The organism is Mesorhizobium sp. B2-4-7 (genome assembly GCF_006442685.1).
Classification (GTDB): domain Bacteria; phylum Pseudomonadota; class Alphaproteobacteria; order Rhizobiales; family Rhizobiaceae; genus Mesorhizobium.
Map to the genome: position 1 here is coordinate 57,672 of NZ_VFVH01000014.1, position 57,671 is coordinate 115,342.

48 protein-coding genes (2 of these 48 cut by a window edge) are annotated in these 57,671 nt (G+C 60.5%); 27 read left to right on the forward strand and 21 right to left on the reverse strand.

Annotated elements, in window-relative coordinates:
- Both FJ946_RS28185 and proX read left to right on the forward strand, forming a co-directional pair.
- Window positions 1-79, forward strand: the 3' end of a protein-coding gene (locus FJ946_RS28185) for a proline/glycine betaine ABC transporter permease (RefSeq protein ID WP_140567230.1). Its footprint begins 860 nt before the window's first position; the window shows 79 of its 939 coding nt (coding positions 861-939); its start codon lies off the left edge, out of view; the stop codon is at window positions 77-79.
- Between the two features lie 56 nt (window positions 80-135).
- Entirely contained in the window at window positions 136-1,188 is a 1,053-nt protein-coding gene (gene proX / locus FJ946_RS28190) for a glycine betaine/L-proline ABC transporter substrate-binding protein ProX (protein ID WP_224519139.1), read from the forward strand.
- Window positions 1,189-1,473: 285 nt separating this feature from the next.
- Here proX and FJ946_RS28195 read toward each other — a convergent pair whose 3' ends face one another.
- Together FJ946_RS28195 and FJ946_RS28200 are read right to left on the reverse strand one after the other, a co-directional pair.
- On the reverse strand, window positions 1,474-3,183 hold the full coding sequence (locus tag FJ946_RS28195; protein WP_140567233.1) for an alkaline phosphatase D family protein: 1,710 nt from the start codon (window positions 3,181-3,183) through the stop codon (window positions 1,474-1,476).
- Entirely contained in the window at window positions 3,180-7,391 is a 4,212-nt protein-coding gene (locus FJ946_RS28200; RefSeq protein WP_140567236.1) for a GMC oxidoreductase, read from the reverse strand. The genes FJ946_RS28195 and FJ946_RS28200 overlap by 4 nt, the downstream gene beginning before the upstream one ends.
- A 416-nt stretch (window positions 7,392-7,807) precedes the next feature.
- Between FJ946_RS28200 and FJ946_RS28205 the strand changes: the two genes are divergently transcribed.
- Window positions 7,808-11,560 (forward strand): adenylate/guanylate cyclase domain-containing protein, encoded by a 3,753-nt coding sequence (locus tag FJ946_RS28205; protein WP_181167732.1) that lies wholly within the window; start codon window positions 7,808-7,810, stop codon window positions 11,558-11,560.
- Between the two features lie 46 nt (window positions 11,561-11,606).
- Window positions 11,607-12,293 carry a Crp/Fnr family transcriptional regulator gene (locus FJ946_RS28210; protein ID WP_140567241.1) on the forward strand — a complete coding sequence of 229 codons (687 nt, stop codon included), beginning with the start codon at window positions 11,607-11,609 and terminating at the stop codon, window positions 12,291-12,293.
- A 265-nt stretch (window positions 12,294-12,558) separates the two neighbouring features.
- Here FJ946_RS28210 and FJ946_RS28215 read toward each other — a convergent pair whose 3' ends face one another.
- A complete protein-coding gene (locus FJ946_RS28215; protein WP_140567243.1) occupies window positions 12,559-12,831 on the reverse strand; it encodes a hypothetical protein in 273 nt (90 codons plus the stop codon).
- Window positions 12,832-13,055: 224 nt separating this feature from the next.
- Window positions 13,056-13,793 carry a Crp/Fnr family transcriptional regulator gene (locus FJ946_RS28220; RefSeq protein WP_140567246.1) on the reverse strand — a complete coding sequence of 246 codons (738 nt, stop codon included), beginning with the start codon at window positions 13,791-13,793 and terminating at the stop codon, window positions 13,056-13,058.
- 223 nt (window positions 13,794-14,016) lie between these two features.
- On the opposite strand from FJ946_RS28220, the gene FJ946_RS28225 reads away from it, so the two are divergent.
- From FJ946_RS28225 to FJ946_RS28245, 5 genes are all read left to right on the forward strand, one after another.
- Window positions 14,017-15,369: a substrate-binding protein gene (locus FJ946_RS28225; protein ID WP_140558074.1), complete on the forward strand. Its 1,353-nt coding sequence runs from the start codon at window positions 14,017-14,019 to the stop codon at window positions 15,367-15,369.
- A 182-nt stretch (window positions 15,370-15,551) separates the two neighbouring features.
- Window positions 15,552-16,427, forward strand: coding sequence for a branched-chain amino acid ABC transporter permease (locus FJ946_RS28230; RefSeq protein ID WP_140561321.1), 876 nt, complete (start codon window positions 15,552-15,554; stop codon window positions 16,425-16,427).
- Between the two features lie 11 nt (window positions 16,428-16,438).
- Window positions 16,439-18,274 (forward strand): branched-chain amino acid ABC transporter ATP-binding protein/permease, encoded by a 1,836-nt coding sequence (locus FJ946_RS28235; RefSeq protein WP_140567248.1) that lies wholly within the window; start codon window positions 16,439-16,441, stop codon window positions 18,272-18,274.
- Window positions 18,271-18,969 carry an ABC transporter ATP-binding protein gene (locus FJ946_RS28240; RefSeq protein ID WP_140567251.1) on the forward strand — a complete coding sequence of 233 codons (699 nt, stop codon included), beginning with the start codon at window positions 18,271-18,273 and terminating at the stop codon, window positions 18,967-18,969. The genes FJ946_RS28235 and FJ946_RS28240 overlap by 4 nt, the downstream gene beginning before the upstream one ends.
- A gap of 83 nt (window positions 18,970-19,052) precedes the next feature.
- Window positions 19,053-19,331, forward strand: a complete 279-nt coding sequence (locus tag FJ946_RS28245) for a hypothetical protein (RefSeq protein ID WP_140567254.1) — start codon at window positions 19,053-19,055, stop codon at window positions 19,329-19,331.
- A gap of 719 nt (window positions 19,332-20,050) precedes the next feature.
- Here FJ946_RS28245 and FJ946_RS28250 read toward each other — a convergent pair.
- Window positions 20,051-21,292 carry an ROK family transcriptional regulator gene (locus tag FJ946_RS28250; RefSeq protein ID WP_181165372.1) on the reverse strand — a complete coding sequence of 414 codons (1,242 nt, stop codon included), beginning with the start codon at window positions 21,290-21,292 and terminating at the stop codon, window positions 20,051-20,053.
- A gap of 111 nt (window positions 21,293-21,403) precedes the next feature.
- On the opposite strand from FJ946_RS28250, the gene FJ946_RS28255 reads away from it, so the two are divergent.
- The 5 genes from FJ946_RS28255 (at window position 21,404) to FJ946_RS28275 (ending at window position 27,096) form a co-directional block, all read left to right on the forward strand.
- Window positions 21,404-22,456: an N-acetylglucosamine-6-phosphate deacetylase gene (locus FJ946_RS28255; RefSeq protein WP_140513463.1), complete on the forward strand. Its 1,053-nt coding sequence runs from the start codon at window positions 21,404-21,406 to the stop codon at window positions 22,454-22,456.
- On the forward strand, window positions 22,453-23,646 hold the full coding sequence (locus FJ946_RS28260) for an extracellular solute-binding protein (RefSeq protein WP_140567256.1): 1,194 nt from the start codon (window positions 22,453-22,455) through the stop codon (window positions 23,644-23,646). The genes FJ946_RS28255 and FJ946_RS28260 overlap by 4 nt, the downstream gene beginning before the upstream one ends.
- A gap of 222 nt (window positions 23,647-23,868) precedes the next feature.
- Window positions 23,869-25,053, forward strand: coding sequence for an extracellular solute-binding protein (locus FJ946_RS28265; protein WP_140513467.1), 1,185 nt, complete (start codon window positions 23,869-23,871; stop codon window positions 25,051-25,053).
- 7 nt (window positions 25,054-25,060) lie between these two features.
- Window positions 25,061-26,083 carry a Gfo/Idh/MocA family oxidoreductase gene (locus tag FJ946_RS28270; protein WP_140498470.1) on the forward strand — a complete coding sequence of 341 codons (1,023 nt, stop codon included), beginning with the start codon at window positions 25,061-25,063 and terminating at the stop codon, window positions 26,081-26,083.
- The gene (locus FJ946_RS28275; RefSeq protein WP_140567259.1) at window positions 26,080-27,096 is read left to right on the forward strand and encodes a Gfo/Idh/MocA family oxidoreductase; all 1,017 of its coding nucleotides are present in this window, start codon (window positions 26,080-26,082) and stop codon (window positions 27,094-27,096) included. Before FJ946_RS28270 ends, FJ946_RS28275 begins: the two co-directional genes overlap by 4 nt.
- Before the next feature lie 88 nt (window positions 27,097-27,184).
- On the opposite strand, the gene FJ946_RS28280 is transcribed toward FJ946_RS28275, so the two are convergent.
- From FJ946_RS28280 to uxaC, 6 genes are all read right to left on the reverse strand, one after another.
- Window positions 27,185-28,030, reverse strand: coding sequence for an ABC transporter permease subunit (locus FJ946_RS28280; protein WP_140498468.1), 846 nt, complete (start codon window positions 28,028-28,030; stop codon window positions 27,185-27,187).
- 1 nt (window position 28,031) lies between these two features.
- On the reverse strand, window positions 28,032-28,928 hold the full coding sequence (locus FJ946_RS28285) for a sugar ABC transporter permease (protein WP_140525304.1): 897 nt from the start codon (window positions 28,926-28,928) through the stop codon (window positions 28,032-28,034).
- An 8-nt stretch (window positions 28,929-28,936) separates the two neighbouring features.
- The gene (locus tag FJ946_RS28290; protein WP_140567262.1) at window positions 28,937-30,004 is read right to left on the reverse strand and encodes an ABC transporter ATP-binding protein; all 1,068 of its coding nucleotides are present in this window, start codon (window positions 30,002-30,004) and stop codon (window positions 28,937-28,939) included.
- A gap of 77 nt (window positions 30,005-30,081) precedes the next feature.
- The gene (locus tag FJ946_RS28295; RefSeq protein WP_140567320.1) at window positions 30,082-31,257 is read right to left on the reverse strand and encodes an extracellular solute-binding protein; all 1,176 of its coding nucleotides are present in this window, start codon (window positions 31,255-31,257) and stop codon (window positions 30,082-30,084) included.
- Between the two features lie 158 nt (window positions 31,258-31,415).
- Entirely contained in the window at window positions 31,416-31,589 is a 174-nt protein-coding gene (locus FJ946_RS30895) for a hypothetical protein (RefSeq protein WP_181167349.1), read from the reverse strand.
- A 2-nt stretch (window positions 31,590-31,591) separates the two neighbouring features.
- Window positions 31,592-32,992: a glucuronate isomerase gene (uxaC, locus tag FJ946_RS28300; RefSeq protein WP_140732301.1), complete on the reverse strand. Its 1,401-nt coding sequence runs from the start codon at window positions 32,990-32,992 to the stop codon at window positions 31,592-31,594.
- Between the two features lie 228 nt (window positions 32,993-33,220).
- Between uxaC and FJ946_RS28305 the strand changes: the two genes are divergently transcribed.
- From FJ946_RS28305 to FJ946_RS28340, 8 genes are all read left to right on the forward strand, one after another.
- Complete coding sequence (locus tag FJ946_RS28305) at window positions 33,221-33,895, forward strand: GntR family transcriptional regulator (RefSeq protein ID WP_140525328.1); 675 nt, start codon at window positions 33,221-33,223, stop codon at window positions 33,893-33,895.
- A 35-nt stretch (window positions 33,896-33,930) separates the two neighbouring features.
- A complete protein-coding gene (gene uxuA, locus FJ946_RS28310; protein WP_140625465.1) occupies window positions 33,931-35,115 on the forward strand; it encodes a mannonate dehydratase in 1,185 nt (394 codons plus the stop codon).
- Between the two features lie 211 nt (window positions 35,116-35,326).
- Window positions 35,327-36,379: a LacI family DNA-binding transcriptional regulator gene (locus FJ946_RS28315; RefSeq protein ID WP_140558017.1), complete on the forward strand. Its 1,053-nt coding sequence runs from the start codon at window positions 35,327-35,329 to the stop codon at window positions 36,377-36,379.
- A gap of 2 nt (window positions 36,380-36,381) precedes the next feature.
- Window positions 36,382-37,143 (forward strand): glucosamine-6-phosphate deaminase, encoded by a 762-nt coding sequence (locus FJ946_RS28320; protein WP_140498550.1) that lies wholly within the window; start codon window positions 36,382-36,384, stop codon window positions 37,141-37,143.
- Window positions 37,144-37,177: 34 nt separating this feature from the next.
- A complete protein-coding gene (locus FJ946_RS28325) occupies window positions 37,178-38,365 on the forward strand; it encodes an extracellular solute-binding protein (RefSeq protein ID WP_140525310.1) in 1,188 nt (395 codons plus the stop codon).
- Window positions 38,366-38,821: 456 nt separating this feature from the next.
- Window positions 38,822-39,907, forward strand: coding sequence for a type III polyketide synthase (locus FJ946_RS28330; protein WP_140567270.1), 1,086 nt, complete (start codon window positions 38,822-38,824; stop codon window positions 39,905-39,907).
- Window positions 39,908-40,630, forward strand: coding sequence for a class I SAM-dependent methyltransferase (locus FJ946_RS28335; protein WP_140567273.1), 723 nt, complete (start codon window positions 39,908-39,910; stop codon window positions 40,628-40,630).
- Complete coding sequence (locus FJ946_RS28340) at window positions 40,627-41,811, forward strand: FAD-dependent monooxygenase (protein ID WP_140567275.1); 1,185 nt, start codon at window positions 40,627-40,629, stop codon at window positions 41,809-41,811. The genes FJ946_RS28335 and FJ946_RS28340 overlap by 4 nt, the downstream gene beginning before the upstream one ends.
- A gap of 134 nt (window positions 41,812-41,945) precedes the next feature.
- On the opposite strand, the gene FJ946_RS28345 is transcribed toward FJ946_RS28340, so the two are convergent.
- The 4 genes from FJ946_RS28345 to FJ946_RS28360 all read right to left on the reverse strand — a co-directional run bounded on the left by FJ946_RS28345 (window position 41,946) and on the right by FJ946_RS28360 (window position 46,104).
- Window positions 41,946-42,251 (reverse strand): hypothetical protein, encoded by a 306-nt coding sequence (locus FJ946_RS28345; RefSeq protein WP_140498458.1) that lies wholly within the window; start codon window positions 42,249-42,251, stop codon window positions 41,946-41,948.
- A 178-nt stretch (window positions 42,252-42,429) separates the two neighbouring features.
- Window positions 42,430-42,930, reverse strand: a complete 501-nt coding sequence (locus FJ946_RS28350) for a metallophosphoesterase family protein (RefSeq protein WP_140567322.1) — start codon at window positions 42,928-42,930, stop codon at window positions 42,430-42,432.
- A gap of 79 nt (window positions 42,931-43,009) precedes the next feature.
- Entirely contained in the window at window positions 43,010-43,339 is a 330-nt protein-coding gene (locus FJ946_RS28355; RefSeq protein ID WP_140567278.1) for a DUF768 domain-containing protein, read from the reverse strand.
- 758 nt (window positions 43,340-44,097) lie between these two features.
- Complete coding sequence (locus FJ946_RS28360) at window positions 44,098-46,104, reverse strand: DUF4838 domain-containing protein (protein ID WP_140561292.1); 2,007 nt, start codon at window positions 46,102-46,104, stop codon at window positions 44,098-44,100.
- 688 nt (window positions 46,105-46,792) lie between these two features.
- On the opposite strand from FJ946_RS28360, the gene FJ946_RS28365 reads away from it, so the two are divergent.
- The 5 genes from FJ946_RS28365 to FJ946_RS28385 all read left to right on the forward strand — a co-directional run bounded on the left by FJ946_RS28365 (window position 46,793) and on the right by FJ946_RS28385 (window position 51,859).
- Entirely contained in the window at window positions 46,793-46,987 is a 195-nt protein-coding gene (locus tag FJ946_RS28365; RefSeq protein ID WP_140498455.1) for a hypothetical protein, read from the forward strand.
- A 485-nt stretch (window positions 46,988-47,472) separates the two neighbouring features.
- Entirely contained in the window at window positions 47,473-47,952 is a 480-nt protein-coding gene (locus FJ946_RS28370; RefSeq protein ID WP_318012505.1) for a MucR family transcriptional regulator, read from the forward strand.
- Window positions 47,953-48,096: 144 nt separating this feature from the next.
- Window positions 48,097-49,746 (forward strand): GMC family oxidoreductase, encoded by a 1,650-nt coding sequence (locus FJ946_RS28375; RefSeq protein ID WP_140567280.1) that lies wholly within the window; start codon window positions 48,097-48,099, stop codon window positions 49,744-49,746.
- 440 nt (window positions 49,747-50,186) lie between these two features.
- Window positions 50,187-50,966: a response regulator transcription factor gene (locus FJ946_RS28380; protein ID WP_140498453.1), complete on the forward strand. Its 780-nt coding sequence runs from the start codon at window positions 50,187-50,189 to the stop codon at window positions 50,964-50,966.
- A 131-nt stretch (window positions 50,967-51,097) separates the two neighbouring features.
- Complete coding sequence (locus FJ946_RS28385; RefSeq protein WP_140498452.1) at window positions 51,098-51,859, forward strand: Crp/Fnr family transcriptional regulator; 762 nt, start codon at window positions 51,098-51,100, stop codon at window positions 51,857-51,859.
- A gap of 128 nt (window positions 51,860-51,987) precedes the next feature.
- Here the strand turns inward: FJ946_RS28385 and FJ946_RS28390 are convergent, their stop codons facing one another.
- The 6 genes from FJ946_RS28390 to FJ946_RS28415 all read right to left on the reverse strand — a co-directional run.
- On the reverse strand, window positions 51,988-52,719 hold the full coding sequence (locus tag FJ946_RS28390; RefSeq protein ID WP_140498451.1) for a cysteine hydrolase: 732 nt from the start codon (window positions 52,717-52,719) through the stop codon (window positions 51,988-51,990).
- Window positions 52,720-52,816: 97 nt separating this feature from the next.
- Window positions 52,817-54,001: an acyltransferase gene (locus FJ946_RS28395; protein ID WP_140498450.1), complete on the reverse strand. Its 1,185-nt coding sequence runs from the start codon at window positions 53,999-54,001 to the stop codon at window positions 52,817-52,819.
- A gap of 326 nt (window positions 54,002-54,327) precedes the next feature.
- Window positions 54,328-55,422, reverse strand: coding sequence for a NeuD/PglB/VioB family sugar acetyltransferase (locus tag FJ946_RS28400; protein ID WP_140567283.1), 1,095 nt, complete (start codon window positions 55,420-55,422; stop codon window positions 54,328-54,330).
- Window positions 55,423-55,428: 6 nt separating this feature from the next.
- On the reverse strand, window positions 55,429-56,361 hold the full coding sequence (locus tag FJ946_RS28405; protein ID WP_140498448.1) for a transketolase C-terminal domain-containing protein: 933 nt from the start codon (window positions 56,359-56,361) through the stop codon (window positions 55,429-55,431).
- A gap of 3 nt (window positions 56,362-56,364) precedes the next feature.
- A complete protein-coding gene (locus FJ946_RS28410; RefSeq protein ID WP_140567285.1) occupies window positions 56,365-57,375 on the reverse strand; it encodes a thiamine pyrophosphate-dependent dehydrogenase E1 component subunit alpha in 1,011 nt (336 codons plus the stop codon).
- A protein-coding gene (locus FJ946_RS28415; RefSeq protein WP_140513507.1) for a DegT/DnrJ/EryC1/StrS aminotransferase family protein crosses the window boundary here: on the reverse strand, window positions 57,372-57,671 show its end. It continues 876 nt past the right edge of the window; only the last 300 of its 1,176 coding nucleotides appear in the window; its start codon lies beyond the right edge, outside the window; its stop codon occupies window positions 57,372-57,374. Before FJ946_RS28415 ends, FJ946_RS28410 begins: the two co-directional genes overlap by 4 nt.

Here is a 57,671-nt window from a genome sequence, read left to right on the forward strand (position 1 = left end):
CCGGGCCGCCCTGGCTCAGTTGCTGCGTCCCCGAAATGAGGAAGCGGGGAGTTTCGAAACGAACCACCAGCAGGTTTGAACACCGTCTCGATCAGGCGGAACGACGCAACAAATATCACAACAAGGGGAGAATACATGTCGGCGAATTATCGATACCGCAAAGGGCTGAGACTGGCCTGCGCCATGGCTGTTGCAGCAACCATGATGGGTGGGCAGAGTTTTGCGCAGGATAAGCCTGGCGAAGGCAAGACCATTCGTTTCACGTCCTCCGACAGCCTGGGCGCCAACTATATTCAGGACCAGGTCCTGATAGCGGGCCTCGAGAAACTCGGTTACGACGTAAAGTTGTCGACCATGAACATGTCGGCGATCCTGCAGGCCATTTCGCAGGACGACCTCGACATGACCGGCGACATCAACTGGCCGCAGGCCGAGCCCGCCATCGCACAGATCTCGGATACGGTCGAACTGATCAATGAAGGCACGATCGCGGGCGGCGGCATCAACGGCTACATGATCGACAAGAAGACAGCCGAAGCCAACAACATCACCAATGTCTCGCAACTGAAGGACCCGAAGATCGCCGCCTTGTTTGACACCGACGGTGACGGAAAAGCCAATCTGGTGAATTGCGATCCCGCTTGGAAGTGCGGTGACGTCGTCGATTTCCAGGTCAAGGAGTTCGGCTTGAGCGATACGGTGCGCTCCATCCGCGCCAAATACGAGCCGCTGATCGGCGAGGTCTTTGCACGGGCCGACCGAGGAGAGCCGATCCTTCTTTACACCTGGAGCCCATCCTGGATCGTCTATCGGCTGAAGCCCGGCAAGGACGTGGTGTGGCTGCCGATCCCGTATGACGCTCTTCCCGAGGGCGTATCGAAACCGAAGACGCACGAGGTCAAGGACGTGGTTGGCTGTGCGGGGGGGCAGAACCCATGCCGCATGGCGGTTGGCCCATGGAACTGGCGCACGCTCGCCAACAAGAAGTTCCTGGCTGACAATCCGGCGGCCAAGAAATTCATCGAACAAGCGAAATGGTCGCTGGACATCTGGAGCCAGTGGGAAGGCGATCTGGGGGCCGGCAACAAGACCGACGCCGAGATCAAGAAGATCGCCAACGACTGGATTGCCGCAAATCAGTCGGAGTTCGATGGCTGGGTAAAGAATGCGGCTGCCGCCGGGAAATAATCCGGGCAGGCCTCTATCGTGGCCTGTTATCACAATGGTGGCGGACCCTGTCCGCCACCATTGTCGATTGAGGAGACCGATTGCCGGCCAAGCGTTTTCGCTTCATGGCGACGTTTCCTTATGGGGAGCGGCTACACAGGCTCATGCAAAGGGCAGGCGATCGTTTGGACATGCGGCCTCAGAGACGATTATCTCGGGATAAATAGCTGCCGCCGCGCCTGATCGAGCGCGGGCCGCTTGGTATAGTGAGAAAAACTGAGTGAAGCCTTATTTCACGCGCAGCTATTACTCTAGGTCGCGCGTGAAGGTTCCGTTCTCCTTGAGCCCCCCGCTGTCGTGGAACTTGACATCCAGACGCCAATGCGAACGGCGGCGGCATGTCGTTACAAGCGCGAAACCGTCGCCAGGGGCGAAACTTGTCTGCACCTCGCAACAATACGGCCCCTGCTCAGGATCGGGATCGGGAAAGCAAAAAGTCTCATTGGCCTGGAAATTGTCGGCAGTTCCGTTCGCAAACGGATATGGCGCGTACAGCGCCGAACTGTGGATACAATGCAGGATGCTCTGCTTGCCGGTTTTGCTGTTTGTTACACGAGCGGTGACCAGGCTGCTCACGTGCTCGTCACCAGACAGGAATACCAGTCCCTTTATTTCCTTGTTGCACACGAACCTGAGCAGTTTATGTAAGGAAAACGGGTATCCATCCCACGCGTCCGAACGCAAGGCACAAGTGGGGGCCTCGGCCACCTCCCGCCGCCGCGGCAGCACTGCCGAGGATGTGAGAACAAATTTGGGCATTTCGGTGTGTTCAGGCTTGGTAAGCCATTCACAAAGTTTGGCGAATTGCGTTGAACCCATGATCCGCGCTTCGCACCAGTTCGAAACCGTCCGTCCTTGACGTTCGGTGCGCGTGTCGCAAAGGAAGAATGGCATACCGTTGTGGGTTAAATCGTCTCGCCAGATGTGTGCCGGCAGGCGCTTTTCCAGCACCTCGGTCTTGCCACGTTCGTACCTGAAGTAAGCCAGCTTCCCAGGCTTTATGACGATATCATTCTTGCGCATCGCCGGGTCGGGGTCTTTTGCCCAATTGTCGCGAATCTCATGATCGTCCAGCATCATTTCAACCGCCATGTCCAAGCGCTGCATCACCGCCTTCACACCGCGGCTCTGGCCCCGGCGTTCGTAGGGTATTCGGAATCGGTCGTTGACTACCTTAGGGTCGAAAAGCCCTGCCGTAGCGTCGATATATACCTGATCGCCGGCCAGCAGCAGCAACGTTGGGGCGCCGGGTTTGCCCAGTAGATCGCCGAGCGCGAGCAGAGACGCATCCGCGGGCCCTCGTGTCGCATGCTGACCGTCGGGCATGTGGTCGAGGAAATCACTGGGGTATTGGCAACTTGCGAGAGCGAATGAAAGGTTCGATACCGCGCGGGCATCGCTCTTGTGCCGATGGCTTCTGTGCGACCTTCCAGGCCTGCCGACGATCAGGCCACCTCGCAAATCATCCAATGTGTCAGTCTCGAGCGCATACCGAATAGCCTCGGCGGCCCTCTTCACCGCGTTCTTGGCATGCGAACCTGTGTCGAGGATTTCAGGTGGTGATCCCGCCGCGTCGGGCAGTTTCGGTAACCGAGCCAAGCCGCCAATACCCTGCGCCTGAACGTACAGGAGCAAGACCAGTACCTGCTGCGCTTCAGGCCACTCATGGAGCGGAACTTCAAATACGTAAGGAGATGCGGGTTGCTTAATATAGTAATGCGGAAGACTATTATAGAGGCTATCGTCCCTCTGTCCTTTCTCGTCGCCGCGGCTCGTAACCGGCGGACCGATCATGTGCAGGCGGTCGCCCTTTGCGTAGACGGGAACAATGAAAGCTGCATGAGGCAAGCCCCGCCCTCCGCTATCGGCCGCTTGCACCAGGATCTTGCCCGCCTCGACCTCTACGCGCACCCCGAAGGCGGGCGCCCTGGCTTCAGAGGGGAGAGAATGCGTCATGGCTTGTCCTCCAAGGGGCCCGGCATATCGGAGATATCCGGCATTCCGAGGTATTTCGCTATAACGCCGCAGATCGACGAGGCGTCTTTGCCGATCAGGCAATCCTGATGACCGTGGCCGGCAATGCACCAGGTCAGGTAGGACGGTTGGCCGAGCGCCAGGAACTGGCCGCTTTTGTCAATAAGATTCCTGATTTCTTCCTCCGATTGCACCGCCTCGACCGCATGCAGAGATGAGTTCAAATGCGGCACGCCGGCCCCTTTGAGCATATTTCGCATCAGTCTTAGCGTTGAGGGGGCGACCAAACCGTTTTCCGCTCCATGGATCGACATCATCGGGAATCTCAGTCGATCCCTCACCCGGTCCGGCAGCACATAGCGATTTATGCCGGCGCGATCGGTCACGGTGTTGAAGCCAGCAAAATGTATGACCTGCGAGACTGTCTCGACGCTGAGCGGGCCGAAGAAATCGTCGATGTGGTCGAGTACGAGGTCAGAGAGATTGTTGAGCGAGAAGGTGCGTGCATAGAGCGCGTCCATCCGATGTCTTGTGCCGACCCAAGGCGTCGCTTTGCCTGGGGGCCAGAGGGGATTCTCGCGCCGATACTCGTCGGACGGCAGCCACATTGCCGAGAGCGCTCTGTCGAGCAATTGACCGGCGAGCGAGATATCGCCATGCGGACTAAACACATAGTCTTCAAGTTGAAGAAAATAACGTACATATCGCATCACATATGCGGCGAGCACATTTGCCGAACTCAACAGCATTGCCGGGCCGACTTGCGAAAACACCACGCGCCCGATCTTATTGTGCAAATTCCTTCGATCATGCTCGCCAAGCACTGCCATGCTGAACATTGCCGCGCCCATGCAATGGCAGACGACATCGAGCCTTTCCTGCCCTGTCGCAGCCAGCACGTGTTGGACGGCGATCGGAATGTCATTCTCCGCCATCTCCTCAAAAGACCAACCGCCTGTGGCGGTAGTCAGGCCTGAACTCGATCGCATATCGAGCACCCAGACATCGCGCCCAGCATCACACAGCGATTGAGCGAGGTTGCCGGGTACGGCAGCATGAGCAAATGTGGTGCCGCTCGCACTGTAACCATGGATGAGCAAGACGGGGCGTTTCGGGACGCCCTTCTCGATCACCTTTGCGGAACTGCCGTCATAGCGGGCCAGGCGAATGCGGATCGGCGGGCTGAGCTGACCTTTCAAGGTCAACCAGTCGATTTGGGGCGCAGGTAAGCCCGGCACCGCCCCGGGCAACCGTTGTGGTTCACGCGCAGATGGCGGGTCGGGGCGGCGAAAACTCAGTGCATGTATCTGAAGCACGACGCGAAAACCGTAGAGTATGAAAGAGGCCAGATCTGCCAGTGCCGCGACACGGTCTTGCTGCCCCACTATCCGCAGCAGAGGCACCGATTGCCGCGCCAGGTATCGTTTGTTTAGCTCTAGCGACGGTAGCTTCTTGCCAATGACGGTCTTGCTCATCTGCGGGAAAACTTCGACCGACATCTCCATCAATTGCTGCCAAGGGCTGGCGCCGCGCGCATAGGTGAGCCGCTTCACCGCTCTGATTTTCTTCTGCGTGAACAGAGAGCTGTCGAACCTCGCGCCCGTGCCGAGATCTTCCGGCTCGACAACCTTGTCGATGTGCAAATCGTATTCGATCAGGCGGACCCCGCCCGCACGCGAGCACAGGTGCAGAATGTCGAGCAGTCTGAGATGGGATGCCCCTCCGCTAGGCGGCGTGAAACGCAACCATTCCTGGCCCTGGCGGACCAAGCGGTAAGCAAAGTCGCGCATCCCGCGGTTGAGCGCCCACGCAAGGATAGCGCGCAGCATTCGGGGCACGGGGCGCGATTTTTCCAGATCGAACAGGTGGAGCGATCCCGAGATCTCCGCCTCGAGCGCAACATGGCTTTCATAGGCCTGATCTGCAATGGGGTCGAACTCCTTTCCTGCACGCAGAATGCGCAGCCGACCATGGGCAATCGGCAAACACCGTCCACGGGGCGTTTGCAGCGCGTAGAGATCGGTGAGCACCACCGGCTTGGTGGTTAGCGTCAGTTCGACCATGTGTGGTTTCACACCGTTGCCGCGCATGGCCAGAGGGACCTTGCCGCGCACCTGTTCGGTCAGTTCGATGCTGGTAGGCGTAGGCGCAGGGTTCGTCCGCGGCGTGGAATATATCGGCCGCGTTTCGCCACGAGAGTTCCCAGGCAAGGGTGCATTGATCAAACGGCCGCCACTGAGTTGCCATTCCTCCTTGAGCTCGGTGATCGCTCGCAATGCCAGAACGGCTATGGTCAAGGCGGGATTGATGCCCAGCGACGTGGGCACGACCGAGCCATCGAGCACGATCAACCCTTCGTGAGTGCGTCTGAGGCCGACCGCAGCGGCATCGAACACGCGGCCGCAATGATCGGTCACGCCTTGGCGAACGTCGTCACCCATGGCGCAGCCCCCAAGGGGATGCACCGTCAGCAGCGGCCCGCGTTGGCGACCGAACACGGCTTCGAGCCTGTCGGACAAAGGTCGCCACAACAGGTTGTTCACCAGCCGTCCGCCCAATCCAGACTCTCGAAGCAACTTGCCAAGGCGCGCATGATGGTTCTCCAGCCGGGGGTCCAGTCGCAACTCCGGCCAGCGCACCGTGAGCATCCCGTCGGCGAGCAATTTTTCAGCATCCTTTTGCACCCCGTCGGCGCGCAATTTTTCAGCATCCTTTTGCATCCCGTCGGCGCGCATTTTTTCAGGATCGCCTTGCATCTCATCGGCGCTGTTTTGCATCGAGGGCCCTAGCGCAAGTGCTCCCTCCGCGTCGTCGCGGCCGATCATGGCCAGCACCAGGGAGTTGGTGATGGCGGCAGGATTGACGGCTGCGTCGTCTACTCGTGAAGGATCCGGCTCATGCTTCGCCCAGTCGCCATCGGCGACGCGATTGAGCACATCGAATGTGGTGGCGCTTTCCTCAAACAGGCGGCGCAGCGGTCCCGGTACGGCAAGATCCTGGATCACCAGGTCAGTAGCCGCGTTGCCGTCGCGCAGATCGATCATTGCGGTTATTGTCGGGCCGACCGCGCGACCGCAATCCTCGCTTTTGGTGTTTGGGGCCGGATCCTCGGTTTCATCAGCGACGCCATTCACCCTTGCCGCCAAATCATGGGCAACGACGAGCATGTCACCATTGGCGGAGAACTTGCCTCCCAGCTGATCGGAGAACTTTATCCCGCGGATTTGCGAGCGCATCAAAATTTCCGTCGAGCCGAATGTGCCTGCTGCAAGGATCACGCGCCTCGCCAGCAGCGCGAACGGGTTCCGCTGGTTGTCGCGTAGATGGCCATCGGTGTGATTGACGTCCAACTGCCATCCTTCGCCCGCGCGCAAAACGCGCAAGACGGTGGCGCCAGTGACGATTCGTACTCCGCTTTGTCGAGCCAGCCGCAACAAATTCAGGTCGAGGGATTCTTTGGCATTGTAGTTGCAACCAGTGGCGCAGTCGCCGCAACGGCGACATTCGCTCATCGCGACCCCGGCGTGGTTGGTGTGGCAATCGGAAGCGACGGTTATGTGAGCGGGTCGTGCTTTGCCACCAGCCAAATTTCTAATTGCTTCGGACTTGGCCAGGAAAGGCTTGGTGACACGTATCGGCTTGGCTCCCAGCCAATCGCCCAGCCGTTTAGCCGTCTCTGTGAGCGTCGTATCTCTGCGGATTTTGGTGGGCCAGCGTGCTTCCCGGAAAATCGCCGGCAGCGGCATCTCCATCACGCCGGCGTTGATTAATGAGCCTCCACCCAAGCCACACGCGACGAGAGCTACCGCGTCGTCGCTGCAGCGCAAGTCGTAAAGACCATCGAACACGCCGCGTTGGCGTTTCGCAAAGGGGGTGGCAAAGCGGACGTGGCCGCCCAGATCGGCCAATCGCGAAGGGAACATTCCGGCCAGGTACTCCTTGCCGCGTTCCAGTACGCAGATTTTTAAAGATTGGCCTTGCACATCCTTGCAGGCGCTCAATTCGGCGGCAGCCACCGAGCCGCCATAGCCGCTGCCAACGATGGCAACATCAAAGTCATATCCGCCCTTGACGGTTGTCCTTTCCCTATCGGCGATCTGCGGAAAATCGTGGACCAATGTCTCGAGTCGGTGCGAGAGCCAAGCCGTCGCACGTGGCGGCTCCGGCGCTGCCTTGATGTGTACAGGCAATGCGTCCTCCCTAATTTAGATATCAATCATATACGAAATTTGGTGTAACGTCAGGAAGTCACGCAATCTATCGGGGCGATATTCATTCCCTTTAGTAAGTGCGCGGTCGGCGGTGCCTTTCTCTGCCCTGAAACCATGGGCACGGCTGCGGGAAGGAACCCATGGAGGGTACTTGCGAGCTACTTGAGAGTTTTCTGCCGCTGGAATTACTCGGTAGAATTCACGCACTTCGAGCGGATGGCCCAGTAGCCGTCGAATTCCCGGCTGCAGTGGTGTTTGTCGATGTGTCCAGATACACGGCCTTGGTCGAGCAACTAGCACGACGGGGGCAAGAAGGACTTGAAAGAATCCCGAGCCTGCTTAGTCACTCCTACGCGCGATGCGTAGAGCAAGTATACAATCGTGGAGGCGAGATTTTGTACCTCGCTGGCGACGAACTGCTAGCCTACTGGTCGGCGGATGTCCGCGGACTTGAAAGCGCGGTGCGAGCGGCGACAGCCTGTGCCAAGGCAATCTGCGGCGGCCAGAACGAGCGTTTGGGGGACGGAACAGCTGAAATCGCACCCGCGCTGCATGTTGGAGTAGGGGCGGGGCCCCTCTGGGCGGCGGCTTTGGGCGGCCAGCCGGTCTGGACGCTCTTTGCAGGGGGAGATGCCATCATGCAGGCCGCTCAGTCCCAAGCGGCTGCGCGCCGATGGGAATATGTACTTTCCGACAAAGCCAACTTGGCCCTTGCGCAGCCGTCTCAATCGCGGCGCAGTCGGCCTACGCTGGCTTCTCCGCCTCCGGGCTGGCTGGCAAGGTTTTTGCCTTTGCAGCTCAGGGACCTGCTGTCCGAAGCCGACTTGCGCTCAGTTGCCGCGGACAGCGCCGTTGCCATCCGTTCCGAAGAAGATCGTCCAACGACCGCCCGCTTAGACGCCCTGGCGGAGATTAGGCCGATCACCGCCCTTTTCGCGCGAATTGCCGGACTTGACCATCGTCAACCTCAGGCGCTTGCGCGCTATCAATTGCTATGCGCGACCCTCCAGGAGGATCTGCGTTCGCGCGGTGGGCCGGCCGGCGAGTTGCTCTTCGACGACAAAGGTCTGATTTTCTTTGCGACGTTCGGAGCGCGAGGCAGTTTCCACCGCGACGATCCTTGCCGTGCCGTCGATGCTGCTCGCGCGATCCGTCTGACGGCCCAACGCTTGGGCCTCTCCGCGTCGATGGGCGTGGCTACCGGCGATGCGCTTTTTAGTGTTGTCGGAAGCGCACGCCGGCGCCAGCTGATGGTGATCGGCGCGCCCGTGAATCGGGCGGCGCGGCTTATGACGGCGGCATCGGCAAACGTTCTCTGCGATGCACCAACAGAGCGAGCCAGCCGGACGGCGTTTTGGTTCGAAGAACACGGCACGTTGCAACTGGACGGACTTGGGGACATGGCAACGGTATTTTGTCCCATGGATCCGCGCGCCCCGGTCCAACCTCTTAGTCCGCTGATTGGCCGGCAGAGCGAGCTGGAGTTCCTGAAACGTACGTTCGAGGAGACCCGCCGTGGAGGCAGGCGTTTGCTCGTTGTCTTGGGTGAGTCGGGCATTGGAAAAACCGCTTTGATCAGAGCTTTCACGGACGAACTGCGCTCAACCGCAATCGAGGTTTTGACCGCGCGCGCCGAACGTGACGATCGCCGGACATCGCTCCTGCCATGGCGGCGGGTGCTTGTGTCCCTTCTCGGCCTACCGTCCGACAGCGATGGATTTGCGGTGCTTGATGTCGTCACACAACGGGTTCAAGGCAACTCGTCGCTCGTTGGGCGACTGCCCTTGCTAGGTGATGTTCTGAGCATCGAAATTCCCCAAAACGACGGGACGCGACATCTGGAGGGACCTCATCGCGCTGATGCCACCATGCGTCTTTTGGGTGATCTCATGGATAACTTGGCACCGCGCCCGTTGGCATTGGTCCTGGAGGACAGTCAGTGGCTGGATTCGGCATCGTGGCGCCTCGTCGAGTGGGTTCTCTCATCTCTGTCCTCGTTGCTTCTGGTCCTGTGCGTACGCTCGGACGAAGTTCCGGAGGAGTTAAAAAACCTACGAAGGCGAGCCGAGGCCACAAGAAGGAATACATCCGGAACGGAACCTGACGATCCCGCGCGCCTGTGTCGTATCCTGGATCTTGAGGAACTCAGCGAGGCGTCGATTTGCGAACTGGTCGCCCGCACGCTCGGGGATGTGCCCCCACATGGCGAACTGGCGCGCCGGGTCTCGGCCTTAGCCGGTGGCAATCCGTTTTTCGCCGAGGAGATAGCGCTGACATTAAAGAGCCAGGGGCTCATCGCCATACGCGATGGTTTGTGGTGTCCGATCCGCCCGCTCGAGAGCCTTCGATATTTCGAAGGTGTCGATCGGGTCATTCGGGAGCGCGTTGATCGATTGGAGACCCCAGTCCAGCACGTTCTCAGGGCTGCGGCCGTGATCGGGCGTTCATTTACCGGCGAGGCCCTGGCGACGTTGCTCGAGGGCGAGTTGGATCACGACGGTGTGGGTGCAGCTGTCGAGTCGCTCGTGGCGGCGCATCTCGTGCGTCAGGGCACTGGATCAGGGAACTACGAGTTCCGTCATGATCAAATCCGAGACGTCGTTTATGGCTCAATTCCCAGTGAAGTGCGACAGCGACTTCATGCAGCTCTGGCCGTTTGGATCGAGTCGAGCCAGTCGGCCGCCATGGGCGCGGATGTCGTGGCCCTCGTTCAGCATTTTGAGGCCGCCGGAAACAATTTCAAGGCAGTTGGATATGCCAATTTGGCAGCAATCAAGGCGCTGCAGGTCGGTGCGTTTCGAGAGGTCGAGGCGTTTCTGGAAATCTGCTTGAGATACGAGTCGAAGCAGCCTTGGAGTGCTGAGCAAAGACTTCAGTCGGTGCGTTGGCGCAGGCAGCTCGGCGAGGCCCATTACAGTCGTGGCGACCTCCATGCTCAGGGCATTTCGGTGAGGCGCGCCCTCACCTTGGCGGGCACGCCGGTTCCACGTTCCTCGGCAGCCCTTTTGATGCGGCTGCTTGGGGGTGGAATGCGGCTCGCGTTCCAACAAGTGTTCCCTCCTTCGCTATGGTCAACTCAGGGTGGTGTGCTGGACTCCTGGGAGCGAGAACTAGCTCGCTGCCTTAACCAGGCGGCCGTCGTGGACTATTTCGAGCTTCGCTTTTCGCGAGCGTTTTCCCACACCGTCGCGGCTGTCGCCCATGCGGAGCGCACGGGGCTCACCATGGAGATGGTGGTCGCGTCCGCCCAACTGGCATGCGGGCTGGGAATTCTGGGGCGCCGGCGCGCTTGCAACTACTTCATGGCAAGGGCAGAACGGGTGGTGACTGCGCTCGCCGATCCAGCGGTCCATGCCCACCTGTGTAATCTCGATGCGCTCTGGCGCATCGGGCGCTGCGACTGGCTGATGGTAGATCGTCGTCTGGATCAGTCCCAAGAGCTGTGTCTAAAGGCGGGCGATCAACTAAGTTGGTGCAACGCCCAGGCCATGCGCTTCTGGTCAATGTACTACCGGGGTGAATCGGGTGCGCTGGAGTACACCGCCCAGGCGCTGCTCTCCCGCGCACAGAACAGCGGAAACCTCCAGCAAGAGATTTGGGCGCTCCGATGCAAGTCGTTGTGTGTGCTCCACACGGATAGCCCCCGTGAAGCGGTCGACATCCTTCGGCTGACCACGTCCGCTATGGTCGGATCCGCCGATCTCGCCGACTTGGTCTCCGCCAAGGGGTCGCTTGCGCTCGCGCTTGCACGGGTCGGGCTCCATGCTGAGAGCCTTCGGGCTGTGGTCGAGACGCTACGCCTGCTGCGCGAGATGCGTCGCCCGACTGTGCACAGCACACTGCCCGGCATTGCCGGCGTGTGCGAAGTGCTTCTGCGCGGCAGGGAGGCAGGCCTCTCGCGCGAGTACGACCAGTGGCGCCACTGGGAGCGCCAAGCGCTGCATGAGCTCAAGCGTTACCGCCGCGCGTTTCCTGTCGGCACCGCTCAGTATGGGCTGTGGGTCGGCGTGGCCCATTGGCTGGACGGGCGCGGTGACCGCGCCGTCTCTACTTGGCGGCAAGCACTCGCGGCTGCACGGCGCCTCTCGTTACGCAGGGATCAGTCGATCATTGCGGCCGAGCTGAGGCGCCGGCAAGACAAGATCTAAGATACTCTCCTGCGTTGGAGTATCCGATCGGCAACTTGGGGGCGACATGGCTTTTGGCGGCGCGAACGAAAGAAATGATCTCCCGCGCCTTGCACGGATCGATCCGCGCCTGTTCGATCTTCTTTTCAGCGGCTGCAAGGTTGAACGCCACGCGGCGGGCCAGATCCTCTTCGTCCAGGAAGATCCATCCGATCGTATTTACGGGGTGATGAGCGGGACGGTGGAGATCTCGATGTATTCGCCGGGGGGCCGGAAGCTGGTGGCCAATATCGAGCTTTCGCACAGCTTGGTCGGAGAGATCGGCGCGCTCGACGGGCGCCCGCGCACCGCAACCGCCACTTGCCTGACCGTTTGCGATCTGGCCTCGCTCGGTCGGAAGCAGCTCTTCGATCGCATCGAAAAAAACCCACCTCTGGCACGCGCCATGATTGAGCTTTTGTGCGCACGGCTGCGTTGGGTCAGCGGCGAACTTGGCGATCAGGCTTTCTTCGGCATTGAGGCCAGGCTGGCAAAGCGACTGGCCTTTTTGGCCGGCGTTATGGCGGATGGCTCAGGTTGGATACCGATCTCCCAGTCCGAACTGGGGGAGTTCCTGGGCGCCACGCGCGAGTCCGTCAACAAGACGCTTAACGATTGGCGCAACCGTTCGATCATCGCAATCAAGCGTGGTGGCCTGCGCATAAGGAACGCCGGTGCGCTTCGTCACATCGCCGAGTCACAGGACGATGACTGATGTCGCCATTCGCAATCGGCGCGCATCAGAGCCGCGAAATTAGATTGCGCAACGAAGACCGGATCGGCATGAAGGGATAGTCCTCCACCTGTCGTGGCGACGAACTGGGAACCTCCGTTCAGCATCCTGACGCCGTCCCAGGCGATTGGACCTGCCACGGCTGTCGCGCGATCTATGGTCGGGCCTTTTCTTAATAGTCCGTCGGTCAGTCGGTACCCCGCTCAAGAAGGCAGAGCGGTGGCGCTAGCCACCGCTCTTATCTGGATCAATTCCGGCAGTCCGGGCTGACAGGATCGTACTGGTGTGGGCTGACCCCCATGCACTTGGAGTTCGAAGCGCCACCAGGCAATCCGATCGACCCGGTCGGGAAGCCATACACCGCTTCTTCTGAAGCCAATGAATGTTGACCCTTCAAGTCACCTGGGGCTTCGAAGTCACCATTGTCGGCTCGCAGACTGTGGACGAAGGTCGAGTCGATCGCGAACGAAGGCACCGTGAGGATGAAGAATGCAGACGCAGCTGTAATGACCTTATACATGTTTCTCTCCCTTTGGTTGATGGCATCACAAAATTCGTGATGAGAACGAAATTGGCTTAGTTTAAAAACCAACTTCCTCTTCGGGATTGATCTTTGCTATTTTCTTTATGATCTGTCCGAAAGAGAGACTAAATTGCCTGCTCTGTCATCTCTTGTACGCCGCGGGTGAGATTTGTATGTGAAGGAATTCACGCAGGGTGCTAATATGATCGACGGGACGCTTTTCATTCCCGCTGCTTCAGCACCGGGATCGGAACGAGGGACATCGGCTGGTACTGAGCCAGTCTTCGAAGGCCCGCAAGATCAGTCAAGTCGATGAAGCGCGCGTTGCTGGTGATAAGCTGTTCGGCGCGCAATTGCTGAATGATGCGATTGAGATGGGGCACGCTCAACCCGAGCGCGTCCGCCATGATTTCCTGTGAAAACGGCAGATCGAAACTTGCTTCGTCGGCGCGTTCGACCTCCAGGAGACGCGCGTGAATCTCCAGCAAAAGGTGCGCCAACCTTTCAATCGGAGTGCGCCGACCCAGATTGACGATGTGTTCCGCATAAGTCGCTGCCTCTTGGGCGGCGAGCCAACTTAACACCAGACCGAATTGGGGCTGCTCGTAGCAGAGACGAATGTACGCGTCGAACGAGCAGACGGCGTAGGTCAGTTCGCTCACGGCGACGACCGAACAAGTGGATCGATCGAAAAAGCTGACCGGGAATCCAATGACATCACCGGGCAGGATGAGCTTCAGGATTTGCCGCCTGCCGCTGCGCAGCAACCTGTAGCGGATCGCGTAGCCGTCTTTAACAAAGCACAGGTTTCGGAACTCGGAGCCGTGAACGACGAGTTCCTCCCGTTTCCGAATGGTAAGATCGTGCTCGAAGATTGCCTCAAGACGTTTGATGTCTAGCGAATCCAGCTTCATTGCACGTGTCAGTCGGGTCACGATCGGGTGGCCGGTCAGCGGCATGCCATGCTCCAAATGTTCATGACCTTCAACGAAACTTTCCTATGCTTATTAATCCAGATCAATGAACAGAATTATCAAACGAAAGTTGTATTGACTGGTAGGCCTACGCCACTGCGAATGCCCATGCAAATAGGCCATTTTCAGCATTTCGCTGGAAAAAACCGGTTTGCGGGAACAACAAATGAGAGCCGTCCGACGGCTCCACGCTAAGGAGGAACAGCTGATGCCGCTCGACGATCAAAATACTTCCAATATATCCCGCCGTACCATGCTGCACGCGGGCGCAGGTCTTCTCGGTAGTGCCGTTCTGCCCTTATCCAGCTTTGCGGCTTTTGCAGCCGACGACAAGCCCGCGATAGGCACCTGGCCGGCCGGGTCGGCGGGCGACACCGTCTACATCGGAGCCGCGGTGCCCCTTACCGGTGCCTATGCCGTGCAGGGTGCTGATGAACTTAAGGGCTGGCAGCTGGCGGTCGACCACATCAACAACGGCCATGAGTTGATGAAGGCGTTGGCGCCGAAAGTCGACAAGGGGTTGCTCGGCAAGAAGGTCGAGCTGTTGTCCGCCGACAGCGCGGCCAAGCCGAACCAGGCCGTCGAGCTCGAGCAGAATTTCATCCACCAAAACAACATCATCCTGATGACTGGCTCGACTTCATCGGCGGTCGCGGTTGCGCTCAACAAATTCGCGCAGCGCGAGAAGATCCTCTACGTCGCGGGCATCTCCGGCTCAAACGACACAACAGGCAAGGACTGTGTCCGCTACGGCTTCCGCCAGAACTTCTACGGCCAGACCGCAGCCAACGCGATCGGCCCGATCCTTCTGAAGACCTACGGAAAGGGAAAGAAGGCGGCATTCATGACGCCGGACTACACTTACGGTCACACCGTCACCAAGTCGGTGAACGACTACCTGACCTCTCAGGGTGGATGGGAGATGGTGACGGACCAGGTCTCGCCGCTAGGCACCCAGGATTTCAGCCAGTATCTGACCAACATCGCCAATTCGGGCGCCGAATTCATTGTCAACGTCAACTGGGGCCGCGACGCGGTGCTGTCGATCCAGCAGGCCAAGCAGTTCGGCCTGACTCCGAGCATGAAGATGGTCATCCCCTACCAGATCCCCTTCCTTGCCAAGGAAGTAGGCCCCGAACTGACAGCCGGCGTTTTTGCCGCTACCGATTTCTGGTGGACCCTGCAGGACAAGTATCCGCTCGCCAAGCAGTTCGTGGACGCGTTCCAGAAAAAGTTCGGTTATCGGCCGGAATGGGGCGCCGAAAATGCCTATGTCAGCTTCGCTCATTGGGCCCGCATGGTGTCGCAGGCCGGTAGCTTCTATCCGCCGGACGTCATCAAGCAATACGAGAAGAGTGAGACCATCCCTTCACTCGTCGGCGACGTTCACTATCGGCCGGAAGACCATCAGTGCGTGCGACCGGTCGTACTCGTCCAGGGTAAGGACCCCAAGGACATGAAGAGCGACGACGACTACTGGAACGTGGTCGAGGTGGTCGATGGCGCGCCGCTGATGCAGAAGCCTGACGAGTTCGGCTGCAACCTGGGCAGCTACACCTGATATCCCGCAGCGCCTTCTCCGCCCGCCGGGTGGAGAAGGCGCTCGCACCGGGACTGGCTCTGGCTGGACGCAGACGGTTCGTCTCCCGGCGGTCGGTGGAATGTCGATTGTTCGCGACTTGTCAACCAAACCCTTGCTGGCGCGAGGGCAGGGCATATTTTCATGATTAAGGTGGGCGCAGAGTGATCAACTGGGCAAATTTCATCTCGCAGTGCTTCAATGGGCTCGTGCTCGGCGCGCTTCTGGCGCTGATCTCCTCCGGGCTGACCATCATCTACGGGACGCTCGGCGTCCTGAACCTTGCCCATGGCGCGATGTTCATGCTCGGAGGCTATGCCGGCTGGCTCGCCTACACCTACACAGGTTCATTCCTGGCCGCGGTGGCGGCCGGATCGCTGTTCGTGATGATCGTCGGCGTGTTGATCGAGCGGCTGATCATTCGCCATTTCTACATGCGGCCGCTTGAGGACCAGCTTCTCGTTACGTTCGGGCTCGGCATCGTTTTCGTCGAGACGATCCGCTTCTTCTTCGGCAGCCTCTCGCGCACGGTGCCGCCGCCCGCCTCGCTGGTCGGCATCACCCATCTGGGCTTCATGGTCTATCCTACCTACCGATTGGCGCTGCTCGGCATCGTCGCCCTGGCTCTGCTGATGCTCTATGTCGTGCTCTATCGCACCCGCATCGGGATGATCGTGCGAGCAGGCATCGAGGATTCGGTAATGGTCGATTCGCTTGGAATCGACGTCTACAAGATCTTCATGCTCGTCTTCGGCATCGGAGCCATGGCGGCCGGCTTCGCCGGCATCGTCAACGCACCCGTGGTGTCGATCGCGCCCGATGTCGGGGAAGCCATACTGGTCCAGACCTTCGTGGTCGTGGTGATCGGCGGCGTCGGTTCCTTTCCGGGCGCGATTCTCGGCGGCCTCATCGCCGGCGAAATCATCAGCATCACCTCGATGTTCAATCCCGGTTATTCGTATGTCATGCTGTTCGTGGCGATGACTCTGGTGCTGGTGCTTCGCCCGCACGGGCTGCTCGGCACGGCAGGGCGCGAGTAGACGCGGTCGCCATGAACATCAAACATCCCTTCCTTGTCGAGCTTCTGACGGCGCTGGCGCTCGTCCTGGCGCCGTTCGTGCTGCCCCATCTCGGCTTTTCGCCCAGCACGATCAATCGTATCCTTATATGGGGCCTGTTCGGGATCGGCTTCGACATCCTGTTCGGCTACACGGGATTGCTGTCGTTCGGCCAGTCGGCCTTCTACGGTACTGGCGGGATGTTCGCCGCCTATCTCCTGACTGAAACCGGCTTCTCCTATGTCATGGCTGCCATCGTCATGGGCGCCGTCGTGTCGGGTGTCGTCGGCTATGTGATCGGCCTGATCGCCCTGAGACGCACCGGCATCTATTTCGCCATGATCACGGTGGCCATCGCCGAAGTCTTCTTCTTTGTCGAGTTCAATCCGCTCTCGGCATTCACGGGCGGCGAGAACGGCTTGCCTGGCGTGCCAACCCCGGTCATCAACCTCGGCTTCACGGTGCTCGAATTCAACACCGACTGGACGATGTATACCTTCCTGGCGTTCTGGTATTTCGTCGGCATTGTCGTCGCACTTCGCATCGTGCGCTCGCCGGTTGGCGCGATCCTTTCGGCGATCCGCGACAATCCGCTCCGCGCCGCGGCGCTCGGCCACGACATACACGGCTACAAGCTCACGGCCTTCGTGATTGCGGCGATCTATGCCGGCTTTGCCGGCGGCCTGTTGGGCGTCATGCAGGGCTTCATGCCGCCGGACGCTTTCATGTTCGACACGTCCGGCCAGGTCGTGATGCAGACGGCGATCGGCGGTGCCGGCACACTGTTCGGGCCGCTGGTGGGCGCGACGGTGTGGCTGTATCTGAGCGACTTTTTCCAGAACACATTGCATCTCGGCGCCACATGGAAGTTGGTGCTCGGCATCGTTTTCGTGCTGCTGGTCTGCTTCCTGCGGCGCGGCATCGTCGGTGCGATCGTCGATCTCTATGGGTTGACCGGCGGCCGCAAGCGCATCGAACGGGCCAATACCGCGGTCGAGAGTGCGCCGCACGTCGTGACGGTCGTCGAACCGATGCCGGCGCGCCGGCATGGCACTGCGCCAGCATCCGGACCGATCCTGCAGGTGCAGGGCCTAACCAAACGCTATGGCGGCATCACAGCCAACAGCGACATCGACTTCAGTGTCGATCATGGGGAGATAAGGGGCATCATTGGACCCAACGGCGCGGGCAAGACCACGTTCTTCAAGATGCTCACCTGCGAGATCGCGCCGACCTCCGGCCGCATCATGCTGGCCGGCCGCGACATTACGGGCATGGGCGTGTCCGAGGTGTGCCAGCTCGGGCTCACCAAGAGCTACCAGATCAACCAGTTGTTCGACCGCCTGACGGTGCGGCGGAACCTGATGATTGCCGCGCTGGGCGAGGCGCGTGGAAAGTTCCGGCTTGACCTGTTCAAGAGTATCCACAGCGTTCCCGGTCTCAATGAGCAGGTCGAGCGAACGGCGGCGCTGGTGAACCTTACGGCGCGGCTCGAGCGGCCCGTTTCGGAACTGGCCTATGGCGAGAAGCGGCGGCTGGAAATCGGGCTTGCGCTGGCGACGTCGCCGAGCCTGCTCCTGCTTGACGAGCCGCTTGCCGGCATGAGCCCGCGCGAGCGCGTCGAGACCGTGGCGCTGCTCAAGTCAATCGCGCGTGGACGCACGATGATCATCATCGACCACGACATGGATTCCCTCTTCGAGCTGGTCGAGAAAGTGACCGTCCTGCAGGAGGGCAGGGTACTGGTCGAAGGTATGCCCGGTGCGATCAAGACCAACGCAAAGGTGCAGGAAGCCTACCTCGGCGGGGTACATGGAGAGGTGGCATGAGCCTGCTCGAAGTCAGGGCGTTGAACAGCTATTATGGCGACAGTCACATTCTGTTCGACGTTGCATTGAGGGTCGAGAAAAACGAGGTCGTGGCGCTGCTCGGGCGCAACGGCGCGGGCAAGTCGACGACGCTGAAGAGCCTGATGGGCGTGGTGATACCCCGTGCCGGCTCGGTTGAGCTCGACGGAGTTGAGCTGGTGGGCAAGAAGGCGCACAGCATCGCTCGGGAAGGCATGCAGCTCGTGCACGAGAATCGGCGCATCTTCGGCAGCCTGAGCGTCGAGGAAAACATCATTCTGGCCGGATTGACCGCCGACGACCGGTGGCCGCTGGAACGCATCTACACGATGTTCCCACGGCTGAAGGAACGGCGCACCAGCCGTGGCACGGATCTCTCGGGTGGCGAACAGCAGATGTTGGCCATAGCCCGTGCATTGGTGCGCAACCCGAAGATCCTTCTGCTTGATGAACCCTTCGAAGGACTTGCTCCAGTCATTGTGCACGATCTGGTGCGCGCCTGCCGCGAACTGGCCCAGGCAGGGCAGACAATCGTGCTGGTGGAACAGAACATCGCCGCGACGCTGGCGCTCGCGAGCCGCGTTTATATCATCAACAACGGCCATATCGCCCACGAGGGCCCGGCCGCCGAGCTCAAGACACAGCCGGGGCTGCTGCAGCATCATCTCGGCGTCTAGGGGCGAGCAGCCGCGGATGGCGTTCGACTTCCGACCGCCTTCGGCCATCCGTGCTTCATGCCGGCGACTATCCAGGCCATCGCTTGCAGGACCGTATCGCCTTCTGGCGCCAGCCGCTGATCGCCGGAAATATCAGGACAGTCTCCAGGTTGGAGTCGGCCTGGATGATTGCCGACCTGCCATGTTGGAAAAGAGAGGTACCGTTCGATTTTCGAGGAATTTCAAGTCGAGCCGGCGGCGGCTTCGGCGGCAGTCGAGCAGATGATCGCGTGGAACCCGGAACGGATCGTGTCGACGCACGGTTGATGGTCTCCGGCGGTGCGGTGGCCGAACTGAGGCGGGCTTTCCGCCGGGTCCTGTAAAGAGCGTTTCGCCGGCTTGTGCACCGCAAGCGAGCGCTCTGATATTTGGCGCGAGGACACCGAGATGACTGAACGACCAGAGAGATATCGAAACGCGATTGTCCCTCACATCTATGTCAACGGGGCGTCGGATGGGATCGCGTTCTATGAGCGGGCATTCGGAGCGATGGAACTGTTCCGAATTGCCCACCCAGACGGCAAAATCATGCACGCCGAGATTTTGATCTGCGGAGCCGTGATCATGATCGGGGATCCGGACGAGAGACTATACGGCGAGCCGCGGACACTTGGTCGCTGCACAGCTGGCCTTCACATCTTCACTGATGATAACGCGACCTTGCTGCGGCGCGCGGTCAAGGCTGGCGCGGAAGAGATCAGCCACCCACGAATATGTTCTATGGCGCCAGTTCCGCCACCGTGCGCGATCCCTTCGGCCACGTCTGGGTGCTCCTGTCGTGGAGGGAGGACCTCGATCCGGCAGAGATGGAACGGCGCGGGAATGCGCTCCTGGCATAAAGAAGAAAACGCTGGCGACATGCTAAATGCGGCTGTTTCGCTGTGCGGCTCGTTAGTGAGAACCGGCTCGAAAAACCTCCGCGAGGCAGTGAGCTTCGCCCGAGCGGCGTCGCAGCATTCTCCACAGGACGTGAGAGGTGTGGGGCATCGAGATTGCTCCCGGATCTCTGAACCCGCAGCGTCAATCATTCAGATGCTTCGCGTCAGGGCATCGGCCTTTGCCGCTTTCCATTCCGCCGGCTCCGCCCTGCGCCATTCGGTTTCCCCTGCGGCGTGCCGAGCAGCACGCAAACGGCGATTTCATGAAGCGGTTGCGCGGCGCCTTGGACGACGTAGTCCAGGCTGGAGCGATCGGAGATCAGGGTCGGCAGGCGCAAGGTGCCGATCAATCCTTCCGCCTCGAAGCGGGAGCGTAGAAGTTCGTAGAGTCCGGCATTGCAGGTAAACGGGCCGGTGATGAACACCTTCTCGGGGAAAAGCAGCCTGCAGGCGTTCCCCAGCGCGCGCGCCATAAGATCGACGGCGACCCGGATTTCGGGAATATCCGTCAGCTCCATCGTCTCGATTTGGCTGGAGAGGAGTTCCTCCTCCCCTGAAGCCCACGGATATATCTCCCGTATGACCGGCAACAGGGCTGACAGCGAAGCTGCTGTTTCGAGACAGCCCCGGTTGCCGCATCCGCAGGGGCGATCCTTGAGCACGTTGAAACGCCAATGGCCGATTTCGCCGAAGGGGCCGCCCTGGCGCATCGGCGCATCGTCGCTGCCGCGATAGGCCAGGCCGATGCCCCAACCCCAATGAAGAATGAAGGCGCCTTCCAGTCGTTCCATGCCCGGCACGGCGTATCGGGCGCTCAATTCGACATCCAGTTGGCGAAACAGGAACACGCGCGGCGTGATGCCATCGAGCGCCTTGCCGACGTCGAAATCGCGAACGTTCGGCCATCGCGAGGTCAATATCCACGTCCGGGTCTTCACGTCCACGATGCCGGAAACGGCAACGGACGTTCCGACATGACGCATGCCAGACGGGCAGCTGCCGAGCAGACCGGCGACAAGGTCACGCATCGTCGCGGTCATGCGGGCCGAATCGGCGTCGGACGGAACATGGGCGGTTTGCCGGGCGAGGACACTTCCGCGGAAATCGACAAGGACGCCAACCAGTTCCTGGCTGGAAACAAGAAGGACGGTCGCGCCCGCGCAACCGGGGTTCAAAACGATTTGCGCCGGTGGGCGGCCACGGCCGCTCACCTGGCCGACGCTTTGCTCGATGATGCCCCTGCCGACGAGGTCGGCGATGGCGCGCGAGATCGCCATCGAGGTCATGTCCAACTCGGCGGCAAGTGCGGCGCGGGATTTGCCGCCGCCTTCGTGCAGGCTGGCGATGACGCGTGCGCAGTCGCGTTGGCGGGCGTCCTCGAAATCCGCGGTGTAGAGCGTCAACATGCCCGGATTCTTTTCCTTTCGCATTTCTGGATAACATTATTCAAAAATGGCTTGCAAGCGGTATCAAGCCGTGTACTCTCCGCGTAAGGAATCTTGGCGATCGGCCGCAACATGATTACTCCCGGTCTGGTCGACATGCAGGTCAATGGCTTCGCCGGCGTCGATTTCAACTCGGGGACCCTGACGGCGGCGGAACTCGACGAAGCGCTGGAGGCCCTCCTGGCGTGCGGCGTGACAGCGTGCCTGCCGACGATCATCACGGCAAGGCCGGACGAATTGTCGGCGCGGTTCAGCGCTCTCGACAAGGCTGTCTCCGAAAGCCGCCTCGGTCCCCTCATGTGCCCCGGCTATCATCTGGAAGGTCCGTTCCTCAATCCCGCCCCGGGTTATTCCGGATGCCATCCCGCCTCGGCGATGACCGCTGCGGATCCTGCGCTCATTGAGCGTCTGCAGTCGCTGCTCAAGCGCCCGATCCTTTTGACGACGCTGGCTCCCGAAGTGGAAGGTGGCATTGCTTTCATACGGGCCATGAACCGTCACAACATTCTTGTTTCGATCGGCCACTCGGCTTGCGGTTTTGAGCTCGTGGCGCAGGCCGCGGCGGCTGGCGCTGTCCTTTCCACCCATCTCGGCAACGGGCTGCCGCAAACCTTGCCGAAACTGGACAATACCCTGTTTGCCCAACTGGCCGAAGACCGTCTCGCCGCGACATTCATCGCCGACGGGATTCACGTTCCGCCAGGCGCGTTGAAATCGCTGGTCCGGGCAAAAGGGCTGGACCGGTCGGTCCTGGTTACCGATGCCGTTTCGGCGGCCGGTGCGCCGCACGGGTCTTACGAATTTGCCGGAATGCGGGTCGAGAGCCGCGCCGATGGCTCGGTCCGCGTTCCTGGCGGCATCGGGCTCGCCGGGTCGGCGCTGCGACTGGACGACGCCGTGCGCAACCTGGTGCGCTGGGGCATCGCCGGTTTCGCACAGGCTGTCGATATGGCCTCGGCAAATGTGATGGCGCTGCTGCAGCCGGTGCTGGACGCGCATGGCCTTCGCGTGCCCGCCAGCGAGATCGAGTGGGCGCCCGACATGACCATCACCCATGCGCGCGTCGGAGAAGAAGAACGCGAATACGACCGGCAAACGACAAAATGGGAAGGAAGACAACCATGACTGCTCGTGAACTCAAGGTGAATCGCCGCACCATCCTTGGCGGCATTGGCGGTACATTCCTCGCCGGCACGACGCGGGCCTGGGCGCAGTCACCCAAACTGCCGGCATCGCCGGTCGTCATTTCGGTGATGGACGTGGGCGGCGCGCTGGCGCTTTCGCAGCCGGCCTTCGAAAACTACGCCAAGAAATATCCCGAGCGCACCGAACGGATCGTCTTCACCAAGGCGCCGGTGACCGAGCTTGCCGGAAAGCTGCGCGCGCAGCAAGAAGCCAACCGCGTCGATATCGACATGGTGCTGACCGGGTCCGACGGTCTGGCGGCAGGCCTAGCCAACGGCACGTGGATCAAGATTCTGCCGGATTTCAACGACAAGTTCCCCAAAATCGAGGACAATTACGAACCCGCCGCACTGGCCCTGCACAAGAAGCAGGGCGCGGGATATGGCGTTGTCGTCAACTACTATCCTTCCGGCCCGCTGATCGAATACGCGCCTGAGCGGGTGAAGGAGGTTCCCGGCTCGGTCGAGGAGCTGCTAGCCTGGGCCAAGGCCAATCCGGGCCGCTTCATATATGCGCGGCCCACCAATTCCGGCCCTGGCCGTACATTCATGATGGGTCTCCCCTACCTGCTCGGCGACAAGGATCCGCAGGATCCCGTCGACGGCTGGGAGAAGACCTGGGCCTATCTGGCAGAGATCGGCCAGTATATCGACTATTATCCCGCGGGCACCGGCGTCACCATGAAGGAGTTCGGGGAAGGCAGCCGCGACATCATCATTTCGACCACGGGATGGGACATCAATCCGCGCGCCCTCGGCATCGTGCCGGAATCGGCAAGGATCGGCACGCTCAAGGGCTTCCATTGGGTTTCGGACGCCTTTTTCATGTGCGTTCCGAAAGGCATTTCCGACGACAAGCTCGCCGTGGTGCTTGATCTGATGGCATTTTTGCTTACGCCCGAAGCGCAGGCTTATTCCTACGATGAGGGCTATCTCTACCCCGGCCCGGCGGTGAAGAACGTGCCTGTCTCCATGGCGCCGCAGCACAGCCAGGACATCGTCAAACGTTTCGGCAGGGACGAGTATGCCAGCCTCATCGCCGACAACCCGATCGAACTGCCGCTGCCGCCGGAAAAGATGATCGCCGCCTTCCGAAAGTGGGACGAATTGGTCGGCGCAAAGAAATCCTGATGCTTCGCCAAAGGCCGGCCGCGTCGAGGGGCTGGCGCTAGGATAGTGCAGCATGCCAGGCACCGGCCTGACGCGGCCTGTCCGCGACGGGACCTTCAGCGTAGCGGGGCGTCATTTGTGTTGCATTCGATACTAATAGACTAATATATCATTCGTCTGGGAGAGCCGGGATGAAAGTGCGGAGATGCCGCTCTTTCAAGGAGATAAATGAGGAGGACGACGATGTTCACGATTTCACGCCGCCAGGCGCTCGGCGGATTGGCCGGGTTTGCAGCGCTGCCCTTTGGCAGGTCATTCGCCGACGAGCTTGCCCTGCCCACTTCGCCGGTGGCGCTCAACATCATTGATGTCGCGGGCAATCTGCAGCTTACCCAGGCGGCAATCGAGAAATTCGGCAAGGAAAATCCGGGGCTCGTCTCCAAGATCACGTTCTCGCGCGCGCCGTCCCCCGAACTGCCGGCCAAGCTCGCCGCGCAGCAGGCGGCCAACCGGGTCGACATCGACCTGGTGCTGACGGGGCCGGGTGCCATGTCGGACGGCATCACCCAGGGCCTGTGGATCGACGTGTGGACGAAATACCCCACTGTGCTGCCCAAGGCTGAGGACGTCTATCTCGACAGCGCCTTGATGATGCAGAAGAACTTCGGCCAGAACGAAGGCGTCGCCGTCGTCTATTCGCCGTCGGGCCCACTCTTCGAATATGCGCCGGACAGGGTCAAGACCATCCCCAGGAACACCGACGAACTGCTGGCGTGGGTGAAGGCCAATCCCGGCAAATTCTGCTATGCGCGGCCGGTCAATTCGGGACCGGGCTGGACCTTCCTGATGGCCATGCCCTACATCCTCGGCGACAAGAATCCTTCCGATCCCATCAATGGCTGGGAGAAGACCTGGGCCTATCTGAAGGCGCTGGATGAAGGCATCGATTACTATCCCTCCGGCACCACGGTGACGATGAAGGAGCTGGCCGAGGGCACCCGCGACATGATCGTTTCCACCTTCGGCTGGGACATCAACCCGCGTGTGTTGGGCATCGTGCCGAAGGAGATCGAGACGTTTGCGCTCGAAGGCACGCATTGGGTGCCCGATACGCAGTTCATGTGCATTCCCAAGGGCGTCGCGGAGGAAAAGGTCGCGGTTCTGGTCAAGCTCATGGCCTTCATGCTCGAACCCGCGCAGCAGGCCTATACCTACGACAAGGGCTATTTCTATCCCGGTCCGGCGGTCAAGGGGGTACCACTCAGCGCCGCGCCGCAGGAAAGCCAGGACGCCATCGCAGAGTTCGGCCGCCCACAATATGAAGAGCTGATCAGGAAGTTCCCGGTCGAAGCGCCGTTAAAGCCGGAAGCACTGGTCGCCGCCTTCGAGAAATGGGACCGCGAGGTCGGTGCCAACAAGATGAAATAGCGGACCAATGCGATTTGCCGTGATCGGCATCGATCATCGTCACGTCTATGACCTGATCGGTGGGCTTCTGGATGCCGGCGCCGAGTGCGCCGGCTACGATCCCGCGACGACCGATCCCAAGGTTGCCGCCGGCATCGCCGAGCGTTTTCCACGGATCGCGCCGGTCGAACGACGGCGCCTGATCGAGGATCCCGCCATCGACCTCGTCGTTACCGCGGCTGTCCCCTCCGACCGGGCCGCCATTGCCGTCGAGGCCATGTGGCATGGCAAGGACGTGCTTGCGGACAAGCCCGGCCTGACCACGTTCGAGCAGCTTGCCGCCGTGCGGCAGACCGTGCGTGAGACGGGACGCATCTTTTCGATCTGCTTTTCGGAGCGCCTCCTGACCCGAGCCTCGACGCTGGCGACGCAACTGGCGATGGACGGCGCCATCGGCGAGGTCATCCATGTGACGGGCCTGGGGCCGCACCGGCTCAACCGTGCGCTACGCCCGGCGTGGTTTTTCGATCCCGTGAATTACGGCGGCATCCTGGTCGATATCGCCTCGCACCAAATTGATCAGTTCCTGTTCTATACTGGCTGCGCCGACGCGAATGTCGTTTCAAGTGCGGTCGGCCATTTTGGCGCTCCTGACATTCCAGCATTCCAGGATTTCGGCGACATCCTCCTGCGGGGAGACAAAGCGAGCGGCTATATCCGCGTCGACTGGTTCACCGCCGACGGGCTGCCGACCTGGGGGGATGGACGGCTCATCCTGCTCGGCACCAAGGGCACGATCGAACTTAGGAAATATGTCGACATAGCCGGCAAACCTGGCACGGACCACGTATTCCTCGTCGATGGCCAGGGCACGCGCCATTTCGATGCGTCGGGCGAAAAGATATCCTATTTCGAGCGCCTGCTTGCCGACATGTGCGAGCGTACCGAAACGGCGATGACGCAGGAGCATGTCTTCACGGTCTGCCGGCTGGCGCTCGAGGCGCAGGCGGCGGCGGTCGTCGTGACGGGGCAGGAAAGGAACGCGCGATGAGCAGGCTACGTGTCGCCATGATCGGCTTGGGTCCGGCGGCGTTGCCGCATGCGAAGAGCCTCGTCGATCTTGCTGGCAGGATCGAGGTGAAATGGGCGGCCAGCCGCAGCCAGGCGACGGCAGAAGCCTTTGCCGACCAGTTTTCCTTTCCCGTGACGACCGATATTGCGGCCGCGATTGCCGATCCCGAGGTTCAGGCGGTGCTGGTGCTGACGCCGGCCAACGCACATCTGGCGGTGGCCGAACTGGCCCTTGCCGCCGGCAAGCACGTGCTTGTCGAAAAGCCGCTCGAAACGACGCTGGCGCGCGCCGAGAAGCTGGTCACGCTGGCCCGCGGGGCCGGCCTGCGCCTCGGCGTCGTCCTGCAGCACCGTTTCCGGCCGGCCAGCCTGCGGCTGCGCCAGGTGCTGGCTTCCGGCGCCATCGGCACGGTGGAGGCGGCCAGCCTTCGGGTTCCGTGGTGGCGGCCGCAGGCCTACTACGACACCGGCGGCCGCGGCAGCTTCGCGCGGGACGGGGGCGGCGTGCTGTTGTCGCAGGCCATCCACGCCATCGACCTTTTCCGCTCTCTGCTGGGAGAGATCGAGGTGGTGGCTTCGCAGGTGCGGACGACCGGCCTGCACCGGATGGAGGCTGAGGATTACGTCACCGCCCTGATGCGGCTCGGCAACGGCTCACCGGCCTCGCTGCTCGCCACTACGGCGGCCTATCCGGGCTCGCCTGAAACCATGGAGCTTGTCGGCTCGCTCGGCACGGCCACGCTGACCGGCGGTGCGCTGAGAGTCGACTGGCTCGACGGGCGCGAAGAGCGCGTCGAGGCGGAGGGGAAGACAGGCAGCGGCGCAGCCATCATGGACTTCTCCCATGACGCGCATCGTGCGCTGATTGACGATTTCGCCGATGCGATTTCGCAAGACCGCGATCCGGTCGTGACGGGTGAGGAGGCGCTCCAGACACAGCGCTTGATCGCAGCTCTCATCCGTGCGGATCCGGCCAGCAACCAACCCGTATAAGAGCGCTTCCTTCGAACCTCGAACGCTCCAGGATTCCTGGAGAGAGTGGCTTTCCGCCGCCATCATGCGGCGGAAAGAAAAGCCTGTTTCAGGCGGAGGCGGGCTGCTGCTTTGCCCGCGCTACAATCTGCGTCGGATTGACGAAGCGCAATGCGATCAGCAGCCAGACCAGCGTCGTTATCATATACACCACCGCCATCGCGTCGATCGACTGCACCGCGCGAACGCCCGAGGCGAAGACCGAATAGTACAGCGCCACGACGAGCGTCTGGCTGGTCGGCCCGGCTGTCAGGAAGGTCAGTTCGAACATGCCGATGGTACGCACCAGCACCAGCAGCAGCGCCGCCAAGATGCCCGGCATCAGCATCGGCAGCAGAACATGGAGAAAGAGCTGGAACGTGTTGGCGCCGAAGACACGCGCGGCCGCCTCGATCTTGGGATCGATCTGCTCGATGAAGGGGATCATCACCAGGATGACGAAAGGAACCGTCGGCACGAGATTGGCCAGCACCACGCCCCAGAAGGTGCCACCGACCCCCGATTGGTAGAGCACGGTAGCCAGCGGAATGCCGAAGGTGATCGGCGGGACCAGAAGCGGCAGCAGGAACAGAAGCATGACCAGCTTCTTGCCGGGAAAATCGCGCCGCGCCAGCGCATAGGCCGCCGTCACGCCGAGCAGGCCTGAAAGCGCGACCACGGTGAAGGCGATCTGGAAGGTTACGATCAGGATATCGTGGAGCTGGAATTCCGCCCAGGCGGCGAAATACCAGCGGGTGGTGAAGCCGGCAGGAATCCATGTGCCCAGCCAACGCGTGCCGAAGGACGACAGGATGACCGTGGCAATCATCGCCGCGAGGTTGAGTACGAAGAAACCCACCACCACCCAGATGGCGGTGATCCAGAGCTTGGCAGCGATGGTTGTGTCGCGGATCATGTCAGCCCTTTCCGCCTGCGGTGCTGCCACGATAGAACAGGTTGCGCAGCATCAGGATGGCGACGACGATGACCAACTGCACACCGGCCATGATCATCGCGATTGCCGAGGCCATCGAGTAGTCATATTGCTCGAAGGCGGCCTGGTAGGCTGCAATCGAGATGACCCGGGTCGGCCCGGCCGGCGCACCGAGCAGAACCGCCGACGGAAAGACGGCGAAGGCCTGTACGAATGAAAGCAGGAAGGCGATGGCCAGGCCGGGGATCAGCAGCGGCAGGAACACATAGCGGAACCGCTGCCAGGAGCGCGCGCCGTGGGTCGCCGCTGCCTGTTCCAGTGCCGGATCGATGCCTGTCACATAGGAAAGCGTCAAAAGGAACGTGAACGGGAAACCGGTGATGATCAGCGACGCGAAAACACCCCAGTAATTGTTGGTGAGTTTCACGGGACTGCTGATGACGCCGAACAACATCAGCGTGCGGCTGAACCAACCCTGCGGTCCCAGATAGTTGAGCAGGCCTTCCGCCACCAGCACCGTGCCGAGCGTTACCGGCAGCACGAGGATGGTGGTCAGCATACGCTGGTGCGTCATCAGGCGAACGCGAAAGGCGATGGGCAGCGCCAGCGCCAGGCTGATAACGGTGACCGGCACCGCCAGCCACAGAGTTGTGGCAATGGTGTTGTAAAGGAACGGGTCGGAGAAGAAACGCTGGTAGTTGGCGAGGAGCCCCCCTTCCTTCGGCTGGAAAGACAGGAGCAGGCCGTAGACAAAGGGATAGACGAAGATCGCCAGCGTAAACAAGGCGGCCGGAAGCACCAGAAGGGTGACGCCGTCGATCCCGTGCAAGGCCAGCCGCTGGCGCAGGGAAGGAGAGGGCGTATGATCGAGCGTCGACATCGCCGTCCTCAGGCCGCGTAGATCAGGGCGTGGGCAGAATCGATCAAGAGCGAAACCGTGTTCCCGACCGACGCGGCCTGGCTGGCATGGAAGATCAGCTCGAGGCCGCCCTCGGTGCGTGCCGTGCCGACGAATTCCCGGCCGCGATACTCGATGGTTTCGACCTTCGCATCAAGCGTCCCGATGCCCTTGTCGCTCACGGTGACATCGTCCGGCCTGGCGGCGATCACGGCTTGCGCGCCAACCGCGAGATCGTCGCGCAGCCTGCCCGAAAGGCTGACGCGGCCGACTTCGACCATGGCAATGTCGCCGTCGCGCCGGGTGACCTTGCCGGTTAGCCGGTTGCGGTAACCCATGAATTCGGCGACGTCGAGATGATCCGGGCTCTCATAGAGGTCCCGCGGAGCGCCGACCTGCCGGATTCGGCCATCGCGCAGCACGACTATGCGGTCGGCAAGCGACAAGGCCTCGTCCTGGTCATGCGTCACATAAAGGGTGGTGGCCCCGAGCTGGTTGTGGATGCGCCGGATTTCCGCACGCATCTCGATGCGCAATTTCGCGTCGAGGTTGGAGAGCGGCTCGTCCATCAGCACCAGCGGCGGCTCGATGACGATGGCGCGGGCGATGGCCACCCGCTGCTGCTGACCGCCTGACAGTTGACCCGGCAGCTTGTGGCCCTGCGTTTCCAGCCGCACCAGCCCCAGCGCCTCGTCGACGCGTTGCGTGATCTCGGCCTTGGGCGTGCCGCGCATCTTCAGGCCGAAGCCGATATTGGCTTTGACGGTCATATGCGGGAACAGCGCATAGTTCTGGAAGACCATGCCGAAGCCGCGGTCTTCCGGCTTAAGCTGGTCGATGCGCTTGTCGTCGAGATAGATGCTGCCGCCCGTGGTGGAAAGCAGTCCGGCGATGCAGTTCAGTGCGGTCGACTTGCCGCAGCCCGAAGGTCCGAGCAGGGCGATGAATTCCCCCTTGCGCACGGTCAGCGAAACGTCACTCAGCGCGCTCATACTGCCGAATTTTCGACTCATATGATCGAGGCGGAGTTCGTCGAATTTCGACGAGGCGAGCAGCATCCGTTCGTAGCCCCATTGTTGTAGGCGAACCGGGCGGCATGCCCGGTTCCTATTATGCGCTGACAATCAAAGGTTTGTCATTTCGCGGTGGCGGCGACCTGTTCGTCCCAGATTCGGAATGCCGTGACCATCGAAGCTGGCTCCAGCGGCAGTTCGATCGGGTTGTTGGCGATCAGGTCGGCATATTCGGTGCGGCCGAATTCGGCGATCGCATCCTGGCTTTCCTGCGGCGCCATGTCGAGGGTGACATCCTTGACCGCCGGGCCCGGATAGAAATAGCCCTCGTCATAGGTATAGGCCTGCTGCTTAGGCGTCAGCAGGAATGCCATCAGGTCCTTGAGCACGGCCAGTTTTTCGTCGCTGACCCCTTTCGGCACGCACATGTAATGGGCGTCGGCGACCCAATGGAAGCCTTTCAGCGCCCCAACCTTGGCTTCCTTCGGCACGACGCCGAGAACGCGCGGGTTGATGTCCCAGCCAGTCGTCGACACCGTCATGTCGCGCGTGCCTTCGCCGAGTTCCTTCATCAGCGCACCGGTGCCGGTCGGATAATATTCGATGTATTTGTGCAGTTCCTTAAGATAGGCCCAGGTCTTGTCCCAGCCCTTGACCGGATCCTTCGGATCGCTGTCGCCGAGCAGATAGGGAAGACCCATCAAGAAGGTGCGGCCGGGGCCGGAATTGGCCGGGCGCGCATAGAGGAACCGGTTCGGGTTCTCCTTGGCCCACGCCAGAAGCTCCTCCGCCGTGGTCGGCACCGTCTTGACCTTGTCGGGCATGTATTCGAGCAGCGGCCCGGACGGGTAGTAGGTGACGACGACGCCGTGGTCCTTGGCCAGCGTCTGCATCCGCGCTGCCGGCTCCTGATAGATATCGGCCAGCTTCGGCAAGGCGCCCGAATCGTCAGGAAGCAGCTTGACCCACAGGTCCATCTCGAGGCCTGCCGACAGCGCATCCGTTCCGGTAAGCACGATGTCGATATCGACGCGGTTCGCCGCCTGCTGCGCCTTGATCTTGCCGGGAAGCTCGGGGGCGGGCGCCTTGGTGAAGACGATGTTCGAGATCAGTTCCGGCTTGGCCGTCTTGTAATTCTCGATCGCCTTCTGGGTTAGCGCCAGATTGCCGGCGACATCGACGATATTGATGGTGACGGGCGCGGTCGGCAGCTTGGCGGTCTGGGCAAACGCGCGCGCAACCGGAAGCGCCGCCATGCCGGCTAATCCGCCGACCGCCTGTCGCCGAGTGATCTTGATCATCTTCATCTCCTCCGCTGGTCCTGTCTTGTCCGGCAGGATTTCAATTTTGATATATTAATCTACCAGTCATCAAAAACAACCGCTTTCTGCTCCGTGCATGAACCGCTGCGCCAATCATGCCACGGTGGCTGCGGCGCCGTCGTTCAAAAGATCGGTCAATACGGTTCCCAGGCTTGCGAAATGGGCTCGGCCGGGAGATCGGTGCCGAGGACCTGCTTCAGCCGCAGGAAGACGGCGGCCAGTTGGGCAGCCAAGCCGATCTTTGCGGTCCGCGCGCCCGATCCCGGCCGGCAGGTCACCCAGGTCCGATTGGAAAGCCGCTGCGCCATGGTCAGAGCCTATAGGCTTTCTTGGCCAGGCGGTAGGCGAGATCGTGCGCCACTTCCTGCGCCTCGTCCTCGTCGAGCCGGTGGTCAGTCACCAATTCCGCGAGAAAATTGCAGTCGACGCGGCGCGCCATGTCGTGCCGCGCGGGGATCGAACAGAAGGCACGGGTGTCGTCGTTGAAGCCCACCGTGTTATAGAAGCCGGCTGTCTCCGTGGTAAGCTTGCGAAACCGGTACATGCCTTCGGGGCTGTCGAAAAACCACCAGGGCGGGCCGAGGCGCAGCGCCGGATAATGCCCGGCAAGCGGCGCAAGCTCGCGCCCATAGGCCGTCTCGTCCAGTGTGAACAGGATCAATGTCAGGCGCGTGTCGTTGCCGAACGCGTCGAGGAGCGGCTTGAGGTCGTGGACATAATCGGTGCCGGTGGGAATGTCTGCGCCCTTGTCGAAGCCGAACTCGGCGAAAATCTGCGGGTTGTGGTTGCGGAAAGAGCCGGGATGGATTTGCATGACCAGGCCGTCCTCGACGCTCATGCGCGCCATTTCGGTCAGCATTTGTGCGCGGAACAGGTCCGCATCCTCGGGCGAGACATCGGCCTTCAACACCCGGTCGAACAGAGCCGTTGCTTCCGCCTTCGACAGGTCGGCGGTGCGGGCATTCGGATGGCCGTGGTCGGTGGACGTCGCGCCGCGCTGCTTGAAATATGCACGGCGGATTCGGTGCGCCTCAAGATAGCCGGGATAGCTGGCCGGCGTTCCGGCCAACGCCAGGAACCGCTCCACCTCGGCATGGAAACCCTTGCGCGAAGGGTCGACGACGGCGTCTGGCCGGTAGGCTGGCACAACCCGGGCGTCCCATCCGGAAGCCTTGATCGCATCATGCGCGGCAAGCGCATCGGTGGCGGCGTCCGTCGTTGAGATGGCTTCGATGTTGAAACGCTTGTAGAGCGCGCGCGGGCGCATCTCCGGCCGCTCGAGCTGTTCGGCGATGCGGTCATAAAGAAGGTCGGCATTCTTCGCGCCGAGCCGCTCTTCGATTCCGAAGACCGTTGCCAGCGAATGCTCGAACCACAGCCGTGTCGGCGTGCCGCGGAAAAGGGCGTAGTTCTCGGCGAAGCGGCGCCAGATCTTGCGGGGATCGGTTTCGATCGGGCCCCCATCCAGTCGTGGGACGCCGAAATCTTCCATGCGCATTCCCTGGGAATAGAACATGCGCAAAATGTAGTGGTCGGGCTTGACGAACAGCGTGGCCGGATCCGGGAATGGCAGGTCATACGCATACCAACCCGGCTCGGTATGGCCATGCGGGGAGATGATCGGCAAGGCACGCACGCCTTCATAGAGGCGCCTGGCGATGGAACGGACGGTAGGGTCAGGCGAAAAAAGCCTGTCGGGATGGAGCGGCATTGCAAAATCCTTGCGGTCGAGCCGCGAAAGCGGCGTTCGGAAGGGAGGGGCGATTGAATGCGCGCGATCATAATTTGGGATGAAGCGGCGTTCCGATATTGGCGAACAGTAAGGAATAATATATTAATATGCAACTGATTGAAGATCGGGGATCGAGAAATGACATCAGCAAAGGCGCATGCGGGCATTGCGGGCTCCGACCGCGACGCCGCCCCCGTTCGAACGAAGATGCGTCGGCCGGGCATCGTGCGTACGACGGCTGCGTCCGCAGTATACCGCGAACTGCACGAGGCGATCGTATCCATGCAGCTTAAGCCCGGCAACGCCTTGAATGAAAAGGTGCTGACCGAGCGTTTCGGTGTCAGCCGCACGCCGGTGCGCGAGGCGTTGATTCGTCTGGTCGAAGACGGGCTGGTCAATATCTATCCTCAGTCGGGAACCTTCGTCGCGCCGATACCGATCTCGCTCATTCCCGAAGCCGTCGTCATCCGTAAGGCGCTGGAAGGCGCCACGGTCGAAAAGGCCGCGCAATGCGCAAACGGCAACGATGTGGGAAAGCTCGACGACATATTGGCGCGGCAGCGGTTCCTTGCCGAACGACAGGACATGAACGGCTTTCACGAGGCCGACGAGGCCTTTCACGAGGCGATTGCCCGAATAGCCAGCTATTCCGGCATCTGGAACTATCTGAAGCCGGTCAAGGTGCAGATCGACCGGGCGCGACGCATGACGCTGCCCGCGCTCGGCCGCATGGACCATGTGATTGGCGAGCATACGGTCATCCGCAACGCTATAGGGGCGCATGACGTGAAGGCTGCCTGCGAGGCCATGCGAATCCACCTGGGCGCTGTCATTCCCGATGTCGAGCAACTGCGCGACGCCTACCCCGACTGGTTTATTTGAGCCGACCAGCCCTGAAATAGTTGGAGAAATGACGAATGCGCGAGGCATGGAGATGGTTTGGGCCGGATGCGGGGGTTCCGCTCGATGCCGTGCGTCAGGCCGGCGCCACCGATATCGTATCGGCGTTGCACGAAGTCCCGATCGGGCGTGCCTGGACGAAGGCGGAGGTGGCGACGCGCAAGGCGATGATCGAGGATACGCCGTCCGACCGCTCGCCGCTTGTCTGGTCGGTCGTTGAAAGCATACCGGTCCCCGACGCTGTCAAGCGTCACGGCGGCGAGGCGAAAGCCGAGATCGAGGCCTGGATCGCCAGCATGGAAGCGGTTGCGGCCAACGGCATCCATATCATCTGTTTCAATTTCATGCCCCTGGTGGACTGGACCCGCACCGATCTCGATTACGAACTGCCAAGCGGCGCGACCGCGATGCGTTTCGACCAGGACCGGTTTGCAGCCTTCGACCTCCACATCCTGCAGCGCAGGGGAGCCGAAGCCGATTATTCGAACGAGGACCGCGAGCGGGCGAAAGCTGTTTTCGAGGCGATGAGCGAAGAGGAGGCCGCGACCCTCGTCGCCAACATCGCCAGTGCGCTGCCGGGCTCGACCACGGAGCCGCTGACGGTCCCGCAGTTTCGCGACCGGCTGGCGCGTTATGCGGGCATCGATGCCGCCCGGCTGCGCCACCATCTCACCGAATTCCTGGCGGCGATCGCGCCCGCCGCAGAGAGCAGCGGCGTCCGGCTTGCGCTGCATCCGGACGATCCGCCCCGCTCGCTCTTTGGTCTGCCGCGGGTGGCCTCGACCGCCGCCGACTACAACGCGCTCTTCGAGGCAGTTCCGTCGCCGGCCGTCGGCATGTGCTTTTGCACCGGAAGCCTTGGCGTGCGCGCCGACAACGATCTTCCGGCGATGGCGAAGCACTTCGCGTCGCGCATCCCCTTCGCACATTTGCGGGCGACCAAGCGCGAAGGCGATGGCCGCACCTTCCATGAAGCGGCGCATCTGGACGGCGACGTGGACATGGTTGCGGTACTGCGCGAATTGTTGGCCGAAGACGGCAAACGGGAACCGCACGACACCATCGTCTTCCGCTCCGACCACGGCCACCGCATGCTGGATGATCTCACAAAAACGGTGAATCCCGGCTATCCGGCGATAGGTCGCCTGCGCGGTCTGGCGGAACTGCGCGGCGTGATCCACGCGCTCCAGTCGAAGGGTTGACAGCGCGGCAATGCCTACCGTGATCGGCGCGGCTTCGGTCCGCCTGCGCCGATCCTGCCCTATCCCTGGCGTCGGTCGGCATTAGGTCGGTTTCCGCCTGTGGAGGAGTGCCTCGGGGGACAGCCCGACTATCCGACCTGTTCTAGGCCAATCAATCCTTGACACGACTTCGTGCAAGCGCTTTCATGCAAGCGCTTGCATAGGGGCGCGCATGCCTGACCGAAAGCGGAACAATTCATCTTCAACACCGACGCTGAGCGAGGTGGCGGACGCTGCCAACGTCTCTTCGGCTACCGTTTCGCGTGCTTTCAGCCGGCCGGAACTTCTCAGTCGCGAGACGGTCGCGCGGGTTCACTCGGTCGCCGCGCGGCTCGGCTATGTCCCCAATCATGCCGCGCGCGCACTAAGCACCGGCCGGATGGGCAACATCGCGCTAATCGTGCCCGATATCACCAACCCGTTCTTCGCGGCGATGATGCGTGGGGGGCAGGCGACGGCCCGCGAATGTGGCTATGCGACGTTTATCGGCGATTCTGACGAGACGCCGGAAGTGGAAGACATTCTCCTGACCAAGCTGTCAGCGCAGGTAGAAGGTTTCATCATCGCCTCTTCGCGCCTGCACACGAAACAGATCCTTGAACATGCGCGGAGGCGGCCTTGCGTCCTCGTCAACCGCGACATTCCCGGCATGGTACGGCTTCTGGTCGATAGCGGGCCAAGCTATGGGCAGGCGCTGGAGCATCTGGTTTCGCTGGGCCATAGATCGATCGCCTATGTTGCCGGGCCGGCATTCTCCTGGTCGAACAGCCAGCGCTACGGCACCGTGACCAGGAGGGCCGCCGAGCTTGGGGTTGAGATCGTACGGGTTCCGACCTCGCGGCCAAGCTTCGAGGCCGGCCAGGCCTGCGTCGATGAACTCGTCCTGACGGGCGCGACCGCCGTACTCGCATTCGACGATGTCATGGCGCAAGGCATCATGGCCGGGCTTGCCGCGCGCGGCCTGTCGGTGCCGGGCGACTACAGCGTGATCGGCTGCGACGGCATACTGGCGCCGACCCTTTTCCCGCCCCTGACGTCCATCGCAACCCATTGCGCGGAGGCCGGCAGGCAGGCGGTCGAGCTTCTCGTCGCTATGCTGCAAGGCAAGCCGCTCGCTCACAAGCGCATCAATCTCGTCACCGAATTCGTCATCAGGGCGACAACCCAGGCCCCGTGCTCGCAGCGAGCCACGGCGGGGCTCGATCGACTTACAACCACGGAGTGATCATGCGAATTTACGTGAAACCGGACAAAAAGCTGCTGGGCGCCGCTGCCGCTGAACTGGGGGCGCAGTCGATCCGCGCCGCGATCGAGGCGCGCGGGGCGGCCAATATCGTCGTCGCCACCGGAGCCAGCCAGTTCGAGGTACTTGCCGCGCTGGTGGAGCGGGATGACATCGACTGGTCGCGCGTCACCGGCTTTCACCTCGATGAATATGTCGCCATGCCGGATACGCATCCGGCCAGTTTTCGGCGCTATCTCAAGGAGCGCTTCACCGCGTTGCTGCCGTCGCTCGGGGCCTTTCATTTCATCGACGGGGACGTGCCGGATCCAGGTGCCGAGGTGGCGCGCATCAATGCGTTGATTGCGCGTCACCCCATCGATGTGACCTTCGCGGGCATCGGCGAGAACGGCCACCTCGCCTTCAACGATCCGCCCGCGGACTTCGAGACGACCGCACCGTTCCACCTGGTAACGCTGGACGACCGCTGCCGCCGCCAGCAGTTCGGCGAAGGCTGGTTTCCGACGCTGGAAGACGTTCCGCACAGGGCGATCTCCATGACCGTCAACCAGATCATGAAAAGCGGTCTGATCGTGCTGGCGGTGCCGGACCGCCGCAAGGCCGAGGCGGTGCGCGATACGGTCGAAGCGCCGATCTCGCCGATGGTGCCGGCCGGTATCTTGCGCAGGCATGCCGACTGCCACCTGTTTCTCGATCCGCAATCGGCTGCTCTGCTTCGCGAAGTGCCGGACACCGTGGGCGAATAACCGTCCACGCAACCTAGAAAGGGAGGAGACACCAATGACAACCCGACGCAATGCCCTTCTAACGATCCTGGGTGCTGGCGTTGCCGCGGCGGCAAGGCCGGTTTTCGTGCTTGCCAAGGAGTTCCCGAAGCCGAAGGAACCGCTGGTCATCAATGTGGTCGACGTTGCCGGCGACCTGCAACTCAGCCAGCGGGCGCTTGAAAAGTTCGCCGAGACCCATCCGGAACTGATTTCGAAGTTCGTTTACACGCAGGCGCCCGCGCCCGAACTTGCCGCCAAGCTCAAGGCCCAGCAGGCGGCAGGCCGGTTGGACATCGATTTCGTGCTCACCGGTAACGACGCCCTTGCCGCGGGCATCGACCAGGGATTGTGGACCCAGATCCTGCCTGACTATGCCGATATGTTTCCCAAGCTCGACGAGCGCTACCTACCGGGCGCCTATGCCATGCAGCAGATGGCGAAGGGCCAAGCCTTCGTCGATAGCTGGTATCCGTCAGGCCCGCTCCTGGAATATGCGCCGGATCGGGTCAAGGACCTTCCTGGGACCGCTGAAGAGTTGCTTGCCTGGTGCAAGGCGCATCCGGGAAAGTTCATGTATGCGCGCCCGGCGAATTCCGGCCCCGGCCGAACCTTCGTCATGGGCCTTCCCTACCTGCTCGGCGACAAGGATCCGCTGGATCCTATCGACGGCTGGGAGAAGACCTGGGCCTATCTCAAGGAACTGAACGACTGCATCGACTATTATCCCTCCGGCACGACCGTCACCATGAAGGAACTGGGTGACGGCACGCGCGACATCATCGCCACGACCACCGGATGGGACATCAATCCGCGCTATCTCGGCATCGTTCCCGAAGACTACAAGATTGCGACCCTGAAGGGCTTCCACTGGGTCAGCGACGCCAACTATGTGGCTATCCCAAAGGGCGTTTCCGACGAAAAGCTCGGCGTTCTCCTGCAACTGATCGCCTTCATCCTGGAGCCAGAGCAGCAGGCATTCATGTACGATCACGGCTACATGTACCCCGGCCCGTCGATCAGGGACGTGCCGATAGAGATGGCGCCGCAGGACAGCCAGGACACGATCAAGCGTTTCGGCCGGCCCGAATATGCCGCGATGATCGCCGACAACCCGATCGAACCGCCGCTCGACGCCAAACCGCTGGTTGCCATGTTCGAGAAGTGGGACAAGGAGATCGGCGGGGCCAAAAACGCCAAATAGGGTATCTCCGCGCACGGCCATTCGACAGCGGTTTGTCCCCGCTGCCATGATGGCTAGGCCGCCTTAAACAATACCCCTGGTGGTCCGGGGAACCCGCCGGTCCGACCGAGATCGCGGTCGACTGGCCAAGGCCTTGGCCGGTCAAGGAATGGATGACTCGTCTGGCTATATGGCGGCCGCGATGCCATCCATCCTGATGCGAATGCGGCATCCGTTGCGGTACGGTGCCACATTCGACGCTCGCCCGCCTGCGCCGCCGACAGCGAGGATGCCTCCAATTGCGCTTGGTGCCGCCATTGGCCGGCACCTTGGAAATCGTCGAGGACGAGGGAAGCTTTCATCTGTCCCGAACGTTTATGAGAGTGTTTACCACCTCTCAGGGGCTGGTCCCGACCCGGTCGGGTTCGTAGTCACCGCCCGCGGTACACCAGCCTAAAGCTGTAGGCCGAGGAAAAGATGCCCGCTCAAGCTTTCATCAACCGGATTGCGGCAGCCGTTCCGGAGAATGGCGTTCACCGCTTCTTTCTTCAATTTGCCGGTTCCCAGCTGACGGCAGATCCCCGTCGCCGGGCGATCTTTGATCGCATGGCGGACAGATGCGGAATAGAGCATCGTTATTCGTGCTTTGCGCCCGCCGATGATCCTGAAGGCCCAAGTGTCGATTTGGAGGGTGTTTTCAAACGCGGCGCGTTTCCAGGCACGGCAAAGCGCATGGAGATGTTCGCGGCCACAGCGCCCGCTCTGGCTGAACAGGCCGTGGAGAAGCTCCTTCATGGTCAGGACAGGACCCGTATCACACATTTGATCGTCACCACCTGCACGGGGTTTTCCGCCCCCGGCCTGGATCTGGAAATAATTGCCCGGTGCAACCTGCCGACCTCCATCGAGCGCACAATCCTCGGCTTCATGGGTTGCTATGCAGCGATCAACGCACTCAAGCAGGCACGACACATCATCCGGTCGGAACCCGAGGCCCGGGTTCTGGTGGTCAGCATCGAACTCTGTACGCTTCACCTCAAGGAGACCTCCGACCTTGAAAAGCTGCTCTCGTTCTGCCTGTGGGGCGATGGCTGCTCGGCTGCGTCGGTAAGCGCCAGTCCTTTTGGCATAGGACTGGATAGTTTTCACGCGCTCGTCGATGGCGGCAGCCGCGACCTCATGACCTGGAACATACACGACGACGGTTTCGACATGATGTTGTCGGGAGAGGTTCCCGCCGCAATCCACCATGCACTCGGCACAGACATAGGCAGCATTCTGGGAAACAGGAGCGTTTCAGACGTCGACCTTTGGGCCGTCCACCCGGGCGGCCGCTCCGTTCTCGACGCAGTGGAGCGCGCGCTGAATCTCCGTTCCGATGCGTTGTCGACCTCCCGCGAGGTCCTTCGTGAAAACGGAAACATGTCCTCTGCTACCGTCATGTTCGTACTCGAGCGAATGCTGCGCGAGGCCACAAAGGAAGACCGTGTGGGTTGTGCCATGGCATTCGGACCTGGCCTGACGACCGAGACGATGATGTTCCACACAGCCGGCGATGCCTGAATGGTCAATGATCTCGACCATCGTCGGATCGAGCGGGAACTGCTCGACAATTTGCCTCCCGACGATCCAAGGGCCGTCGGTTCGCGGCGTGATCTCGCCTGGATAAACGCACTGATGTTTCAGAGCGCGATCATGGCCAGCCTGTTGAAGGCAAGCGTGCGCAAAAGCCCGACCAGATTTTTGGAAATTGGTTCCGGCGATGGAGCATTCATGCTTTCCGTCGCAAAGCGCCTCGCCCGGCGCTGGACAGATGTCGACCTGGTCATGCTTGACCAGTTCAACCTCATTTCGGACAGGCGGTTCGCTGATTTCTATGCACTTGGTTGGCGGGTCGAAACCATCATCGATGATGTCTTCGAATGGATCGAAAGCCCCCGAGCAGGCGCCTTCGATGTGGTATCGGCCAACTTGTTTCTGCACCATTTTCCGGACGCAGCCCTGAAACGCCTGTTTTTGGCGCTTCGCCCTCTGGCGCCAGTGTTTCTCGCCACCGAGCCGAGCCGAAACGCCATTGCCTTAAGAGCCTGCTCGCTTCTGCATATCATTGGCGCGAACGAGGTGACTTTGCACGATGCGCCGGCAAGCGTCCGCGCCGGTTTTGCGGGTCATGAGCTTTCCAGCCTATGGCCCCCGGATTTCAGGCGCCAGTGTGCAGAACGCAGAATTGGACCGTTTACCCATGCCTTCCTTGCCGTCGACCGCGCTTCGGAAGGTTTGCCATGATGTACGACGCCATCGTCATAGGCGCCGGGCCAAGTGGTTCTTCGGTGGCCTTGGCTTTGAGCGGCCAGGGGCGCGCCGTTGCTATCGTCGAGCGAAGTGAATTCCCGCGCCGCAAAGTTTGCGGGGAATTCATGTCCGCGGTCAATCTGGATCTATTGGATAGATTGGGCGGAGGCGCCGCTGTTCGCGCCAAAGCCGGTCCGGAGGTCAAGCGGGTTGCACTTTTTGCATCGGGTCCCGGCACGGATGCGGGCATGCCGCGGGCCGCGGGAGATGCATTTGGACGCGCGCTCGGGCGCGACGTTCTGGATGGCATGCTTTTGGATGCGGCTCGCGATGCCGGAGCCGACGTGTTCCAGCCTTGGCGGGCGGCGGAGATCACCACCGAGGGTGACAACGCTATGGTTCGGATCGAAAGCAAGCACGATCAGGGAGTTCTCGTTGCGCCGGTCGTTATTGCCGCGCATGGCTCGTGGGAACAAGGAAGGCTTCCGACGAACCTGCCGAAAACCAACGCGCCGCACGATCTTTTCGGATTCAAGGCTCATTTCACCGGCGCTGAGCTCGACCGCGACCTCATGCCCCTGCTGGCATTTCCGGGCGGCTATGGCGGCATGGTCTGGGCCGACCGGAACAGGATGTCGCTGTCGTGCTGCATGCGCCGCGACGTCTTGATCAGGCTACGCGAAAAAGGCAAGGTCTCGTCGGCAGCCCAAGCTGTTCATGCCCATATCCTTGCTTCGTGTCCCCGTGTCGCCTCCACGATCGTGAATGCCACGCTCGATGGCGAATGGCTCGCCGCAGGTCCCATACGGCCTGGCATTCGTCCACGTTTTGCCGACGACATATTTCGGGTGGGCAACCTCGCCGGTGAGTCCCATCCCATCATCGCTGAAGGCATTTCGATGGCCCTGCAGTCAGGCTGGTTGCTAGCCAACGAACTGGCCAGGTTCGGCCGTTGGGACCGGGCGGCGAGGATTGCTGTTGGCCGCCGCTATTCGAAGGTCTGGAACAGCCAATTTGCCACCCGCATTCGCGTGGCTGCCTTGTTGGCACGCCTTGCCTCCCATCCCATGTCCGCTGCCGCGATGAACACGTTCGTGAGCGGCTTCCCGAACAGCCTGACGTTGGGAGCCAGATTGACCGGCAAAACGAAAGCGCTGCCGATCGGGTGCGACTGAGAGGCTCAAGACTTTGTGCTCCAAGACGCTATAGCGGTCATGCACTCCGTCTTTCGATAGCCCCAGCCTTGCGATTCGACATGATGTCTCAGGCCCGGTCATCGCCGGGCCTGAGCTGAATTCTGCTGGCGGAACTATTTGTTGCAATTTTGGGACGGCGAGGTGGCAGTGCCGCTGGCGGTATTGGTGTCGACGTCATTGCCCGCAGTGTCCTTGCAACGGTCATTCATGCCGTTTGGTGTTGTCGTGGTCGAGTTCGTCGCATTCGGATCAGTTGTGACGGTCCCCGTGGTGCTGCCGGAGCCGTTGACGCTCGTGCCGCTGTTGTTCATGCCGCCGCCTGCGGTACCGCCGGCATTGCCCGAGCCGCTCGTTTGGGCCAGGGCGGATGTGGCGAGCGCTAAGGACAGGGCGGATGCGACCAAGATCGTTTTCATCATAAGTGCCTCCATTGGTTAAATCGCTTGTTGCGATCACTTTCCCAACGGAGCGCCGTCCTTGTTGTTCCTGTAACGGAAAATCGTGATCGATCTTCATTCTTGTCCGGCTTTGATGCTGAGCGAAGCACATCCAGAACTGTATAAAGGACGACTGCCGGTCAGTGGCGACGGGCCACGCTCAGCCTGATCGACGGTTGTGCTTGCTGAGCAGGATCGGCAGGGAAACCGGCCGGAAATTCCACATGTCAACGCCGACATCACGCTGGCGAGTAAGCGGCTTCAGCTTGCCATGCGAATGGCCGTGCAAATTCACCGATCCCTTGCCCATCTGATTCCAGGTCCGGAACGGATAATGGCACAGGATGAGGAGGGTGCCGTCCACCACCAGTTCCGCATAGTGCTGGATGCTGGCCCAGCCGGATGCGAGCGTTGCATCGCTTCCGTCATTGTTGCCGATGATCAGGTGCTTGCGCCCATTGAGCTGCGACAGCACGTTTTCGATGCCGGCCTTTGGGCGGGCAAAATCACCCAGATGCCAGATCTCGTCGTCCGAGCCAACGGTCTCGTTCCAGAGGCTCATCAGCGCCGCGTCATGCGTTGCCAGCGAGCTGAATGGCCGCCGGTCAATTCTCAGGATGCGTGGATCGTTGAAATGAGTATCGCTCGTGAAGAAGATCATCCTGTGCGCGACTTCCCTCGCTGATCGACCCACCCCGATACGCCGGACTAACGATCCGGTATTCGGCTGTACGCGCTCGTCAACTCTCTTCCTTACGGCCGTCACCGGCGGAACACGCTGAGTGCTCAGGCTCCGCAGCCTCAAGACCTTCGATAATCGGCGTAAGCGAGCCATCTTCCTCCGGAACTGGTTGCCGGCCGTTGGTTGCGTTCGCCTTGTCGAGGGCCTGCTGGATGGCGTCCTCTATGTTGCCGATATCTTCTTCGCGAACCTCGCGTCCGTATCCTGCGGCGTCTGCATCCTGCTCGAATTGCTGGGCCAACACCGCGACGCTGACTTGCGTGTCGGCGGCCAGGTTTCCGACATTCTCCTGCAGCCAGGTTCGAAAGAACTCGATCGTCGCGCTCATATTGCCTCCTGAACCGGACAACTGCTGCTGAGAGCGGTTGTTCCATGTTCCTGGCCACACTTTGCGGACTCTTGTGACGTTGACCTTGGGTGCCGGGGATCCGACGAACGCGCCGGTTGAGCATGGCCATTGCCGCTGCCATCGGTGCCGCGGCCCTTGCCGTCGGCAACACACGGTATCCGAACGGAGTAGCCCCAAACTGTCAGCTTACAATTTGCAGTCATAGGTTACAGACTTCCCGTGTTCTATAAAGGGAGGTGGGAAGTACCTGGGCCTAACAATACTCTAGGGCGCGGTTGAAGGTTCGCCTTCGAATCGCGAAATGCCCAGGTGGTTCACAACTCCCAAAACAATGGGAGGTGTCAGCCAAACAGGATGAAAATCGGGTTTCGGACCCTAGTCCCCTCGGTCCGATCCACCGGTTCAAGGGCAACGTTAACACAGCTCAAAGCCGACAGGAAAAATGCAGTCCGGCAAGTCTCGGCCTCACATCGGGAAACCAGAGCCAGGCACCGACTTCCGCGCAGCACGACGTGTCCTCTCCGGCGATTGAGGAAAAATTGCGAGGTGATTGTCGCGTCTGTCGCCTGTCTTGACGCAGTCCCCCCGTTCATGGACAGAAGCGCTCCCGCAACTGCACCGAGCACAGTCGGCAGTGCCTGGCACAACGCCGACCACCTCTCCCTAGCTGGCCAGGGCGCGATATCGTGCGGCTCGGCCAGCTAGCTTCCCGCAAACCTTCTTTCAAAATAGATGGATCATTCCGGATCAAGATCCGGAGATTGAATCGCAAAGCCCGGCAGGATCCAACTCTGGCTCTCTACCCACGCGCAGTGATTCATGTTGGATATCCACATATGCTCATATGATCGCCGAAATTGCAGCAACGCTTCCAGTTCCGGCTTTCCGCGCTCATAGGCGGATTGCGGATCGCCGAGCGTGAGCTTGCTGGCCGCTCGCGAGCACAGCTTCGCATGCTGCAATCCCAGCTCAAGAAACTTCACCCGCATCGAGGCTTCCGGATCTTGGATTGCGGAGGCTGCCGCCCTGTCAAGCAAGGCTTCCGCCGGCGCGAAACTCTCCTCTGGATAGACAGCGTGCGCCGCCTTCGCCCAGCTTCGCCAACGAGATGCTCCAAGAGCCTCGAACCCCTCCCGCAGCTGGGCGCGAGCGTTCGAAGTATACGCCTGCCAATAATCAAAATAGCTTTTGACGTCGTCGGCCGCAGGTCCGAAGGCTGAATAATATTCCGACAACAATGACTCCACGGCAGTCTCAGGATGTGTCTGCAGGCGCATCAACAAATAGAGATTTGGACCTTGCGTCGCCCAATGGCCTGTCAGCGAGTCAAAATCGGTTCCGACCATCCCGTTTCGCGCCGCGTTCTGAAACTCGTCGGCGAACTGGCCGGCGAATATGTGCGGCATGCAGTAGCCATCCAGGAAGTAGTTGGTGCGCATGAACACCTGGGCAGTCGTTGCCGCCCATCCGCGCCACTGGTCTTTTATCCAGTCCTGCTCTTCGCCGCTGCGTGGATAGTACCAGGCCGATGGGCAAAACCCGATCAGGATATTCGGGTTCAACTTGATTCCCGATGTCGGTGCCGCGAAGTAATTCATATAGGCGTATCCTACCACGACCGCGTTAGGGTCGTCTTTCGCGGCTATCCGCTGAATGGCTTGCCATGAACGCGCATAGCGGTCCGATACGAAAGGCTTGCTGGCGATCTTCGACTTCGACGGAATGAACTTTCGATAGTCAGGCGGCTCTGGGCCATCCAGCGCTTTGCATATTTCGCACTCGCACTGCCCCGGGATGTCGTTCTCGACCGCATTGACGAAAGTTGGCTGTCCCGCAGAGGCGCTCCGATGCTCACGCCATTGCGAGACGATCTCTTCTCGCAAGCCCGGATTGGAAATGCACATCGAGAAGCGAGCGCCCAGCCTCACCGGGCCCCGTTTGCCTCTGACCAATTGAAACCATTCGGGATGCTCGGTGCCATACCGCTGCCACCAGTCGACGAAAGCGTGACCGTAGTTCGTGGGTACTCTGCGGCCCATTCGGTGGCGACGCAGGAACGTGGCCTGGGCTTTCATATATTCTTTCGCCGCTGCTGCGGTGAAACCCATTTCGGGATGTTCTTCGCTCGTGAAGCCAGCCCCAGCGCGCACGCGACGCTGCATGAACCGGGGCGTAACGACGTAATCAAGCGCGGGGATCACCAAGGACTGTGCCTTTGGGACAAACGTTCCCAGTTCACCTGGCCATAGCCATCGGACACCGAAATAGCGATCAAGGAGCTCGTACACGCCGAAGAGGGTGCCCGCGGACGTGTTTTGGTCGAGTGCACTGCCGGGATGATCGAGGCCGGCGACGCACAGATGGTTGCCGACGGTTCGGATGATACAGGTTTCACGCGCCAATGCGCCGAATGTGATTCCGGCTGCCCGGGCGAACCGGGTGTCGCCCAGAAAAATATGGGCGGCGTTACGCAGGCCAGCCGGCGAGACATGGTTTTCAGTTGTGATGGCAGGTTGGATGCCGGTCGCTTTTTTTATGTGCCAGCCGAGTTCCGTGGCGGCGTAGTGAACAGAGCCACTCGGCTGATCCGAAGTAACGAGCGTTGCCGCAGGTCTGCCGCGGGCGATAAGCGTTACGCCAGCTGAAGATTGAGTGGCCGCTTTGCCAGGGTTGGTAAAGCCAAGCCAGTGTAACAGGCCCAGAACCGTTCCCTGTGCAAACGTCCTTCGCGATAACGGCCCCATGCCAAAGACCTCACCTATGCGCGCGCATCCAAGAATGTAGACCCATTTTACGAGGACGGGCGTTCACAACAATTTGTATCACGTAAGCTTTGCATGCTTCAGCCGTTACGTTTCCCTTACCCGCATGCCGATCCATTGATGGCCAGTCTGCAGTTCGGGGCCAAGACGAAGATCAGCGTGTTAGGGTTCTCTTTGTATAATAGGTACATACACGCAGAGTCCCATATCATTTAAAGGTTGCAAAGAATTAATCGAGATATACGCGATATTCTTCGGGAAAAACTATCTATCTCCACGGGATAAGCAATGCCCTCTTTTGGAGGCTTATCATGATCAAACACATTCTTTTGACAATCTCACTGAGTGCTTCAGTGGCTTCTTTCATCTCGCCGTTTTGCCGATTCGGACAAAGACCGGGTCGTCCGAGGCCGGCCCGATCGGGTGGCACCTGCGGATCTGGTGAAAAACCGCTGGCAGTCTGGTGGGTGCGGAGAGGACGGCAAAGGCGGCCAAATAGCTCCAGCCTGGGGATATCGCCCAATTCAATACTCCGCTGGCGAAGCCAGCGGAGGCAGTTTTCACCGCTGTGCGACCCATTTGCGCAAACCAATGGTGAAGTCCTCACGATCTGGGAACTCTCATCCGCCATGTTCGTTACTGCTCCACATTATGGAGAGATGGGGGTCGGATGGATTTTTCGAGACGCAGGGACTGGGAAGCTCTAGCCAGCGCCCTCGACATCAACATCTATCAGCGTTCAAAGACAGTGTGGATTGCGGCTGGAAAGTACCGCGGCAAAGACATTGAAGTGAAAGGCCGCTCGCCAAGCATCGCACTCGCATTGTGGAAGGAAGCTGCGGGCTATACCGGCTCGGAGTGGTAGAAAGAGCGGTTCGTCAAGCCGCGCCGCTCAGGTCCAAGCGCCCATGCACAGTACAAGGCGCAAGCATTGTTCAAGGCTTACGGGCCTGGACATGTCTTGCGCCGGCCGCGTGGACAATCGTGACTTCAAGCGCGCCATGAAGCTCCAGACACGACAGCCTTGAACAAGTCGAGCCGTCGCGAATAAGTCGAGCCGTCGCAGCGAGGCGGCGCTGGATATCGATTTGACGGTCGATACCGGTACGCGACATGTGCGCACCGGCATCGGATCAGTGAGGTCTTGCCGGCTTAGCTGTGCCGCCGGTGTTGCCGGTTTCGCCGCTGCCATCACGGGATCGGGATTGGCAAGCGGTACCACTTTTGGATGGATCGACTGCCGCCAAGGGACAATTGACACAAACGGCACCTGGGGATGGCATTGGGCCATGCAAGGAGCGGGGCATCAGGAGCATTCTCCTGTGACGGTGGGCAATCCTTCAATGAGCGATGCAGAACGTGCTCCGCGCCTCGGCCACGGAAGATAGCCTTCTTCAGGCAATGAGCGGACTCATGGACTCTGACCCCGCCGACCACATTGAGCTAACCGCTGATATTGTTTCGGCCTATGTCAGGAAAAACCGGACGTCGCCTTCCGATCTGGTTGATCTGATCCAGAATGTCGGCCGTGCTTTGCAAAAGCTTGCCGTGGGCGATCACCAGCCCGAACCGAAACCTGTTCCAGCCGTGCCGATCCGCAAGTCGGTGACCCCTGACTTCATCGTTAACCTGGAGGACGGGCGCCGCATGAAATCCTTGAAGCGGTATCTGACATCCATCGGCATGACGCCAGCGCAATATCGCCAGAAATGGGGCTTGCCGCCGGATTATCCGATTGTGGCGCCAAATTTAACTGCGTTGCGCTCGGAGGCGGCCAAGAGGATCAGGCTTGGACAACGGAATGCCAGTGGCCGAACTTCCAGAGGCTAACCGAATGGAGCACAGGGCGAGGCTCCGGCAGTCCTCGCGCCGTTGCTCGTATCGTGACATTTGTTTTCTTCGGATCACAAGTTTGACGTGCCCGCCCGATGCCAGCGGGACCAACAGCCAAATGGGGCTGGGGGCAAGGCGCAAATGGCCACGCTCTCACAGGCGTGCAATTGCTGGTCCCGATCGACACCATGCCCGATCGACGCCATGATTGAAGATTGCAACGCCTTTCCGCAAGGCATGCGCCTGGAGGCGGATGTGTGCATCGTGGGAGCGGGTGCCGCCGGCCTGGCGATAGCATCACAACTAGAAGGCACGCGGCATCGCATATGCGTCATCGAAAGCGGTGGCATGACGTACGAGCACTGGCGCCAACGGCTGTCGCGCGGGCTGTCCGTGGGTCAACCTTACGAAGCTCTTGATCTTTGCCGCCTTCGTCAGTTCGGCGGGAGCACAGGCAAGGCTGGTTGGGGCGGATGGTGCAAGATGTTGGACCATGGCGATTTCGAGCACCGGCCCTGGATACCCCTGAGTGGTTGGCCCGTCGCCCATAAATCATTACTACCCCATTATGAGACCGCAGCCCGCCTGCTCGGAATCGACGACCTGCTGACCGATTGGCCGACTTCCGCGGTCATGCCTGAAAACGGGCCGCTCTTTTCGGAACGCTGCTTTCTCAGTCCCACTCCGGATCTCGGAGCAACGCTTCGCAAGAAGCTTCAGGACGCAAAAAACGTCCAGGTCGTGCTGCATGCCACGGCGCTGCGGCTCGACACCGACGACTGCGGAAGGCGGGTTCGCTCCATCGAGGTAGCGAGAACGCCGAACAAACGATTCCAGATTGCTGCGCGATTTTTCGTGCTGGCCTGCGGCGGTATCGAAAACGCGCGCCTGCTCCTTGTTTCAAACCGACAGGCGCCGAATGGCATAGGAAACCAGTATGACCTGGTTGGCCGCTATTTCATGGAGCATCCCCGGGTAAAATGGGGAAGCTTGCAAGTCAGCCAGCCCGACAACATGATAGACCTCCACGTGCCTTGGACCCGCACGACCGGATTGTCGCCTGAAAACCGCGGCACCAATGATGCATTCGGACTGGCGCTGCGGCCCGAAATACGTGCAAGCGAGCGCCTCCTCGATTCCCGCACATGGATCAAGCCTGGGCCTTGCGTCAATCATATGGATGGTTCCGAAGCTTTGCAGTATCTTACCTTCTGGCTGCGGAGAGGCCGGCTGCATCGCGACCTTATCAAATGCGGCCGAACTATCCTGATGCATCCGGCGGGAGCAATATCGGCAGGTTTCGAACGGATCTGGCACTCACGTCGGCGTGCAAGGCATTTTCATTTTGACACGATACTGGAACAAGAACCGGATCCGGCAAGCCGCGTCACGCTCGATACAAGGCTCGACGAGTTCAGTCTGCCCCGTGTGAAGCTGCAATGGAACGTGGGGCCTCTCGTCCGACGGACGCTTGAGCGTGTCCAGGCGATCATCACTGAAGAGATGAAGCGGCTGGGGCATAGAAGCGCCATTCATCCAGGCCAGGACAAAGACCCGGCGGGGGAGCGAGACATTCCATATCACTGGGTTCGACACCACATGGGCACGACGAGGATGAGCGACGACCCGCGAACCGGCGTGGTCGATAGTTCGTGCCAGGTGCACGGCCTCGCAAATCTGTTCGTCGCCGGCAGCTCGGTCTTCCCGACCGGAGGCAACGACATGCCCACCCTCACCATTGTCGCGCTCGCTATCAGACTGGGCCAGCACTTGCGGCAAAGCCTCGAATAAGCTCGCCTCCACCTTCGCCAAAGCGGTCAATCGACGAGGAAAGGGAGCAGGCTGCGACGTCTCATGCCGCAGGTCCGCCATATGGAATATGCCGGCTCCTGAATGTAATTTTACGCTTTGCCGAGAAAGTGTGCGCGTTTTGAGCGAAGGTCTGACCAACGGCTCACATAGCCACCCCTGTTCAGCTCTTTGTCGTAACGATTCTGGATGACCGCTACTTCCGTAGCTACCCCCTATTGGTAAGCGCATGGACTTCGAAGCCAACTATAATACTGCAATCACGACTTTTTCACTTTGATTGCTTGAGGAAACCGAAATTTTGGCCGCGCTGTGCGTTTTGTCACACCACCACCTCCGGTCCACAAGCTATTACTAAAGTGTTAAGGTATGGGTTTAAAAGCGAAATCTCCGTTGGGGCGAGATTTGCGCGGGGGTGAGTCATGACAAGTTTTTTGCCTGCGAATGATCGGACGGACAAAACTGATCTTGATCAATATCCATCTATTCTCGACGTCAATCGTCTCTCACCGTCCTCGGGAGAGGGAATCGAGATTGCAATCATCGATGGCCGGCCTTTGATGTGTGACTGCTTCAGCAGAAGCCTCGAAATCATCGAGCCATCATTTCATATCCAGCATTACGCGTCGGTCGAAGCGTTCGACATGGCGGATCCCGAAGAAACGCAGAGAGTTTCGACGGTCCTGATGTGTGTGATGTGGTCGAACTCCCAGGCGGACTATCATCTTTCCCAGATAGGCCATCTGAAAGCGACCAGGCCCGAGGTAGGGGTGGTCATCCTATCGGATATCGAGAACTTTGAGGACATTCTCAAAGTGGTCGAAAACGGCGCGCGTGGCTATATTCCTACCAGCGTCAGGTTGCAGGTGGCCGCCAAGGCCATCCAGCTTGTCGCGGCGGGCGGAACTTTCGTCCCGCCCAGTGTTCTCTTTCATTCAGGACGCGCCGTCACCGACGGTCAGTCCGCGACCAAGCAGCAGCCGCACGGAGACAACACTTTTACCTCGCGTCAGATGTCTGTCATCGAGGCATTGCGTCGAGGAAAGGCGAACAAGGTCATCGCGTACGAGCTCAACATGTGTGAAAGTACGGTCAAGGTACACATTCGGAATGTCATGAAAAAACTTCGTGCGAGAAACCGTACCGAAGTCGCCTACATACTCAACACAACGCCGTATGAAGGGATTGCCATACGGAATTGAAATATGGGTGCCGCCTCACTCAACGAGTAATGGTTCTTGACGGACCGTTTTAGTAGATGTGATTTGCTTGAGTTTGGGGAGCAGCCGCAACGGAAGCGGCTGCGAACCTTTGCAAGGGGGCGCTACCCAGGATGAAACAACCGCCCGTTCGATATCCAGGCCCGCAGACTGACGGGGAGATCACCTCCGTAGCTGATGCCAACCATATGCACGGGCCGGATTTGAAAAATATCGAGCATTTCAGCAATGTTAAGTCGTCCACGCTGATCGAGATAGACCGCCGCTGTCGTTGGTTGCATCTCAATGAAGGGGACGTCCTGGTCCCGGCCGGCGAAAGTGTCGACCGGCTTTTTTTTCTGCTCGAGGGCGAGCTTCGAGCGCTCGTTTATACCCGCAATGGCAAGATTGTGTCGCTCCCCCCTGCGCATCGTGGCTCGCTTGTTAACGGAATTGCCTTGAGCGGCGACATCCAGATGCCATATTCGGTCGAAGCGGCGGGACCATGCACTATCGCTTCGATCGGCAGTCGTGCCTTTCTGGACATAGTCAAGCAGGATCCTGAAGCCCTGCATGCGGTTGTACAATTGTTGGTGGAACGTCAGCAGGTGCTTGTCGAGCACATCGTTGAGCTTTCGACGCTCAACGTTCGGTCCCGGGTGCATAAGGAGTTGCTGCGCTTATGCGCTGAAGACATCGGAGCCGACGGTTCGGCGAGGATTTCTCCTATCCCGACCCATACGGATCTGGCCCACCGCATTGGCACCCACCGCGAGGCGGTGGCACGCGAGTTGAGCTACCTGCAAAACATCGGACTCGTGCTGCGCCACGCCAAAGAGCTTTACGTGCCTGATGTATCCCGTATCGCCGATCTTGTGGCAAAGTCGGACGACTAAATCGTAGGCGATGCGTCGGGGCACCTTTCGAGAGTGGTCGGGACGTCGGTTGTGTTTGGGCTTGATCTACGCTGGCCCTGAGCGGCAGCCGCGGTGCTCCAAGGCGACTGATAGGCAGCTTCGCCTGCTCATTCGGCTAGTTCAAGACGACCGTGAACTCGCTCTGCGACCGACTTCAGGAATTGGTCGGACGTCGATGTCCATCCAAAGAGTATCTGAACGAGCGTGATCGAGGCATCATGATTGCTCCTTGGGGCGTCCCAAGCGATGGGCTCGCTGGTGCAATCCGTCAGCAGTATGCAGCGATAGTCCCTGAAGAAGGCATCCCGAATTGTCGATTCCACACACACGCTGGTCGTGCATCCTGTCACGATGAGGTGTTTGACGCCTGCGGATTTCAGAACAGAATCGAGTTCGGTTTCGTAGAAACCGCTGAATCGCGTTTTATAGAGGACGACATCCCCTGCCTGTGGCTTGAGGCCGTTGACGACCTCTGTTCCCCAGGTGTCGCGGATCAGAATCCGGCTCTCGCTGCCATCCGGGGCTGTCATGTTCGCGCCCACCCCGAAGATCTGGAGATGTCGAATACGGTTGGGGGCGTCCGACGTTCCAAGGTCCGAGAGGTCGCGATGATATCCCATCTTCAGGTAGACGATGGGCATGCTCAATTCGCGAGCGGCAGCTATTACGCTGGCAGTAGGGCCTACAGCCCGTTGAATCCCGGAGATATCGATTCCGGCTCTGTCGAACATTCCACCGTTGGAGCCGAAGTCATTCTGCATGTCCACGACGAGTACGGCGGCGTCAGCGGGATCAATTGAAATAGGTTGAGGCTTGGCGTCGATGACAAATGGATGCATTTCGTCCTCATCCCTGCTTGCAGCCTAACAACAATGGTTACGACCAGTCTGCTATCTATCCGCCTCAAAAGCCGCAGGCCGCCGCGCAACGGCGATCCTACCCCCTTAGCCATGCCGCACGTTTGGCATTTGACGCCAGCCAAAGCCGCATCGCGCTTGGCTGCGAGGCCGAGCGATAGATCTTCTGATGATAGACAAACTCATAGGGCCACAGCTCAAGCGTTCGGTTCGCGAAATGCGTCAGCACCCAGGTGATCGCCGCCGCCGCCAAAATGAAGGCGCTCATCGATAGGACAACATTGCCGGAAAAAAGATGGGCGCGGGAAAACAGCGAGCGTGTCAGAAGATACGTGTAGGGATGCACCAGATACAGGCTGTAGCTCACCGTTCCGAAGTATCGAAGCAGCCGATTGCCAAGGAGTAGTGCCGTCAAGCTGTTCCGCGACACTGCAAGGCAGAAGTAGAGCCCCGTCGCGACCATGAGCAAGGGAAGCTCGGCATTTTGGAAATCGGACCAGTGATAGTCGTAATGGCCGCGGCTGGCGAGAAAGACGCAAGCTGCCAGCGCCCCGCTCTCGGCAAGCCGATGGCGGCCCCGGTTTACCCATTCAAATCGATCGTAGGCAAGGCGGATCAGCCCGCCGGCAAGAAAATACAAGGCGATCGGGTACCGGGCGATAAAGAGCGCCGCGAGAAGACCGAGCGCAATTGTGCCGAGTCTGGTTGGGCGACGAACCGTCAGGAAAACGAACGCTGCCGTAAACACATAGAACCAGACCTCGAAGGTCAGGCTCCACGCGTTCGGCGTCAATTGCTCGGTATGGGTTGCAAGGTTCAGGAATGTCAGTCCTGCCAGAACCGCTGTGAGATTGTTGGTTTCGGGATAAAAGTTGGTGGTTGCGTTCAGCAAGATGAAAAGCAGGCTTAGCGCGAAAAACAGAGGGTAGAGGCGCAGGAACCGTCGGGCAGCAAACTGAGCGGGACTATAGCGTATCGCACTGGGCAGGATGACGAAGCCACTGATTACGAAGAAAAGGCAGACTCCGAAGGTGCCGAAATTCCAGAAGGGCGTAATGCGGTCGACATAGGCCGAATTGGAGGCGTAGACGTGCTCCGCCGTGCCGCCCAGGAGGTGAGCGAAGAAGACCATAAGAGAAGCAATGCCGCGCAACCCATGCGCGGCTACATTGAACGAATTGTCGCCAGCCGGCTTCGCTGACGCTTCGACGGGAAAATGCTGCGGACCCGATGAGTTCTGAGGATGGAGATGTGCAACGGTCATCTGAGCCTTCAAGTTGGATCCCGCAGACCATTTCACCGTACACCATCCCAGGTCTCGCAATGCTCGGGAATTCGAAGGACACCCCCGCCCAAAAGTAGTGGGCTGCCGCAGAAAAACTCCACCGGATGACTAACAGCCGCATTGCGGGACTGATTTAACCCAGGCCCGATGCTGATTGCGGGCGATCGCTGGACCGCAACCGAAGTACGGCTTGACTGACACCGATCGGAATTGGCGAACCCTCGGCCGCAGCCACGAGAGCCGCCCCGTCGAACCGCCCCGCTATGTCGCTTTCTCGAGCCGGAGATCGCCTTGGGCGACATGCATTAGCGGAGATGGCGGCGGCCCTGCGCGTCGACGATGGTGTTGTCTGCGACATTGGCGCTGATGTGCGCGCCGTTGTGGATCAGGCAGTCGGCGCCGATCTGGACGCCCAGGAGCACCGTTGCGCCCATGCCCACGACGGTCATGGCTCCGATGCCCACTCCGCCGGCCAGGATGGCGCCTGGTGTTAGGTGCGCATTATCCTGAACGACGCTGTCGTGGCAGACTATAGTCCCCTGATTGACGATGACGTTGTTACCGATCGTACAGCGCGGACCGATGCTCGCGCCGGCCAGAATATGGCAGCCATGTCCAATCCTGGTCGCCTTGGAGACGATCGCGGAAGGATGGATCACAGGCGGCAGAACGAAGCCCATTGCGGTGGCGCGTTCATACATTGCCCGCCTCACCTGGCTTGACTGGGCGCCTCCGATGCCGATGAAAGCATAGCGCGTGCCCTCCGCAAGCAAACGCTCCAGGCAGTCTTCCGTGCCGATCACCGAAATACCGCCGCAGACGTGGTGGCCGGCGGGCAACGCTTGATCGGTGCAGCCCAGGATATCGTATCCGGCACCATCGAGAGCATCGATCAAACAGGCGGCGTGGCCGCCGCCGCCGATGATGACGGCCCGCCTGGAGAAAGCGACGGAACTCGGCTCGCCCGGTTCGGCTCTCTTGGCGGCGGATCGGCGACCGGCAGCAGCGCGCACCTCGGCTTCGCCAATGCGGCCATTGGACGGAATGACGTCCGCAAGGTTGACCCCGAGCTCGGATGCGGCCTTGCGGGCTTTAGCCGTTATCGCGACTTCGCTGGCCCCGACATCGGCCGCGCTGGTCTCCCCGACAACGACATTCGAATTTTCGTCGATGATTTTGCAAAGCGTTGCGCCGACAGGAACGAAGTCACCGACCTTGATGTCCAGCAGGCCGACAGTTCCTGCCTCCGGAGCATCTACCTCGACTGCGGCCTTGGTGGTCTCAAGCACGAAAAGAATGGTGCCTTGTTCGACCCTTTCACCTTGTGCGACCCGAATCTCGATGAGCTGGAGATTGTCCTCGTTGGCGTTAACCCGCGGGGCTTCGACAAGCACGGTCATGTACGCTTAGCCTTTCTGGAACAGCTCGATGCAGGCCGCCTGGATGGCGTTCACACCCGGCAGCAGATCGTCCTCCCAGTCGCGGCTTGAGGGAATGGGGTGATCGGGCCCGGTCAATGCGCTGAAGTGCCTGACCCGGCCGATCAGCGCGCGCGCACACTCCGACGCGAAGCCCCAGCCGGGAGAGCCTTCCTCCACCGCGACCACACGCGTGCAGTTGCCGACCTGGCTTCGGACCTCATCCCCAGGGAAGGGCGACAGCTGTTCGACGGCCACCACGGTGGTCGCGATTTCCTCCTCTTGCGCGAGTTTCTTTGCGGCCGCGACAGCGTGCTCGACGCAACCTCCATATGTCAGGATCACGACATCTGCATCCGCCGGGCGTGGAAGCGCGTCGGGTCCGAGCACGGGCCTGGAATACATCACCTTGTTTTCGATGATCAGGTGAGGGGATCGCGACGCGAAGGCCCGATGCAGAAGCGTACCAGGATCGGCATACTCGTGAGTGGCAAGCACCGTCAGCCCGGGCACGCCGCAAAAATGCTTTTCCAGGCTTTGCGAGTGCGTCGGCCCATAGCCGCGCCGTCCGCCCATGGGAGCGCGGATGATGACGGGGACCTCAACCTGGTCGTTGTACATCCAACGGAACTTGGCGACGTGATTGATGATCTGGTCGGCAGCAAGGGCTATGAAGTCTCCGAACATGAGTTCGACGATCACAGGCCGGCCTTTGATGGCCATGCCTGCCGCCATGCCAACAATGCCGCCTTCGCTGATCGGCGTGGTCCAGACACGGTCCTTATAGGCTGACGAAAGACCCTTGGTGACTTTGAAGGCGCCACCGTAGGGGTCAAGGACATCCTCACCCAAAATCACCAGACGGAGATCGGCTCCCATGAGATCGTGTAGCGCGCGGTTGATAGATTCGACGACACGCATGGATCAGCCCCGCGCCAAGGCGGCCGCGGCGGCGGATTCGACCGCGCTGTCCACGACATTCAGGCAGTAGGCGTCGATCTCATCGGCGTTCGCAACGCGCCGGCGCATCGGGGGTATGGGATCTCTGGCTCGAGCTTGCTCAAGACGCTCCGCCGGCCTCGTATCATCTCCCTTGCTGTGGGGGCCCATCCGTTCGGTTCGCAAGTAGAGCCAGCAAGGGCGGGATTCGGCGCGTACATAGCCTACGGCTTCTTGGGCGAGCTCATATATCGCGACCGGATCGTTGCCGTCATAGGCGAATGTGCGGACGCCGAACGGCTCGGCCCTGGCGACGATCGAACCGGAGACGGTCAGATGCTTGGGCGTCGTCTGGGCGATCTCGTTGTCCTCGATCACAAAGACCACCGGGGCGGCGAAAACAGACGCAAGGTTAAGGCTCTCGTATACGGCTCCCTCGCCCATCGTGCCGTCGCCGAGAAGGACCACTGCGACGGCGCCTTCGTCCTTTCGCGCCAGCGCACTACCAACCGCGACGGGTGCGATGCCTCCTTGGATGCCATTGGAGTGGAAGTTGCGGAAGCACAGGTGCTGGCTGCCGCCGCGTCCGCCGCAAATGCCGGTTACACGCCCCATGATCTCGGCTATCAGGCCCTCGACTTCGCCCGAATAGGCAATGAAATGACCGTGGCAGCGGTGGTTGCTCCAGACAATGTCGCGGTCCCGGTCAAGAGCGTTTATCACGCCAACCGCATTGGCTTCCTGTCCAATGGACGTGTGCGTCGTGCCGAACAGGAGACCTTGGGAAAAAAGATCGAGCAAGCGCTCCTCCACGAGCCGGATGAGCATCATCTGCTGATAAAATCGAGCCGCGGCTGGCAGTTCGAATCCGAGCAAACCACGCTCTGTAGGGGCAAGGGTGAGGTTCCGCGCTGCTGACGACGTCACTATCTGCAGCTCTGCCAGAGAAGACGCTGGAACGGTTTCATCCTTCCTGATCGCGCGTTCCTTTGTCATGCTGCCTCGAGCTGGCGCGAAGCCGTAACAAGGATTGACCGCGCCGTCGACGCGGCAGCCATGGTCTCCTCGGTCGTCCAGGACGGGTCGACCAGAAAAGCCATACTCGTTTCACCGAGCTGCCGTGCGATCGGCAGACGTTCGGGCGGCGCTACCCCGGCGTCCGCGAAGGCATGTTCAAGATAGATCTCAGAGCAGCTTCCCGAGAAGCATGGGACGCCGGCCGCATTGATAGCCGCAATCAACTCGTCGCGCGACCATCCGGGGGACAGCATCTCGGGCTTGATATAGAAATA

Bases quoted from the DNA above. Each gene is read 5' to 3' on its own strand.
- FJ946_RS28305 (WP_140525328.1), top strand. From the start codon at position 33,221: ATGCGTCGGCCGGGCATCGTGCGTACGACGGCTGCGTCCGCAGTATAC.
- FJ946_RS28355 (WP_140567278.1), bottom strand. From the start codon at position 43,339: ATGAGCGCGACGATCGAGTTCTTTCGAACCTGGCTGCAGGAGAATGTC.
- FJ946_RS28320 (WP_140498550.1), top strand. From the start codon at position 36,382: ATGCGAATTTACGTGAAACCGGACAAAAAGCTGCTGGGCGCCGCTGCC.
- FJ946_RS30895 (WP_181167349.1), bottom strand. From the start codon at position 31,589: ATGGCGCAGCGGCTTTCCAATCGGACCTGGGTGACCTGCCGGCCGGGA.
- FJ946_RS28350 (WP_140567322.1), bottom strand. From the start codon at position 42,930: ATGATCTTCTTCACGAGCGATACTCATTTCAACGATCCACGCATCCTG.
- FJ946_RS28250 (WP_181165372.1), bottom strand. From the start codon at position 21,292: ATGTTGACGCTCTACACCGCGGATTTCGAGGACGCCCGCCAACGCGAC.
- FJ946_RS28225 (WP_140558074.1), top strand. From the start codon at position 14,017: ATGCCGCTCGACGATCAAAATACTTCCAATATATCCCGCCGTACCATG.
- FJ946_RS28240 (WP_140567251.1), top strand. From the start codon at position 18,271: ATGAGCCTGCTCGAAGTCAGGGCGTTGAACAGCTATTATGGCGACAGT.
- FJ946_RS28410 (WP_140567285.1), bottom strand. From the start codon at position 57,375: ATGACAAAGGAACGCGCGATCAGGAAGGATGAAACCGTTCCAGCGTCT.
- FJ946_RS28395 (WP_140498450.1), bottom strand. From the start codon at position 54,001: ATGACCGTTGCACATCTCCATCCTCAGAACTCATCGGGTCCGCAGCAT.
- FJ946_RS28265 (WP_140513467.1), top strand. From the start codon at position 23,869: ATGTTCACGATTTCACGCCGCCAGGCGCTCGGCGGATTGGCCGGGTTT.
- FJ946_RS28360 (WP_140561292.1), bottom strand. From the start codon at position 46,104: ATGGGGCCGTTATCGCGAAGGACGTTTGCACAGGGAACGGTTCTGGGC.
- uxuA (WP_140625465.1), top strand. From the start codon at position 33,931: ATGCGCGAGGCATGGAGATGGTTTGGGCCGGATGCGGGGGTTCCGCTC.
- FJ946_RS28215 (WP_140567243.1), bottom strand. From the start codon at position 12,831: ATGTATAAGGTCATTACAGCTGCGTCTGCATTCTTCATCCTCACGGTG.
- FJ946_RS28370 (WP_318012505.1), top strand. From the start codon at position 47,473: ATGCAGAACGTGCTCCGCGCCTCGGCCACGGAAGATAGCCTTCTTCAG.
- FJ946_RS28315 (WP_140558017.1), top strand. From the start codon at position 35,327: ATGCCTGACCGAAAGCGGAACAATTCATCTTCAACACCGACGCTGAGC.
- FJ946_RS28405 (WP_140498448.1), bottom strand. From the start codon at position 56,361: ATGCGTGTCGTCGAATCTATCAACCGCGCGCTACACGATCTCATGGGA.
- uxaC (WP_140732301.1), bottom strand. From the start codon at position 32,992: ATGCCGCTCCATCCCGACAGGCTTTTTTCGCCTGACCCTACCGTCCGT.
- FJ946_RS28220 (WP_140567246.1), bottom strand. From the start codon at position 13,793: ATGCCGCTGACCGGCCACCCGATCGTGACCCGACTGACACGTGCAATG.
- FJ946_RS28325 (WP_140525310.1), top strand. From the start codon at position 37,178: ATGACAACCCGACGCAATGCCCTTCTAACGATCCTGGGTGCTGGCGTT.
- FJ946_RS28210 (WP_140567241.1), top strand. From the start codon at position 11,607: ATGGCTTTTGGCGGCGCGAACGAAAGAAATGATCTCCCGCGCCTTGCA.
- FJ946_RS28255 (WP_140513463.1), top strand. From the start codon at position 21,404: ATGATTACTCCCGGTCTGGTCGACATGCAGGTCAATGGCTTCGCCGGC.
- proX (WP_224519139.1), top strand. From the start codon at position 136: ATGTCGGCGAATTATCGATACCGCAAAGGGCTGAGACTGGCCTGCGCC.
- FJ946_RS28365 (WP_140498455.1), top strand. From the start codon at position 46,793: ATGGATTTTTCGAGACGCAGGGACTGGGAAGCTCTAGCCAGCGCCCTC.
- FJ946_RS28270 (WP_140498470.1), top strand. From the start codon at position 25,061: ATGCGATTTGCCGTGATCGGCATCGATCATCGTCACGTCTATGACCTG.
- FJ946_RS28260 (WP_140567256.1), top strand. From the start codon at position 22,453: ATGACTGCTCGTGAACTCAAGGTGAATCGCCGCACCATCCTTGGCGGC.
- FJ946_RS28340 (WP_140567275.1), top strand. From the start codon at position 40,627: ATGATGTACGACGCCATCGTCATAGGCGCCGGGCCAAGTGGTTCTTCG.
- FJ946_RS28285 (WP_140525304.1), bottom strand. From the start codon at position 28,928: ATGTCGACGCTCGATCATACGCCCTCTCCTTCCCTGCGCCAGCGGCTG.
- FJ946_RS28380 (WP_140498453.1), top strand. From the start codon at position 50,187: ATGACAAGTTTTTTGCCTGCGAATGATCGGACGGACAAAACTGATCTT.
- FJ946_RS28390 (WP_140498451.1), bottom strand. From the start codon at position 52,719: ATGCATCCATTTGTCATCGACGCCAAGCCTCAACCTATTTCAATTGAT.
- FJ946_RS28195 (WP_140567233.1), bottom strand. From the start codon at position 3,183: ATGACGCATTCTCTCCCCTCTGAAGCCAGGGCGCCCGCCTTCGGGGTG.
- FJ946_RS28400 (WP_140567283.1), bottom strand. From the start codon at position 55,422: ATGACCGTGCTTGTCGAAGCCCCGCGGGTTAACGCCAACGAGGACAAT.
- FJ946_RS28275 (WP_140567259.1), top strand. From the start codon at position 26,080: ATGAGCAGGCTACGTGTCGCCATGATCGGCTTGGGTCCGGCGGCGTTG.
- FJ946_RS28375 (WP_140567280.1), top strand. From the start codon at position 48,097: ATGGCCACGCTCTCACAGGCGTGCAATTGCTGGTCCCGATCGACACCA.
- FJ946_RS28235 (WP_140567248.1), top strand. From the start codon at position 16,439: ATGAACATCAAACATCCCTTCCTTGTCGAGCTTCTGACGGCGCTGGCG.
- FJ946_RS28290 (WP_140567262.1), bottom strand. From the start codon at position 30,004: ATGCTGCTCGCCTCGTCGAAATTCGACGAACTCCGCCTCGATCATATG.
- FJ946_RS28335 (WP_140567273.1), top strand. From the start codon at position 39,908: ATGGTCAATGATCTCGACCATCGTCGGATCGAGCGGGAACTGCTCGAC.
- FJ946_RS28385 (WP_140498452.1), top strand. From the start codon at position 51,098: ATGAAACAACCGCCCGTTCGATATCCAGGCCCGCAGACTGACGGGGAG.
- FJ946_RS28345 (WP_140498458.1), bottom strand. From the start codon at position 42,251: ATGATGAAAACGATCTTGGTCGCATCCGCCCTGTCCTTAGCGCTCGCC.
- FJ946_RS28280 (WP_140498468.1), bottom strand. From the start codon at position 28,030: ATGATCCGCGACACAACCATCGCTGCCAAGCTCTGGATCACCGCCATC.
- FJ946_RS28330 (WP_140567270.1), top strand. From the start codon at position 38,822: ATGCCCGCTCAAGCTTTCATCAACCGGATTGCGGCAGCCGTTCCGGAG.